The sequence below is a fragment of the Streptomyces sp. NPDC088246 genome (assembly GCF_044741025.1).
GTDB lineage: Bacteria > Actinomycetota > Actinomycetes > Streptomycetales > Streptomycetaceae > Streptomyces.
In genome coordinates this window covers 141,973-195,097 of record NZ_JBIURV010000011.1, presented here as the reverse complement: position 1 = coordinate 195,097, position 53,125 = coordinate 141,973, and the positions used below count along the sequence as shown (strand labels likewise).

The following is a 53,125-nucleotide window of genomic DNA, read 5'->3' as shown; positions in this document are numbered from 1 at the left end:
ACACCAACCCACAAACCACGGGGCCCCCCCCCCCCCCCCCCCCCCCCCCCCGGCCCCCCGGGGGGGGGGGGGCCCCCCCCCCCGGGGCCCCCCCCCCCCCCTTCTGCGTTGCCCAAGGCTTGCCCGAAGTCCTTCCAGCGGGCGTCCCAGAGGGCTTCCAGCTGCCGCTCCCGGGCTCTCTTGAAGCCGTCCCGCCCTCTCCTGACGCCTTCCCCGAGCCCTTCCGGAGCCTCGAAGGCCCCCTCCGAGCCCGGCCTCCGAGGCTCCGAGGCAATCGCGGTGTTCGAATACCCGGCGCCGGCCGTCCGTTCTCCACAGATCTGGGGAGAATTTCTCCTCCACAGGCTGGGGATCCGGAAGTTGTCCATATTGCTTCCACAGGGGCGACTACCGATACTCCATCAGGCCAGGTCAAGGGCCTGGGGATTTGTGGTCAACAATGATCCACAGCCTGTGGACAAAATATTCGTCCACAGGGAGCTGCTGCTGTTGTCCACCGGCGGCCCACAGCACTGGCCATGTTGTCCCCAGCTTCCTCGAGCTTCTCCACACCCCTGTCCACTGTTCGGCAACGCAACACCGCCTTTCACTGCGCCGAGTGAAAGGCGTCACACCGAGAGGGTCGGTTGGGCTGTGGGGAACGTGGGTAAAGCTGGGGACAGCCCTGGGGAGAAACCCCCCTGCCCTGTGCATCGGGTGTGCAGAACTTTCGTGTGTCCACAGAAGCACCGGGTTGTCCACCGGTGCCACCCACAGGGTCGGTGGACAAAAAACCGGGCTTGACCTGCGGAAACGACGTTATCCACGGTTTCCACAGGCCCTACTACTACTGCCACCTAGAGTTAGCCCGGAATCCGCTTCGAAGTGGGGCCTGTGCACAACTCGGCGCCGGAGCTCTCCGAACCTCTTGTCGCGACTTGACCCCGAGCAGCACCGAGTGTCGGTGCCGTACGTCAGACTGGTCCCCGGCGTCCTCCCGCTGTCACCGGTGGGAGACCCGATCAGACGACGAAGGCCAGCAGGGCGAGCGAGCAACAGCAGGAGGCGGTTCCGGTGAAGATCCGGGTGGAGCGCGATGTACTCGCGGAGGCTGTGGCCTGGGTGGCCCGTAGCCTCCCGGCCCGTCCGCCGGCGCCCGTTCTTGCGGGCCTTCTGCTGAAGGCTGAGGACGGCGCCCTCAGCTTCTCCAGCTTCGACTACGAGGTCTCGGCCCGGGTCTCGGTGGACGCCGAGGTCGAGGAGGACGGCACGGTGCTGGTCTCCGGCCGACTGCTCGCCGACATCTGCCGTGCCCTTCCCAACCGCCCGGTGGAGATTTCCACAGACGGTGTACGGGCCACCGTGGTCTGCGGCTCCTCGCGATTCACACTCCACACCCTTCCTGTGGAGGAGTACCCGGCGCTGCCGGAGATGCCGACCGCCACCGGCACGGTCCCGGGTGAGGTTTTCGCCTCGGCCGCCGCCCAGGTCGCCATCGCCGCGGGCCGTGACGACACGCTGCCCGTCCTGACCGGTGTGCGGATCGAGATCGAGGGTGAGACCGTCACCCTGGCCTCCACCGACCGCTACCGCTTCGCGGTCCGCGAGTTCCTCTGGAAGCCGGAGAACCCCGATGCCTCGGCTGTCGCCCTGGTGCCCGCCAAGACGCTGCTGGACACCGCCAAGGCTCTGACCAGCGGTGACACGGTGACTCTGGCGCTGTCCGGCTCGGGTGCCGGCGAGGGCCTGATCGGTTTCGAGGGCGCGGGCCGGCGTACGACCACGCGACTGCTCGAAGGCGATCTGCCGAAGTACCGGACGCTGTTCCCCACCGAGTTCAACTCGGTCGCGGTCATCGAGACCGCTCCGTTCGTCGAGGCAGTCAAGCGTGTGGCTCTCGTTGCCGAGCGGAACACTCCGGTGCGGCTCAGCTTCGAGCAGGGTGTGCTGATCCTGGAGGCGGGTTCCAGTGACGATGCACAGGCTGTGGAGCGGGTCGACGCGGTGCTGGAGGGCGATGACATCTCGATCGCCTTCAATCCGACCTTCCTGCTGGACGGGCTGAGCGCGATCGACTCCCCGGTTGCCCAGCTCTCGTTCACGACGTCCACCAAGCCTGCGCTGCTCAGCGGTCGTCCGGCCGTGGATGCCGAGGCGGATGACGCGTACAAGTACCTGATCATGCCGGTCCGCCTTTCCGGCTGACCCGGCCATCGGTCCTGCAAGGCAGCTCCCGACGGGCACGCTCAGTGCCGAGCATGCCCGTCGGTCTGTCCCAGGCCGGGCGTAGGCTCGGCCTTGGGTACGAATCGGCACAACGCTTAAGGAATCTCTGATGGAGCTCGGTCTCGTCGGCCTCGGCAAGATGGGCGGCAACATGCGCGAGCGCATCCGCCGCGCAGGCCACACCGTCATCGGTTACGACCGCAACCCGGACGTCTCCGATGTCCACAGTCTCGAAGAGCTTGTGGGCAAGCTGAAGGGCCCCCGGGTCATCTGGGTGATGGTTCCGGCCGGTGCCCCGACCCAGGCCACCATCGACGAGCTGGCCGGGCTTCTCTCGCCCGGTGACATCGTCGTGGACGGCGGAAACTCCCGCTGGACGGACGACGAGAAGCACGCGGTCGAGCTGGGCATCAAGGGCATCGGCTTCGTGGACTGCGGCGTCTCGGGCGGCGTCTGGGGCCTGGAGAACGGCTACGCGCTGATGTACGGCGGCGACGCCGAGAACGTGGCGAAGGTCCAGCCGGTCTTCGACGCGCTGAAGCCCGAGGGCGACTTCGGTTCCGTCCACGCGGGCAAGGTCGGTGCCGGCCACTTCGCGAAGATGGTCCACAACGGCATCGAGTACGCCATGATGCAGGCCTACGCCGAGGGCTGGGAGCTGCTGGAGAAGGTCGACTCCGTCACCGACGTGCGCGAGGTCTTCCGCTCCTGGCAGGAGGGCACGGTCATCCGTTCCTGGCTGCTCGACCTGGCGGTCAACGCACTGGACGACGACGAGCACCTCGACAAGCTCCGTGGCTTCGCCGCCGACTCCGGTGAGGGCCGCTGGACGGTGGAGGCCGCGATCGACAACGCGGTGCCGCTGCCCGCAATCACCGCGTCGCTCTTCGCGCGTTTCGCCTCGCGACAGGACGACTCCCCGCAGATGAAGATGATCGCCGCGCTGCGCAACCAGTTCGGCGGCCACGCGGTCGAGAACAAGAAGTAACCGCAACGGGGAGCGGGCCGGGCCGAAGTGTCCGACCCGTAACTACGGAGCACGGAGCAGGAAGCCGGGAAGGTCGGCGTACACCCATGCATGTCACGCATCTCTCGCTGGCCGACTTCCGCTCGTACGCCCGGGTCGAGGTACCTCTCGATCCGGGCGTCACCGCTTTCGTGGGGGCCAACGGCCAGGGCAAGACGAATCTGGTGGAGGCCGTCGGCTACCTTGCGACGCTCGGCAGCCATCGGGTCTCCTCCGATGCGCCGCTGGTGCGGATGGGCGCGGACCGGGCTGTCATCCGGGCCGCCGTGACGCAGGGCGAGCGCTCGCAGCTGGTCGAGCTGGAGCTCAATCCCGGCAAGGCCAATCGGGCCCGGATCAATAGATCGTCGCAGGTCAGGCCGCGTGATGTGCTGGGGATCATACGTACGGTGCTGTTCGCGCCGGAGGATCTTGCGTTGGTCAAGGGGGACCCCGGGGAGCGTCGGCGCTTTCTCGACGAGCTGATCACGGCGCGTTCGCCGCGGATGGCGGGGGTGCGTTCGGACTACGAGCGGGTGCTGAAGCAGCGCAACACCTTGCTGAAGTCGGCGGCGATGGCGCGCAGGCACGGGGGCCGGTCGATGGATCTGTCCACGCTCGACGTGTGGGACCAGCATCTGGGCCGGGTGGGTGCGGAGCTGCTGGCGCAGCGGCTGGATCTGATCGCCGCGTTGCAGCCGCTGGCTGACAAGGCGTACGGAGATGTGGCGCCGGGTGGTGGTCCGGTGGCGCTGGAGTACCGCAGTTCGGTCGGTGCAGGCGTGGAGCCGGCCCGCACCCGTGACGAGCTGTACGAGCAGCTGATCGCGGCCCTGGTGGATGTGCGTAAGCAGGAGATCGAGCGGGGTGTGACGTTGGTCGGTCCGCACCGTGATGATCTGTTGCTGGGTTTGCGGGGGATGCCGGCCAAGGGGTACGCGAGCCACGGTGAGTCCTGGTCGTATGCGTTGGCGCTGCGGCTGGCTTCGTACGATCTGCTGCGCGGCGAGGGCAATGAGCCGGTGCTGGTGCTGGACGATGTCTTTGCCGAGCTGGATGCGCGTCGTCGTGAGCGGTTGGCGGAGTTGGTGGCTCCGGGCGAGCAGGTGCTGGTGACGGCTGCGGTGGACGACGATGTTCCGGGTGTGCTGGCGGGGACGCGGTATGCGGTGTCCGCGGGTGAGGTGGAGCGGCTGTGAGCGGCCGTGGTGAGGTGTCCGGGGCGTCTGGGGAGCAGTCGCAGGAGCGGCCGGCGGAAGGGAAGCAGCCGGAGCCCTCGGGTGTCGATCTGGCGCGGGTGGCGTTGCGTGCGGCGAAGGAGCAGGCGCGGGCGCGTGGTGCTGCGGCGCAGCAGAAGAAGCAGGCCAGGCGCGGTGGTGGGCTGCGTTCGGGGGCGCGGGCGGATGGCCGTGACCCGTTGCCGTTGGGTGCTGCGATCAATCGTCTGATCACTGAGCGTGGCTGGGAGACGCCTGCGGCGGTGGGTGGGGTGATGGGGCGCTGGCCGCAGATCGTCGGTGAGGATCTGGCCAATCACTGTGTGCCGTTGCGGTACGACGAGGATCCGGACGAGCGGGTGCTGACGGTGCAGTGCGATTCGACGGCGTGGGCGACGCAGCTGCGGTTGCTGGCGCCTCAGCTGGTGGCCCGGCTGAATGGGGATCTGGGGCATGGCACGGTGAGGTTGATCAAGGTGTTGGGGCCGGGGGGTCCGCAGCGCAGGTTCGGTCCGCTGCGGGCGCCGGGGAGCACCGGGCCTGGCGATACGTACGGATGAGGCCTCTGAGCTGGGCTTTTCTCTGTTTCTGAGCTCCGTGGCGCTCTGTTCCGATGTGAGTCATGGCCTTGTGCTGTCTGCTCGTTCGCGCTGTCCGTCGCGTCCGTGTTGTGCCGGTGTGCGCTGGTTGAAACCACGCGGTGGGAGTGGGGTGTCCCTCACGGTAGCGAGAGGTTGACAGGCCGAAGCGCTCAATGCCCGCGTGAGCCTCTTGGGGGGCCGTCCTGAATATGGGGAGTCGTCAGGCGCTCATCCAGGGCGGCACATGCGTACTCAGGTACCGGCAAACCCCCATTCATGTCGGTGCTACCGGTAGACTGGTGGACAATCCCGCATCCTTGCGGGAGTCGTCGATTACAAGCCGAACGACGCAGCCGCTCCCGACTGTCCGGAGAACGGCCTGTGCTGTGCCAGAAAGGGCGCTTCGTGGCCGATTCCGGCAACCCCAACGAGAACATTCCGTCCACACTCGGTGAGAGCGGCGGGGCAACTGCCTCGGGCGAGGTCACTGCCTCGTACGACGCGAGCGCGATCACCGTCCTCGAGGGCCTGGACGCGGTCCGCAAGCGACCTGGCATGTACATCGGCTCGACCGGTGAGCGTGGACTCCACCACCTTGTGTACGAGGTCGTCGACAACTCGGTCGATGAAGCCCTGGCCGGGCACGCGGACACGATCGACGTCACGATCCTCGCCGACGGCGGGGTGCGTGTGGTCGACAACGGCCGTGGTATCCCGGTCGGCATCGTGCCGTCGGAGAAGAAGCCCGCGGTCGAGGTCGTGCTGACGGTGCTGCACGCCGGCGGCAAGTTCGGCGGCGGCGGCTACGCCGTCTCCGGCGGTCTGCACGGTGTCGGTGTCTCCGTGGTCAACGCGCTGTCGTCGCGGGTCTCGGTCGAGGTCCGGACGGACGGTTACCGCTGGACCCAGGACTACAAGCTCGGTGTGCCGACGGCTCCGCTGGCCCGTAACGAGGCCACCGACGAGACCGGCACGACCGTCACCTTCTGGGCCGACGGGGACATCTTCGAGACGACCGAGTACTCCTTCGAGACCTTGTCGCGCCGCTTCCAGGAGATGGCGTTCCTCAACAAGGGTCTGACGCTCAAGCTCACCGACGAGCGTGAGTCGGCGAAGGCGACGGCGGGCGCGGATGTCGCCGAGGTGGCCGAGGTCGCCGAGGAGGAGCAGGCCCGTACGGTCACGTACCACTACGAGGGCGGCATCGTCGACTTCGTGAAGTACCTCAACTCCCGCAAGGGCGATGTCATTCACCAGTCGGTGATCGACATCGAGGCCGAGGACAAGGAGCGTCTCCTCTCGGCCGAGATCGCGATGCAGTGGAACACGCAGTACAGCGAGGGTGTGTACTCCTTCGCCAATACGATCCACACGCATGAGGGCGGTACGCACGAGGAGGGTTTCCGTGCGGCTCTGACGACGCTGGTCAACAAGTACGCGCGGGACAAGAAGCTGCTGCGCGAGAAGGACGACAACCTCACCGGTGACGACGTCCGTGAGGGTCTGACGGCGATCATCTCGGTGAAGCTGGGCGAGCCGCAGTTCGAGGGGCAGACGAAGACCAAGCTGGGCAACACGGAGGCGAAGACCTTCGTCCAGAAGGTGGTCCACGAGCAGTTGACGGACTGGTTCGACCGCAATCCGAACGAGGCCGCGGACATCATCCGCAAGGGCATCGCTGCGGCCACGGCCCGTGTCGCGGCCCGCAAGGCGCGTGATCTGACCCGCCGCAAGGGGCTCCTGGAGAGCGCCTCGCTGCCGGGCAAGCTGAGCGACTGCCAGTCCAACGACCCGACGAAGTGCGAGATCTTCATCGTCGAGGGTGACTCCGCCGGTGGTTCGGCGAAGTCCGGCCGTAACCCGATGTACCAGGCGATCCTGCCGATCCGGGGCAAGATCCTGAATGTCGAGAAGGCCCGGATCGACAAGATCCTTCAGAACACCGAGGTCCAGGCGCTGATCTCGGCCTTCGGTACCGGGGTCCACGAGGACTTCGACATCGAGAAGCTCCGCTATCACAAGATCATCTTGATGGCGGACGCCGATGTCGACGGTCAGCACATCAACACCCTGCTGCTGACGTTCCTCTTCCGCTTCATGCGTCCGCTGGTCGAGGCCGGGCACGTGTATCTCTCCCGCCCGCCGCTCTACAAGATCAAGTGGGGCCGGGACGACTTCGAGTACGCGTACTCGGACCGGGAGCGCGACGCCCTGGTCGAGCTGGGCAAGCAGAACGGCAAGCGGATCAAGGAAGACTCGATCCAGCGCTTCAAGGGTCTCGGCGAGATGAACGCCGAGGAGCTGCGCGTCACCACGATGGATGTGGACCACCGGGTCCTCGGCCAGGTCACGCTGGACGACGCGGCGCAGGCGGACGACCTCTTCTCGGTGCTGATGGGCGAGGACGTCGAGGCGCGGCGCTCGTTCATCCAGCGCAACGCCAAGGACGTCCGCTTCCTCGACATCTGAGTCGGCCGTATCAGCAAACCGCCGCTCGAAAGGACTTTGACCAGCAATGGCCGACGAGAACACCCCTGTGACACCTGAAGAGGAGCCCACCGCCGCCGGCGTGGGCATGCGTGTCGAGCCCGTGGGGCTCGAGACGGAGATGCAGCGCTCCTACCTCGACTACGCGATGTCCGTGATCGTCTCGCGTGCACTGCCTGATGTACGGGACGGTCTCAAGCCCGTTCACCGCCGGGTGCTGTACGCGATGTACGACGGCGGTTACCGGCCCGAGAAGGGCTTCTACAAGTGTGCCCGTGTCGTCGGTGACGTCATGGGTACGTACCACCCGCACGGTGACTCCTCGATCTATGACGCGCTGGTGCGGCTGGCGCAGCACTGGTCGATGCGCATGCCGCTGGTGGACTCCAACGGCAACTTCGGTTCTCCGGGCAACGACCCGGCCGCCGCCATGCGGTACACCGAGTGCAAGATGATGCCGCTGTCCATGGAGATGGTCCGGGACATCGACGAGGAGACCGTCGACTTCCAGGACAACTACGACGGCCGCAACCAGGAGCCGACGGTTCTGCCGGCGCGCTTCCCGAACCTGCTGGTCAACGGTTCCGCAGGCATCGCGGTCGGTATGGCGACCAATATCCCGCCGCACAATCTGCGTGAGGTCGCGGCCGGCGCCCAGTGGTATCTGGAGCACCCGGGGGCCTCGCAGGAGGAGCTTCTGGATGCGCTGATCGAGCGGATCAAGGGCCCGGACTTCCCGACGGGTGCGCTCGTCGTGGGCCGCAAGGGCATCGAGGAGGCGTACCGCACCGGCCGTGGCTCGATCACGATGCGTGCGGTCGTCGCGGTCGAGGAGATCCAGAACCGGCAGTGCCTGGTCGTCACGGAGCTTCCGTACCAGACCAACCCCGACAACCTGGCGCAGAAGATCGCCGACCTGGTGAAGGACGGCAAGGTCGGCGGGATCGCGGACGTCCGTGACGAGACCTCGTCGCGTACGGGTCAGCGTCTGGTCGTCGTGCTGAAGCGGGACGCGGTCGCCAAGGTCGTTCTGAACAACCTGTACAAGCACACCGATCTGCAGACCAATTTCGGCGCCAACATGCTGGCGCTGGTCGACGGTGTGCCGCGCACCCTGTCGATCGACGCGTTCATCCGCCACTGGGTGACGCACCAGATCGAGGTCATTGTCCGGCGTACGAAGTTCCGTCTGCGCAAGGCGGAGGAGCGGGCGCACATTCTGCGTGGTCTGCTCAAGGCGCTGGACGCGATCGACGAGGTCATCGCCCTCATCCGGCGCAGCCAGACGGTCGAGGTGGCGCGCGAGGGCCTGATGGGCCTGCTGGAGATCGACGAGATCCAGGCGAACGCGATTCTGGAGATGCAGCTGCGCCGGCTGGCCGCGCTGGAGCACCAGAAGATCACGGCCGAGCACGACGAGCTCCAGGCGAAGATCAACGAGTACAACGCGATCCTGGTGTCGCCGGAGCGGCAGCGTCAGATCGTCAGCGAGGAGCTGGCGGCGATCGTCGAGAAGTTCGGCGACGACCGGCGTTCCAAGCTGGTGCCCTTCGACGGTGACATGTCCATCGAGGACCTGATCGCCGAGGAGGACATCGTCGTCACGATCTCGCGCGGCGGCTATGTGAAGCGTACGAAGACGGACGACTACCGCTCCCAGAAGCGCGGCGGCAAGGGCGTGCGCGGTACGAAGCTCAAGGAAGACGACATCGTCGACCACTTCTTCGTGTCGACGACGCACCACTGGCTGCTGTTCTTCACCAACAAGGGCCGGGTGTACCGGGCGAAGGCGTACGAGCTCCCGGACGCCGGCCGTGATGCCCGTGGTCAGCATGTCGCCAACCTGCTGGCTTTCCAGCCGGACGAGCAGATCGCCCAGATCCTGGCGATCCGTGACTACGAAGCCGCGCCCTATCTGATCCTGGCCACGAAGGGCGGTCTCGTGAAGAAGACCGCGCTGAAGGACTATGACTCGCCGCGTTCCGGAGGTGTCATCGCCATCAACCTCCGGGAGACGGCAGATGGCGCCGAAGGCACTGCCGACGAGCTGATCGGTGCGGAGCTGGTGTCGGCCGAGGACGATCTGCTGCTCATCAGCAAGAAGGCCCAGTCGATCAGGTTCACTGCGACGGACGATGCGCTGCGCCCGATGGGCCGTGCCACTTCGGGCGTCAAGGGCATGAGTTTCCGCGAAGGCGACGAACTGCTCTCGATGAATGTTGTCCGGCCGGGTACGTTCGTGTTCACTGCCACCGATGGTGGGTACGCGAAGCGGACTCCCGTCGACGAGTACCGCGTTCAAGGTCGTGGTGGCCTGGGCATCAAGGCCGCCAAGATCGTGGAGGACAGGGGCTCGCTGGTCGGTGCGCTGGTGGTCGAGGAGACGGATGAGATCCTTGCCATCACGCTCGGGGGTGGTGTGATTCGTACGCGAGTCAATGAAGTCAGGGAGACGGGCCGTGACACCATGGGCGTCCAACTGATCAATCTGGGCAAGCGCGATGCCGTCGTCGGTATCGCTCGTAACGCCGAAGCCGGCCGCGAGGCCGAAGAGGTCGAGGGGTCCGAGGACGCCGGGGCCGCGACGGCAGAGGCTGCCGAGAGCACAGTCGAGGGCAATGTCGAAGGCACGTCGCCTTCGGCCGGGGAGCACGAGGAGTAGAGCGTGAGTGGAGCCACGGGCGCCGGTTCGGCCGCTTCCGGAACTGGAGCGAACGGTGCCCGTGGCCCTGCCACGGACTCCCAAGGGGGCACTGTGACGGACACTCGGGGGCCTCAGCCCCAGTACGAGGGTTACGCGACCGGGCCGTTGCCCGGTGAGCGCGAGCCCGCACCGGGGCAGGCGAGCGGGCCGTACCACCCGCCGCAGGCGTACCCCTCGCCCGCGGACGGGACGCAGGGTGGCCGGCCGCACGGTACGCAGGGCGCCGCCGCCGCGCAGGCGGCCCGGCGGCCGCGGACAGGGGCGCGGACCACTCCGCGTACCCGCAAGGCGCGTCTGCGGGTGGCCAAGGCCGACCCGTGGTCGGTGATGAAGGTCAGCTTCCTGCTCTCCATCGCGCTCGGTATCTGCACGGTGGTGGCGGCCGCGGTGCTGTGGATGGTCATGGACGCGATGGGCGTCTTCTCCACCGTGGGCGGCACGATCAGCGAGGCCACCGGCTCGAACGAGGGCAATGGCTTCGATCTCCAGTCGTTCCTGTCGCTGCCGCGGGTCCTCATCTTCACCTCGGTCATCGCTGTGATCGATGTGGTTCTGGCGACCGCGCTGGCGACGCTGGGCTCCTTCATCTACAACTTGTCGGCGGGCTTCGTGGGCGGTATCGAGCTCACGCTGGCCGAGGACGAGTAGGGCGCCCGGTATCGATTTTGGGACTGGCCCCGACGTGCGCTAATCTTCAGAAGTCAGCGCACAGCGCGGCGGGGCTATAGCTCAGTTGGTTAGAGCGCATCCCTGATAAGGATGAGGCCACAGGTTCAAATCCTGTTAGCCCCACCATTTTGAAGACCCCCAACCGATCATGGTTGGGGGTCTTTGACATCTCTGGCTGACATCAGCGATCAGCGTATTTTCCAGGGGCTCGGCGAGCATGGGCTTCGGCCGTTGTGCCGAGGCTGACGTCTGTAGGGGTCACAGCAGAGGTGCCATGACTGATCACGGTTGGTCCGATCAGCAGCGATGACGAGGATCCCTTCGAACGCGGGAAGCTGGATCGGGCCTTTGTGCGTTGGATCCTCCTCGCGGGGTTCGTGATCTGCGTGATCGGCGTGGCGTGGTTCACGTGGGCCTTCGCTCATCAGGGCCCCTAGCTCTCTCGCCGATCATGGTGGGGAGCTTGTGATCTTCGGCTGACCTCAGCCGATGGGCGGGTCCTTCCGCGTGTGGTCCCGGGGCTCGGTGCGGCACGGAGGTGTGCCGTGTTCCTGCGCCGACGGGGGCAGAGCGGGGCTTGAGCACATGAAGAAGCCCCCGTCCGGAGCGAACCGGCCCAGGGGCTCTGTGTGTCAGTTGCGCGGCTCTCACGGCGGGAGGAGGGATGCGTCCCCCGCCGGGGCCCCGTGGGCGGCACGGGCGGTGTTCCTGGTCTCCATGGCGTCCGTCGTGTCTGCGGACAGATGCCGGGTGGCGGGTGAGGAGCCGTGTGCCTCGGCGCGGATGCGCTGCTTCATCGTGGGTGGCAGCGCCCTGTCACGCGGGAGGGTCCATCGCACCGACGGGGTGGTCGCGATTGCCGCGGTCGCACCCGTGTGCTCCTGGTTCGTGGTGGTCGGCTCCGTGGTGCTCGACTCCGTGGCCGCCGCCGGGGTGCTCATGAGCCCCAGTGCGGCGAGGAGTGCGAAAAAGGCGGTGACGAAGGCGGTCCAGATGTTCTTGGCCTTGAAGGTGCTCATGGCCCCTCGCTTTCGGGTGGTCCGGTTTGCTTACCTTTCTGATGATGTGGATGTGGCCCGCGATTTCGTGGACCGACGCCACCGATCCACCGATCTTCAGATGAACACCACTCGTATGGTTCAACCCGCCTTGACGGGCTTGTGCGGGGCGATCGGCGCGGCCGGGTCCCTCGGCCGGGACTGTCCGCGGAGCGATCCTTGGATGATCGCTTTTCCCTGGAGGCCAGTTGGGCCGCAGGCAGGTCACCGATCGATATCGGCCGGTGTGTATAGTCGGGCGGCAGAAGTCCCCTACGTCAAGGAAAGACGAGGTCGCGCGGTGAAGAAGCTTCTCCTGGTCGCACTGGCCGCCATCGGCGGGCTCCTCGTGTACCGCCAGATCCAGGCGGATCGCGCCGAGCAGGATCTGTGGACGGAGGCGACTGACTCCGTGCCCGCAGGTTCGGGTGTGTGAGACAGAACAGCCTGATTGCGGGCCCCGGTCGCTGAGCGGCCGGGGCTTCGTGCTGTTGCGGGACCGTGACGCCTGTGCTCTTGAGTTCACCTAAGCAAATCAATAGGTTGCGAGAGCAAAAAGCCGGGTTTTTCGGTCGAGGAGGCACGGGTGAAGGCACGGGACCACCACCGTCGTACTGCAGCTGCGGGGGCATGGATCGGCGGGGCGCTGCTTGCCCTGGTGGCGGGCGCGATGCCGGCCGCGGCGGCGGCACCAGGCGGTGCACCCGCCACTTCTGAGACACCCCGACCCGGCTCGGGCAGCAGCCTGGTCATGGTGCTCGACTCGTCCGGATCCATGGGGGACGACGACGGCACGGGGCGTACCCGGATGGAGAGTGCCCGTACGGCCGTCGGCACCGTCGTCGACGGCCTTCCCGACGGATATCCGACCGGGCTGCGGGTGTACGGCGCGGACCGTCCCCAGGGCTGCAAGGACACCAGGCTCGTACAGGCGGTACAGAGGCTCGACCGGGAAGCCGTGAAGCGGGCTGTGGCGGCCGTACAGCCCAAGGGTGACACTCCCATCGGGCTGTCGTTGCGGAAGGCCGCCGAGGACCTTCCGCGGCCCGCGGGCGGTGCCATCGGTACGCGCACGATCCTGCTGATCTCCGACGGCGAGGACAACTGCGGTACGCCGCAGCCCTGCGAGGTCGCCGAGCAGCTGGGCAAGGAGGGGGTCGGGCTGCGGATCGACACCGTCGGCTTCCAGGTGAAGAGCGCGGCCCGCGAACAGCTCGAATGCATCGCGGCGGCCGGCAACGGCCACTACTACGACGCACCGGATGCCAAGGCGCTGGCCCGGCAGCTGCAACGGGCGTCGCAACTCTCCGCGGACGGCTACCGCTTCCGGGGCGAGCGGGTCGAGGGCACGGCGACGGGGGCGGCGGCACCCGTGCTCGTACCAGGGCAGTATCTGGACACCATCGGACCCGGTGAGAAGCGGTACTACGCCGTCGGCCTGGATGCCGTTTCGACGGTGGACTTCTCGGCGACGGCGGTGCCGCAGCCCGGGGCGGCCGTCGACACTTTCGACGCACTGCGCACCGGCATCGTGTACGGCACCGGCAGTTCCTGTGTGACGGACACCGCGCACTTCTACCAGAAGGAGGGTGCGACCCCGCTGACCTCGGCGGTCGCCCGTATCCCCGCGGAGGAGGGCAACCACGCCTGCGACCGGGCGGGCCGGTACTGGCTGGTGGTGGAGCGGGAGAGCAAGAAGGGCTCCGACGCCGCGCGTTGGCCGCTCGAGCTCCTTTACGGGGTGGAGACGCCGCTGGAGAAGGGGGTGACGCCCGCCCAGTCGCAGCCGGAGTACGGCAAGGGCGGCAAGGACGCCGTGCTGCCCACCGGTGACCCCCGCGATGTGCGGGGCGGCACCGGCTTCAACGACGCCGAGGAGCTCGGCCGGGGCGTGTGGCGCGACCGGATCCTTCCGTCGCAGACCCTCTGGTACAAGGTCCCGGCCGGCTGGGGGCAGCAGGTGCGCTACGACGTGGAATTCGCGAACGAGCCCACGGTGGAGCGCGGTACCTCCACGTACTCGTACGGGGCGACCCAGCTGTTCACCCCCGCTCGTTTCCCGCTCACCGGAGGCGGCGAGTTCACCTCGACGGCCATGTACAACGGTCGTCCGTCGGCGATCAGGATGGGCGGGGTGCCGGTCGCCTGGACCAACCGCTACGAGTACCGCTCCAACGTCCAGCCCGTACACGCCGGGGGTGACTTCTACATCTCGGTGACGCTGGGGGCGAGGGCCGCCGATATCGCGGAGAACCCGCAGATCGGTGTGGTGCTGCGGGTGTCGGTGCTCGGCGACGAGCTGGCCGGCCCCGAGCACCATGCTCCTGCCGTAGCCAAGAAGGCGGACAAGAAAGGCAATTCGAACGGCGCCGAAGACAGCGGTGGTACGGGCGGGGCAGGATGGACCGGCATTGCGACCGCTGCCGGTGCGGGCGCCGTGGTGGTGGTGATCGCGGGGCTCGTTTCCGTACGCGGGCGTCGCAGGAGGGCCACCCAGACGACGAGGGGAAGCGCGTGATGAGGCAGCGCAACAGGGGCCGGGTGGCGCTGGCCATGGTCGCGGCGATGTGCGTGGCGGCGGCGCTGCCGGGGCAGGCGTACGCGGACGGGGAGAGTGCTGCGTACGCCTTCGTTCCCGGGGCGAAGAAGGTCAGCGGTGCGGAGGTCAGCACCGAGGCGTCGGCGCTCACGCCCGGATCGGTCTACAAGAGCTCGATCAAGCGCGGCGAGAAGCTCTACTACCGTCTGGACCTCGACGACAAGACGAACGCGTACGTCTCGGCGGTGGCCGTGCCCAAGGGCGGCGGCCAGGTCGCCTACGGGGACGGCATCACGGTCAGCGTCAGGGACAGCGCGGACCTGCAGTGCAGTTCGCAGGACGCACGGTTCGAGTCGGCGGAATTCCCGCGTCCGATCGCGGCGTACGCCTACCGGATCATGGAGAAGGGCGGCAGTACCTGTCAGGAAGCCGGAACATACAACGTCCTGATCGAGCGGGAGAGCAAGGCCACCTCGGCATCCGATGAGTGGGACCTGGAACTTCGCTACGTGTCGGAGCCGCAGCTGAAATCGGGTGGTTCGATGCCGACCGAGGCGCCGGAGAGCTGGCCGTCGGCCTCGCCCGCTCCGCCCACCACAGCCCCGCAGAGGCGGTCGGGCGGCACCAGCTACTACGACGCGGCCAGCCTGGAAACCGGCGAGTGGCACGACAGCATCGCACCCGGGCAGACCCGCTTCTACCGGGTGCCGGTGGACTGGGGCCAGCAGATCTTCGCCACCGCCGACCTGAGCAACAACAAGGCCTCGGACGAATACATCGGCAACGCGCTCGCGATGTCCCTGGACAACCCGGCGCACGGCCATGTCGACGACGCGTCGCCGCTGTCGTACTCCGGCAAGCCCGCATCCGTATCGCTGGATCCGCTGCCTCCGGTGGCGTACGAGAACCGATACGACTCCACCAGCAGCGTCAGCGCCATGCGGTTCGCCGGCTGGTACTACCTGTCGGTGTCCCTCAGCCCACAGGTCGCGAAGTCGTACGGTGACAAGGCGATTCCGCTGACCCTCAGGATCAAGGTGGAGGGGACGGCGGGGAAGCCGCCGTACACGGGGGACGCCGGGATCTTCTCGGTCACGCAGGACGACAAGGACATGGCGAGGAGCGGCAAGAGCGCCCCTGAGGCGGCCGAGAGCGACACCATGAGGATGGTCGGCGCGGCCGGGATCGGCGCGGGCGCGGTGCTGGTGCTCGGGCTGGGTGTGTGGACGCTGCTGGCACGGCGCCGTGCGGTCGCCGCCCAGGCGGCACCGATCGGTTCGAACAGTCCGGTTGTGGGAGGCCCGGCCGGGGGCGGGCAACCGCCGCACGGAGGGCCGCCGCAGGCCTGGTAGCCGGAGCCGCCGCCGCGCGGGGCAGGGGCTCCGGCCCGCCGTGCTCAGCTCTGGGTCAGCGCCCAGATGCCCACGGCGAAACAGATCAGTGCCACCAGCAGGACCGGGACCGCCACCTTCGGGGGCGGTCCCGGACGCTTCTGCGGTGCGTGCGGGGGAACAGCGGCCGAGAGGTGCGGGGGAACCGCTGCTCCGGGAGCGGGAACGTGCGGCTGTCCGGCGGTGTACGGGCGGGTGAGAGCCGGTTCGTGCTGCGCCGCGGAGGTGGGGCCCTGCGCGGGATCCGGCGCGGGGAAGGGGGAAGCCGCGTGTGCCGGGATCGGTGTGGGGGGCGTGGCCGGCTGCGCAGGATGGGGCGGCGGTGTGGGCTGCCGCGGAGGCGGTGGGAGGTGGAAGCTGCCCGTTTCCGACATCGGGACCGGCGGCTGGGTGTAGGGCTGCTGGGCGGACTGGCCCGTCTGTGCGGGCTGCGCGTCCTGTGAGGCTGTCCGGGGGGCCGCGATCGGTCCGGCGGGGCCGAAGCCTGCGGGCAGCGGCCCGAGTTGGTCGAAGACCTCCACCGGCTCGTCGTCGGCGCCGGGCTCGGGCAACATGTCGACCGCGGCCGTCAGCGCCTTGCGCGCGCCCGTGGCCGTACGGAACCTGGCCTGGGGATCCGGCTGCAGCAGCCCCGCGAGCACCTGCCACAACGGCTCGGGAATCCCCTCCGGGGCGCTGGGAGTGCCGTGCGAGGCGAAGTGCTCGACGAGGGCCCGCGCGTCCGGCTTCTTTCCCTGCAGCAGATACAGCGCGACCAGTCCGACCGCGAAGAGGTCCGCGGGGAAATCGGGTTCCGCGCCCATCATCTGTTCGGGCGCGAAGTAACCGGGCGTGCCCACCACGTAGTTGGTCTCGGTGAGCCGCGGCTCACCCTTGCGCATGGAGATACCGAAGTCGGACAGCCGCAGATGCGGCCGTCCGGTGCCGGTGGCCTCCATCAGGATGTTCGCGGGTTTGATGTCCCGGTGCACGACGCCCTCCGCATGCACCGTCGACAGTCCGGACAGCAGTTGGTCGAGCAGCGTGCAGACGAAACGAGGAGGCAGCGGCCCGTAGTCGCCGATGACATGCGCCAGCGAACCACCGCTCACCAGATCCATGGTGAACAGGACCTTGTCGTCGTCCGCGGCCCAGCTGGCCGGGGCGAGCACATGCGGATGCTCGATCCGCAGCGCCTGCTCGCGGACGAAGCGCAGCAGCGTGTGTGCGTCGCTCTGCTGGAGGACCTTGGCCGCCACATAACGGCGGCGCCGGTGGTCCCAGGCGCGCCAGACGGCGCCGACCCCACCACGTCCGATCGGATCGATCAGTTCGTACCGACCGGCGAAGACCTCACCCATTGCGCTGCGCCCGCTCCCAGTCCTGTTTCGGCTCGTGCCCGGCTCTCGGGGGTAGTGCCCTAGGGCATGAAAGGACAGGCCCTAGCTCTGGTGTCCCTCGTAGTGCGCCACCGCGTCCGCGGTGCGCCCTGCGCCGTACACCTTGAGGAACTCTGCCAGTTCCGGGTGGGTCGGGGCGAGGGAGTCGGCGGCATCGATGATGTCACCGGCGGCCGCGACCGACCGCAGCAGCGACTGGATCTCACGCACCACGCGCCGGACGGTCGGAGCGCCGCCGGTGTTGGAGGTCTGGCTGGTGCCGGTGAGGACGGAGCCGCCCTGGGACTTCTTGATCTCTTCCATGCGGTCGGTGGCCTCTCCCGCGCTGACGCTGCCGTCGGCGACCTGGCCGGCCAGCTCCTGGAGCGCCTGGACACGCTGGACGACCGCGGGGTTGCCGATCTTCGCCCGCTGACCGCTCATCAGCTGGGAAAGCATGGGGGCGGACAGCCCGAGGACCGCGGCGAGCCGGGCCTGGTTCAGGCCGAGATCATCGATCAGCCGGCGGAAGAGCGCCCCGAGAGGTTCTCCGTACCAGCTGCGCTGAAGCTCCCTGGCTCTTGCTGTTGCCTCTTGCTGAGCTGCATCCATGGCGTCTCCCCTTCGCTGCGGCTTCGCTGCTGCGAACCTCGTCGAGCATCTTACGGAGAGTGGTCGCCGACCGGGAGTCCCCATCTTTTTGCAAGATTCCGGGGGGTACCCGGTACTCTGGTCTGCGGCGGTCGCCGAGACGCAGAAGCGTCCGGTGCTGTCCGCTTTTCGGGGCCTTAGCTCAGTTGGTAGAGCGCTGCCTTTGCAAGGCAGATGTCAGGAGTTCGAATCTCCTAGGCTCCACAGGTGACGGAACGGGCGCCGGAAGACCTCAGGTCTTCCGGCGCCCGTTCCTCGTGCAGGGGCTGTTCAGCGGCGGTCGTCGAGATCGGTGCCGTCCACACCTTCCGGGCCGTCCGTTCCCTTGGTCTCCGTGTCGGCCTGCTTGGCCTGGACCTCCGGGTCGAGCGAGCTCGGACCACTGCCGTCGACCGAGGACAGGGGCGCGCGGTCGGAGACCTCCGTGGGAGCGGGCGGTTCGACCAGCCAGTCCGGGTTGGCCTGCTTGTCCCACCACCTCCAGGCGGCGTAGGCACCGCCCGCCACGATGGTGACCACGGCGAACCCCTTGAACAGCCGCCCGGCCTTCGCCCGCCGCTCGTGCTTTCTGGCCAGCTGCTTGATCTCCTTCGCGGTCACCTGACTGCGCAGCGCGGCCAGCGCGGCGGCGCTGCGGGCCGAGGCCTCCTCGGCCATGGGCTGGGCGACGGCCATCGCGTGCCCGACGCGCGGCACGGTGTAGTCCGCGGCGGTACGGGCGGCCCGGCGGGTGCGGTGTGCGGCGCGCTGGGCCGCCTCGTCGACCTTGGGGGGTACGTGAGCACGGGCCAGTTCGATACGTGGTGCGAGATGCGCGTCGTATTGGACGCGGGCCTGCTGGGCTGCCTTCGACACCTTCGGCGCGAGCCGCGTGCGGGCCTCGTACGCAAGATGCGCGGCCTGGTCCTTGGCCGTGTCGGCGTAGGGCGCCACCACTTCCGCGGCGTGCTGCACGCTGTCCTTCGCCGAGTCGGTTGCGGCGCGCACGCTGTCGATGCGGGTCACGGGATCCTCCTCCTTGGTGGCGGGTGGATACTCCGCCTTTCCACCCATTTCGAGATCATGCCTGCCGGAGGCCTGTATGGCATGCGGGGCGGGCATCCGGGTTATTCAGGTCATCGGTGACGTCTTCGGGCAATGCGGTGCAAGGGGAGCTTGCCGATGACAATGCCACGGTTCGGTTCAGCCCGCGCCGGTTCGTCACGCACTTGGCCGCATTTGTTCCTGCGGGGAGCGGCACATGAGGGTTTCGGGGAAGCCGCGGGCGAGCAGGGCGAGAACGGCCTCGGCGCACGGGCGCCGAATCGGGCAAGAAGGTGGCGGAATCGGGCAAGAAGGTGAGTGAAGTGCGTTGGTGGTGGCGGCCGGGCGCCGGAGCGGGCGGTCCGTGCGAGGATCGGTGAACGTCACTGAAGACTTACGGAAGGCAGATCGTGGCTGAGCAGCTTTACGCCACCTTGAAGACCAATCAGGGCGACATCGAGATCCGGCTTCTGCCGAACCACGCGCCCAAGACGGTCAAGAACTTCGTCGAGCTCGCCAAGGGTGAGCGTGAGTGGACGCATCCCGAGACCGGCAAGAAGTCCACGGACAGGCTCTACGACGGCACCGTCTTCCACCGCGTCATCAGCGGCTTCATGATCCAGGGCGGTGACCCGCTGGGCAACGGCACCGGTGGCCCGGGGTACGAGTTCGGTGACGAGTTCCACCCCGACCTCAGCTTCAACAAGCCGTACCTGCTGGCCATGGCCAACGCCGGCCCGGGCACCAACGGCTCGCAGTTCTTCGTGACCGTCTCGCCGACAGCCTGGCTGACCGGCAAGCACACCATCTTCGGCGAGGTCGTCGACCCCGCCAGCCAGAAGGTCGTGGACGCCATCGCGGCCACCAAGACCAACTCCCGCACCGACCGTCCGCTGCAGGACGTCGTGATCGAGTCGGTCGTCATCGAGAACCGATGATCGCCAGTAGTCATCAAATGATCACGCTCTGATTGCCCTTTCGGGGAACCAACCGCCCTGCTCGTCCGTACTTGTTACATAACGGACGAGCAGGGCTGCGTTGTGCGTGCTGCCGCCACGACGAGCACCGAGGGGACCGGGAACTGATGGGACCGATGGACCAGCAGCCGCCGGGGGACCAGGACCGGTCCGCCGCCACGGACGGCTCGCTCAGCTGCTACCGCCACCCCGCACGTGGGACGTACATCCGCTGCACCCGCTGCGACCGCCCGATCTGCCCCGAATGCATGGTCAACGCCTCGGTCGGCTTCCAGTGCCCGGACTGCGCCCGCCAGGGAGCCGGTACGGGACACGGCCCGGGCGCCGCCCGGCCGCGCACGGTCGCCGGCGCCCCCGTCACGGCCGACCCCCGGCTCATCACCAAGATCCTGCTCGCTCTCAACGTCGCCGTGTTCATCGTGGTGCACGTGAAGGGGTCGCTGCTCCAGGACCTGATGCTTTTCGGCCGGACCCCCCTCTACTACGGCGGCCCGCCGGAGGGTGTTGCGGAGGGCCAGTGGTACCGGCTGGTGACGTCGATGTTCCTGCACCAGGAGGTGTGGCACATCGCGTTCAACATGCTGGGACTGTGGTGGCTCGGCGGCCCCTTGGAGGCGGCGCTCGGCCGCGCCCGCTACCTCGCGCTCTATCTGCTCTCCGGCCTGGCGGGCAGCGCTCTCACCTACTGGCTCGCCGCACCGAATCAGCCCTCGCTCGGCGCCTCCGGCGCCATCTTCGGCCTGCTGGGCGCCACCGCCGTGCTCATGCGCCGCCTGAACTACGACATGCGCCCGGTCTTCGTGCTTCTCGCGGTGAACCTGGTCATCACCTTCAACCCCTGGGGCGGAATCGCCTGGCAGGCACATGTCGGCGGTCTGATCGCGGGCACGCTGATCGCGATCGGCATGGTGCACGCACCCCGCGAGCGGCGAGCACTGGTCCAGTACGGCACCTGCGCCCTGGTCCTGGTGGCTGTGGTCGCCGTCGTCGTCGCCAGAACAGCCGCGCTGACCTGAGCGGACGCCGTTCCCTGGCGCTCCCTGGGCGTTCCCCCGGTCAGTTGTCCACAGCGCGTGCCGGATCTTGTGCATTCTGTGGGAACAACTGTGCCCCTTGTCGCTGAGCTGGGTTTTTCCAGCAGAGACAAGGGGCGTGCCATCCCCCGATGGGGGAGGCTGCAGTCACATCGGCGTCAACAGCCAGGGAGTTATCCACAGATCGTCTGACCTTTTCCCCTGCCTGTGGATAACGCTGTGGGTAACTCGGGGCAAGGGTTGCAGGACCGGGCCCTGCTGTGGGGTCACATGCCCTGCGGTGCTACTTCCACTGCGTGGAGACACCGAAGCCACCGGCGATGAAGCCGAAGCCGACGACGATGTTCCAGTTCCCCAGCGACTTGATCGGCAGATCGCCGTCGGTCACATAGAAAACGACGATCCAGGCCAGACCGATCAGGAAGAGCGCCAGCATCACCGGCGCCACCCAGCTCCGGCTGGTCAGCTTTATGTTGGTTGCCTGCTTCGCCGGAGGGGGCGTGAAGTCGGCCTTCTTGCGGATACGTGACTTCGGCACGAGGAACTCTCCTGTCGATGCGCTGCGTGACCGCGCAGGGAACTGTGGCTGGCGCCGGGGCGGGGCGCGAGGGGGGAATGCTGCCTCCCCCGGGCGTCCGTTAGCGTAGTGCTTCCGAGGCGCCGAAGGAGATAAGGGTACGTTGAGCAATTCTGCCGACTCCCCCCAAGGACCGGTCCGGCGCACCTTCCGGCACCCGGTCAGGGTGCTCACCGCTGCGGTCTTCGCCCTCGCCGGACTGATCTTCGTCACCAGCGCCAACACGGCCAAGGGCACCAATATCCGCACCGACTCCTCGCTGCTGAAGCTCTCCGACCTCATCCAGCAGCGCAGCGGCAAGAACGCCCAGCTGGACGAGACCAACGCATCCGTGCGCGAGGACATCGACACCCTCGTCCGGCGCGACGACGGCAGCACCAAGGCGGAGGACGCCCGGCTCAAGGAGCTGGAGCGGGCCGCGGGCACCACAAAGCTTTCCGGCCGGTCCGTGGCCGTCACGCTCGACGACGCCCCGCCCAACGCCACCGCCAACCCCGGATACCCCGACCCGCAACCCAATGACCTGGTCATTCACCAGCAGGACCTGCAGGCGGTCGTCAACGCCCTCTGGCAGGGCGGCGCACGGGGCATCCAGGTCATGGACCAGCGGCTGATCTCCACCAGCGCCGTGCGCTGCGTCGGCAACACCCTGATCCTCCAGGGCCGGGTCTACTCCCCGCCGTACAAGATCACCGCAGTCGGTGACCCGGCCGAGCTCAAGCAGGCTCTCGACAACTCCCCGGCAATCAGCAACTACCTGCTGTATGTGAAGGCGTACGGACTCGGCTGGAAAGTTGACGAGCACAAGGCGGTGACTCTTCCCGGCTACTCGGGCACAGTGGATCTCCACTATGCGGAGCCGGCGAAGTAGCGAGCAGCTGTGGGGAGGCCGACGAGGTGTCGGTGCGACTGATCGTGAGGACGTTCAGCGAACTCTGCATCACCGTCGGCGCCCTGATCGTGCTCTTTGTGGTGTACGTGCTGTTCTGGACCGGAGTGAAGGCCGCCGACGCGACCGAGGGACAGATCGACACCCTGCGCGACCGGTGGGCGCAGGGAACGGTGTCCGCACCCGCGCCGCACACACCCCCGACGGGGGCGCCCCCCGCCCCCGCGGCGTACCGGGACGGCAAACCGTTCGCGATGCTGTACATACCCCGCTTCGGGAAGGGCTGGGAGTGGCCCGTCCTGGAGAACACCGAGGTCAGGACCTTACAGAAGGGGCTCGGCCACTACGCCGGGACCGCCCGTCTCGGCGCGAGGGGCAATTTCGCGGTGGCTGGGCACCGTCGCACATACGGGGACCCGTTCAAGGACTTCCCGAAGCTGCGCCCGGGAGACGCGGTGGTGCTGACGGACGGGACGACGTGGTTCACGTACCGCATCGACAAGAAGCCCTATCGGACGGTCCCGGGCGACATCGGGGTCATCGGCCCCGTCCCCCGCAAGTCCGGCTTCGACGGGCCGGGCCGCTATCTGACGCTGACCACCTGCGATCCCGAATGGGGCAGCAGCCACCGGCTGATCGCCTGGGCCCACCTCGATGCGACCCAGCCTGTGACCGACGGCAAGCCGGCAGCTTTCCACAGCTGACCCACGCTCCTGCCCCGGCCCTTTAGTCTGGTCCCGTACCGAATGGAGGGGACAGCATGTACGGCTGGATCTGGCGGCATCTGCCGGGCAACGCATGGGTGCGTGCGCTCATCTCGCTCGTGCTGGCGCTGGCTGTCGTCTACGCGCTTTTCCAGTACGTCTTCCCGTGGGCGGAGCCGCTGCTTCCGTTCGGTGACGTGACGGTCGACGGCTCGACCGGATCGGGGGCCGGCCAGTGAGTGCCCGCATCCTCGTCGTGGACAACTACGACAGCTTTGTCTTCAACCTCGTCCAGTACCTCTACCAGCTCGGCGCCGAGTGCGAAGTGCTGCGCAACGACGAGGTGACCACGGCACACGCCCAGGACGGCTTCGACGGCGTGCTGCTTTCACCCGGCCCCGGCACCCCGGAGCAGGCAGGTGTCTGCGTCGAGATGGTGCGCCACTGCGCGGCCACGGGCGTTCCGGTCTTCGGGGTCTGCCTCGGGATGCAGTCGATGGCGGTGGCGTACGGCGGTGTGGTGGACCGGGCCCCGGAGCTGCTGCACGGCAAGACCTCGCTGGTGACTCATGAGGGCACCGGGGTCTTCACCGGTCTGCCGTCCCCCTTCACCGCGACCCGCTACCACTCGCTCGCCGCCGAACCCGACACGGTTCCGCCGGAGCTGGAGGTGACCGCGCGCACCGCCGACGGCATCATCATGGGGCTGCGCCACCGCGAACTGGCGGTGGAGGGCGTGCAGTTCCACCCGGAGTCGGTGCTGACCGAACACGGCCATCTGATGCTGGCCAACTGGCTGGCACAGTGCGGCGACACAGGAGCCGTCGCGAGGTCGGCGGGGCTCGCGCCGGTGGTGGGCAAGGCTGTCGCGTGACCGCACTCCGCCCCGAACACGACGCCGGACAGGACGGCCCGTACGAGCAAGGAGCGTACGAGGCCGCAGGCGCGTTCGAGGCGGCGGTCGACCAGCTGGCGGATCCGCTGAACGATCCGCTGCCGGGGCAGCATGCCTCGCCGTGGTTCCGGGCGGACAACATCCCGTCCGAAGAGCCGGGGCAGGAGCAGAAGCCTGGGCGGGGGCTGCACCGGGCGCCGGATCAGCCGCCGCAGGCGCAGGCACAGCCGCCACAAGAGGCGCAGAAGCCCGAGGAGACTCCGCCGGAGTGGTACGACCCCGAGGGGTTCGAACGGGACTGGTACGGGCAGCAGGCGCCCGCGCCGACGCCCGCGCCGACGCCCGCGCCGACGCGGGCGCAACCCGTCGCCCATCCCTTCCCGCTCGACGACGAGACGGTCGGTCTGCGTACGGCGGACACCCGGCGCCTGATCGACCGGGCGGTGACGACCCGGCAGCCCAATCCCGGGCCGGAGCTGGAGCCGGAGCTGGGGTCGGCGAGCGATGCGGAGAGCTTCGCGGAACCGGGCACGGGGCCCGAGAAGGCCGGTCCGGAACCACACACCGGAGGTCGCGCCGAACGCCGGCGCGCTGCCAAGGGGCGTGGCCGTCGACGTACCGGACCGCAGCCGGAGACAACGGCGCCGGCCGCGAAGCCGATGTCACGCGTCGAGGCAAGGCGTGCGGCGCGCGCGGCCAAGGACAGCCCGGCCGTTGTCGCCAGCCGGGTCGTCGGGGAGCTGTTCATCACCCTCGGCGTGCTGATGCTGCTGTTCGTCACGTACCAGCTGTGGTGGACGAATGTGCGTGCCGACCAGTACGCCGGCAAGGAGACGCACAAGATCCAGGACGACTGGGCGAAGGGCGACCGCAATCCCGGTGTGTTCGAAGCGGGGCAGGGATTCGCCATCATCCACATCCCCAAACTGGATGTCGTCGCTCCGATCGCCGAGGGCACCAGCAAGGAGAAGGTCCTCGACCGGGGCATGGTCGGCCACTACGGCGAGGGCGCGCTCCGCACCGCGATGCCGTCGGCCAAGCAGGGCAACTTCGCGCTGGCGGGCCACCGCAACACGCACGGCGAACCCTTCCGCTACATCAACCGGCTGCGCCCCGGCGACCTGATCGTGGTCGAGACGCAGGATGAGTACTACACGTACGAGGCGACGAAGACCCTTCCGCAGACATCGCCGTCCAATGTCTCGGTGATCGGCCCGGTGCCGCCCGGTTCGGGGTTCACCGGGCCGGGCCGGTACATCACTCTGACGACCTGTACGCCGGAATTCACGAGTACGTACCGTTTGATCGTCTGGGGCAAGATGGTCGACGAACGACCGCGCAGCAAAGGCAAGCCCGACGCGCTCGTCGGCTGATACATCATCACGACAGGGACGGGTGCGGTGACAGCGAGGACCGAGCACGAAGAGCGAATCGGTGAGTCCGCGCCCCCGTCGCGGCGCAGGGGCCGCCATCCCGTCGCGACCGCGGTCAGCGTTTTCGGCGAACTGCTGATCACCGCAGGCCTGGTGCTGGGGCTCTTCGTCGTCTACTCCCTCTGGTGGACAAATGTGCTCGCCGATCGCGAGGCCACCAAACAGGGCCACACCGTCCGCGACCGCTGGGCGGGCGGACCGGGCGCGCTGGACACCAAGGACGGCATCGGCTTCCTGCACGTCCCGTCGATGAAGAACGGTGAGGTGCTGGTCAAGAAGGGTACCGACACCGAGAATCTCAACGACGGCATCGCGGGCTACTACACGGACCCGGTGAAGTCGGCTCTCCCCTGGGACAAGAAGGGCAACTTCACCCTGGCGGCACACCGCGACGGGCACGGTGCCAAGTTCCACAACATCGACAAGGTGAAGACGGGGGACACGGTCGTCTTCGAGACCAAGGACACCTGGTACGTCTACAAGGTGTTCAAAGAGCTTCCCGAGACGTCGAAGTACAACGTCGATGTGCTGCAGGCGGTGCCGAAGGGATCGGGAGCGAAGAAACCCGGCCGCTACATCACGCTGACGACCTGCACACCGGTCTACACGTCGAAGTACCGCTACATCGTGTGGGGCGAGCTGGTGCGTACGGAGAAGGTGGACAAGGACCGTGCGAAGCCGGCGGAGCTGCGGCAACCGGTACGCTGAGCCGGGCCCGAAGTTGCAACCAATCCTTGCGACTTCGGGCCTTCTGCCGTCCTGGTCTACTTGCTTACTTGAGTACCTGCAGCTTCGCGCCTGCGCTCCAGGCATCCAGCAGGCCGCGGTGAACGGCGGTGACGCCGACCTGCATCGCGATATCGAGCGACTCGCGGGAGAACGGACAGGTCGCCACGTACACGGCAACGTCCGCCCGGTGCAGCGTCTTTGTGCCGACGAACTTCTGCATCTCGCCGCTCCACACCGAGCGGTACGGGGCGAAGTTCTTGCACTGGACGACCACCCGCCGCCCGTCGGCGGTGTACGCGGTGACGTCGGCCCCGCGGTCGCCGCTACCACCGTGGATCTCGACGTCGATGCAGCCGTCCCGACGCAGCAGCCCTGCGATGTGCTGCTCGAACTCCCGCCAGTTCATGGCGTCGATGGAGGCCATGACCCCGGTGAGGGGGCGCTGTTCCTGCGCGCGCTGAAGGCGGCGCAGCTGGATGTCGTGGCGGACGAGCCTCCGCTCGATCTGCTGGACGTTCTCACGGAGGCTGATGAGTTCTCGCTGCTGCTCGCCGGAGGTCTCGATGAGGGCGTTGAGTATAGGGACGACGGTGGCGCCGAGGAGACGGGTGAAGCTCTTCTCGCTGAGTCGCGTGATGTGGGCGTCGAGGGATTCGACGTCGCTGTCACGCCGAGGGGTATCCGTGATCACCGGATGCACCCGGGAGGTGTGTTCGACGTCGAGCAGATATGTACGGACACGGCGCGCGATCTCGCTGTCTCGGAGCAGCATGGCGACGTTGAGGACGGTCCGCCGCGGCCAGACGGCCATGCTCGAACGGGGCTGTGGATAACTCTCCGGATAGGAACTCAGGGTGAGTTCCTTAAATTTCTGCAGCTCAGCGCCCCGGATCACCCTGAGGCCATTCGATTCGAGCTCTTCTCGATGACGGCTGAGGAGGTTGTTGATGACGGTTTCCGCCACCTCGAAGTAGGCGGCGACCATGGCGGTGGTCACGTGCATGCCGTCCGGCAGCAAGGACAGCGTCTTGACTCGGTCGAGTGCCTCCGTCCGCTCGGTGAAGCTCTGACGCAGCGCCTGTGATTCCACCAGAGCGACTTCGTTGATCACGCTCTTGACCCTTCGCGTATCCAGCGATGCGGACGGAGTCCGATGCCCCGCCTCACCCGGTCAACGAATCGGCACATATGAAGACACGATCGAGTTACGGCTGCATGTGCGGTATGCCAGAGCAGAGGGCATCGCTGCGGACACAGCAAAGGGCCCCGGTCACCGTTGCGGTGACCGGGGCCCGATGGCAGTCGCGATTCGGGGTCAGTGCCGACGTGAGCCGGACGGGCCGCCGAAGATGTTGCCGTCTCCACCACCCTGCACGGTCTGGACGTTGACCGCGCTGTTCTTGTCGACCTCCTGGCCCGCTTGGGGCTGGAAGAAGGCGACCCTCGCGTTGTCGTCATTCGATCCCTGCACCTGGATCTGCAGGCCCGCCTGGGCCAGCAGATCCTTCGCCTCCGCGAGGGTCTTGCCCTGCAGGTCGGGAACCGTGGCCTTCTCCGGCTGCGGCGGACCCTTCGAGACCTTCAGGACGATCGGGGCGTCCTTGGCCTGCTTGCCGACGCCGGGGGACTGCTCGACCACGGTGTCCACCGGCTGGGGCGAGTCGATGTCGACACGCGAGATGGTTGTGAACCCGATGCCCCTGAGCTGGGCCTCTGCATCCTGGTACGTGCGGGTGCGAACGTCGGGGAGGTCCAGCAGGGCCTGCTTGGCGACCGTGATCGTGACCTCGGAGTTCTTCTCGGCCTTCGTGCCGCCGTCGGGGGCCTGCTTGATGACCGTACCCGCGGTCATGCTGGACTCGACCGCGGTGACATTCACCGTGAAGCCCTTGGCCTCAAGCTCCTTGCGGGCGGTCTCCTCTGTCTTCTCCACGACGCTCGGGACCTCGACCTTCGGCGCGCCGGTGGAGACGACGACCGTGACGGTTTCCTTCTCCGCCATCGTGCCGTCGGCGGTCGGAGACTGGCTGCAGATCTTGCCCTTGGGCTGTTCCTCGCAGGGTTCCCGCGAGCCGACCTTGAGAATGACGTCGGCGGTTTTCGCGAGTTTCTGAGCTTCCTTCACGGTCGAGCCGACCATGTTCGGCACATCGACCTTGCCGCTGCTGCTGTGGGTACCGCTGATCGACCGGCCGATCAGGATCGCGCCGATGAGCACCAGGATGCCCGCCACGATCAGCAGGATTGTCGAGGTGTTGCTCTTCTTCTGGCGGCGGCGGTCCGGGCGGTCGTCGTAGCCGTAGCCGCCGTCGTCCGGGTTGACCGGGGGCAGCATGGACGTGGGCGCGCCGTTCTGGTCCGCGGCGCGCAGTGCGGTGGTGGGCTGGTCGTTGCCGTAACCTTCGTAGCCGCCGTAACCGGGCACACCCATCGCCGCGGTGGCGGCGACCGGCCGGCCGTCGAGGCAGGCCTCGATGTCGGCGCGCATCTCGTCGGCCGACTGGTAGCGGTAGTCGGGGTCCTTGACCAGGGCTTTCAACACGATCGCGTCCATCTCGGGCGTGATCTCGGGGTCGAAGTTGCTGGGCTTCTGCGGCTCTTCCCGTACGTGCTGGTAGGCAACCGCTACGGGTGAGTCCCCGATGAACGGCGGCCGGACCGTCAGCAGCTCGTAGAGGAGGCAGCCGGTCGAGTACAGGTCCGAGCGCGCGTCGACCTGCTCGCCCTTGGCCTGTTCCGGGGAGAGGTACTGGGCGGTGCCGATGACGGCCGCGGTCTGGGTCATCGTCATACCGGAGTCGCCCATGGCGCGGGCGATACCGAAGTCCATGACCTTGACCTGGCCGGTGCGTGTCAGCATGACGTTCGCCGGCTTGATGTCGCGGTGGACGATGCCTGCGCGGTGCGAGTACTCCAGCGCCTGGAGGATGCCGACGGTCATCTCGAGGGTGCGCTCGGGCAGCAGCTTGCGGCCGGAGTGCAGAAGTTCCCTGAGCGTCGACCCGTCGACGTACTCCATCACGATGTACGGGATGGAGACCCCGTCGACGTAATCCTCACCGGTGTCGTAGACAGCGACGATCGCCGGGTGATTGAGCGAGGCGGCGGACTGGGCCTCACGGCGGAACCGGGCCTGGAAGGACGGGTCGCGGGCCAGATCGGCCCGCAGCGTCTTCACAGCTACGGTGCGGCCGAGCCGGGTGTCGTGTGCGAGGTAGACCTCGGCCATGCCACCACGGCCGAGCACCGAGCCCAGCTCGTACCGGCCGCCGAGGCGACGCGGCTCTTCCATAACTGTTCCAGCCCTCTCCGTCAGTCCCGACCGCACCGGTGTGCGGTCCGGCGGTGTGCTGCTCGCGCATACGCTACCGGCCGCGCACTACCTGATCGGCCCGGATTCCGGACCTGATACCTGACCGGTATCCCAATGTGCAGGTATGGCTCCCGATGTGACGGGCATCACTTCTTGCTGTCGATGACCGCCTTCATTACAGCCTTTGCGATCGGGGCGGCCAGACCGCCACCGGAGATGTCGTCCCGGTTGGCCTGGCCGTCCTCGACAACGACGGCGACGGCGACCGGGGAGCCCTTGTCGGTCTTGGCGTAGGAGATGAACCAGGCGTACGGCTTCTCGCTGTTGTTCAGACCGTGCTGGGCGGTACCGGTCTTGCCGCCGACAGTGACGCCATTGATGAGGGCGTTGGTTCCCGTGCCGTTCTTGACCACGGTCTCCATCATCTGCTGAAGCTTCTGGGCATTCTCACCCGAGAGGGGCTGGCTGAGCTGCTCCTTCTCGTGGGTGTAGATCACGTCCAGATTTGGGGCCTTGCGCTCGGCGATCATGTACGGCTGCATCAGCTTGCCGTCGTTGGCGACCGCGGCGGCGACCATGGCCATCTGCAGCGGGGTGGCGCGGTTGGACGCCTGGCCGATGCCGGCCATGGCGTTCTGCGGGCGGTTGTCCTTGGGGTAGACGCTGGCGTCGGCCCGTACCGGAGTGAAGATGTCCTTGTTGAAGCCGAACTTGTTGGCCTGGTCGATCATCTTCTGGTTGCCGAGGTCATCGCTGATCTTGCCGAAGACGGTGTTGCAGGACCACCGCAGCGCTTCCCGGAGCGAGGCGTTCTCGCACGGGATGTTGCCCTCGTTCTCCAGGTTGCCGGTGGTCAGCGGGAGCCGGTAGGGCAGCGGCGACTTGGTGTGCTCGTCGATGCTGGTGTACAGCCCGTTCTCCAGAGCGGCCGCGGCGGTGACGACCTTGAAGGTCGAGCCCGGAGGGTAGGTCTCGCGCAGTGCCCGGTTGAGCATCGGCTTGTCCTTGTCCTTGGAGAGCTTCTCCCAGGCCTTGGAGTCGGCGGCGGAGTTGCCCGCGAAGGTCGAGGGGTCGTACGACGGGGTGCTGACGAGGGCCAGGATGGCGCCGGTCTGCGGGTCGAGCGCGGCGACGGCGCCCTTCTTGTCGCCGAGTTTCTTGAAGGCGGCCTTCTGGGCGGCGGCGTTGAGGGTGGTGACGACGTTGCCGCCCTGCTTCTTCTCGCCGGTGAACATCGACAGGGTCCGGTTGAAGAAGAGCTGGTCGTCGTTGCCGGTGAGGATGCCGTCCTCGAGCTTCTCAAGGAAGTTGGCGTCGAACGCCTGCGAGGAGTACCCGGTCACGGGCGCCCACATGGGGCCGTTCTTCCAGACGCGCTTGTATTTGAAGTCGCTGTCCTTGGTCTCGACCGACCCGGTCACCGGGTTGCCGTCAACGATGATGTTGCCGCGCTCGTGTGCGTAACGCTCGATGCGGACGCGACGGTTCTCGTCGCGGCTGTTCAGCTCGTCGGCACGGACGTACTGCAGGTAGTTGGTCCGTACGAGCAGGGCGAGGATGAGGATCCCGCAGAAGACCGCGATCCGGCGAAGGGGCTTGTTCACGGTCGGACCACCTGGGTCATCTCGGCGTCGGAGGACGGGGCAGGGGCCGGGGCGGGGCGACGTGCGGTGTCGCTGATCCGGATCAGAATGGCGATCAGCGCCCAGTTGGCCAGCACGGACGAGCCACCGTACGCGAGGAACGGCATGGTCATACCGCTCAGCGGGATGAGCCCCATGACACCGCCGGCGACCACGAAGACCTGGATCGCGAAGGCCCCCGACAGCCCGATGGCGAGAAGCTTGCCGAAGGGGTCACGGGCGGCCAGCGCCGTGCGGACGCCTCGCTCGACGATCAGACCGTAGACCAGCAGGACGGCCATCATTCCGGCCAGACCCAGCTCCTCGCCGACGGTGGAGAGGATGAAGTCGGCGTTGGCGGCGAACATGATCAGGTCCGAGTGGCCCTGACCCAGTCCGGTGCCGAGCGTGCCGCCGGAGCCGAAGGACATCAGCGACTGGGCGATCTGGTCGCTCTGCGCCATCGTCGCCTTGGAGAACGGGTCGAGCCAGGCGTTCACCCGGGACTGCACGTGCGGCTCGAAGGACGCCACACCCACCGCGCCTACCGCGGACATCAGCAGACCGAAGACGATCCAGCTGGTCCGCTCGGTGGCGACGTACAGCATGACCACGAAGAGGCCGAAGAACAGCAGTGAGGTGCCGAGGTCGGTCTCGAAGACCAGGATCAGGATCGACAGGGCCCAGATGGTGATGATCGGTCCGAGGTCGCGTCCGCGCGGCAGGTACAGTCCCATGAAACGGCGGCTGGCCAGCGCCAGCGCATCTCGCTTCACCATGAGATAGCCGGAGAAGAACACCGCGATCAGGATCTTGGCGAACTCTCCCGGCTGGATCGAGAACGGGCCGAGGCTGATCCAGATCTTCGCGCCGTTCACCGCCGGGAAGAACATTGGCAGGATCAGCAGGATGAGCGCCGCGACCATCGAGATGTAGGTGTAGCGCTGAAGGATGCGATGGTCCTTGAGGATCATCAGCACGGCGACGAAGAAAGCGACGCCGATCGCCGAGTACAGCAGCTGCTTGGGGGCGTCGGGGCTGTACGCCCCGTACAGAGCCTCCGCACGCCGGATCAGCCGTTCCGACTGGTCCAGCCGCCAGATCAGCACCAGCCCCAGGCCGTTGAGCAGGGTCGCCAGCGGCAGCAGCAGCGGGTCCGCATAAGGCGCGAACTTGCGCACCACGAGGTGCGCGACGCCGCCGAGCAGGATGAGCCCGCCTCCGTATCCGAACATGCCGGACGGGAGCTTGCCGTCCATGGCGAGTCCGACATTGGCGTAGGCGAATACCGAGATGGCGACGGCGAAGACCATCATCATCAGTTCGGTGTTGCGGCGGCTCGGTGCGTCGATCGCGCCGATCGTGGTCGTGTTGGTGACAACGCTCATGGTGCTGAAGGCCCCCTACGGCTTTACTGCTTACCGCACTGCGGGACCAGCTTTTTCTCTTCCTCCGAGAGGCTGGGACCAGGAGTGGGAGTTGCGGTCGGCTTGGTCTTGGTGGCACCGGAAGCGGCGGATGTCTTGGTGACGTCCGAGCCCGTACCAACGGCTTGGCCCTCGTCGGAGCGGGCTTTCTCGGCCGCGCGTCGCTGGGCGTCCTTCTTGCAGGCGGATGCCTGGACAGCGAGTTCGCCGACCTTCTCGCGTGCGGCGGTGAGATTGCCTTCGGCGATGGTCGCCTCGACCTGCTTGCGCTGGTACGGCGGGAGGTACTTGAGTTCGATCTCGGGGTGGTCCTTCTCGACCTTCGAGAGCGAGACCCAGGCCAGGTCCTGGTTGATGCCTCGGAACAGCGCGACATGTTCGTTCTTCGCGCCGACATAGAACTGGTTCTGGGTCCAGCGGTAGCCGCCGTAGAGACCGCCGCCGATGACAGCGAGCGCGAGCACGACGTAGAAGGACCTCTTGAGCCACCTACGGCCGCCGCCGGGCTTGATGAAGTCGTCGTCGGTGTACGCGTCGAAGGAGTCGTCAGGCATTTCGCCGTAGCCGACGCCGTCACCGCTTCCGGGCGGACCGAAGCCGCCTGCGGGCGGCGGGACGGGGCGGCCGAGGCCGGCCGCTCGTCCGGCGGGGGTCTGCATGGCGGCTGTGCTTTCGGCGGCGGTCATCTGCGCAGCCTGGTTCTCGGCGACCGCGCCGACGATGACCGGGGTGTCGTTGAGCTGTCCGGCCAGGGTGTCGTTGCTGTCGACGTCGAGGACGTCGGCGACGATGCAGGTGATGTTGTCCGGGCCGCCGCCGCGCAGGGCGAGCTGGATCAGCTCCTGGATGGTCTCCTGGGGGCCCTGGTAACTGGCGAGGGTCTCTTCCATCGTCTGGTGGGAGACGACGCCGGAGAGACCGTCGGAGCAGATCAGATAGCGGTCGCCGACCCGGACCTCACGAATGGAGAGATCGGGTTCGACGTGGTCGCCACTGCCCAGGGCACGCATCAGAAGAGCGCGCTGCGGGTGGGTGGTGGCCTCTTCCTCGGTGATCCGGCCCTCGTCGACCAGCCGCTGCACCCAGGTGTGATCCTGGGTGATCTGGGTGAGCACGCCGTCGCGCAGCAGGTACGCGCGGGAGTCGCCGACGTGGACGAGGCCGAGGCGCTGGCCGGTCCAGAGCAGGGCGGTGAGCGTGGTGCCCATGCCCTCCAGCTGGGGGTCCTCCTCGACCATCATGCGCAGTTGGTCGTTGGCCCGCTGGACCGCCGTACCGAGCGAAGTGAGGATGTCCGAGCCCGGGACGTCGTCGTCGAGCTGGACGAGCGTGGAGATCACCTCGGAGCTGGCGACCTCGCCGGCTGCCTGGCCACCCATGCCGTCGGCGATGGCGAGAAGGCGCGGACCGGCGTAGCCGGAGTCCTCGTTGCCTTCCCGGATCATGCCCTTGTGCGATCCGGCGGCGAAGCGCAGGGAAAGACTCATGCGCACCTCTCCCGTCGGCTCGGGGTACAGCCGGTCTCGAGCCACACTGCCCACCCTCCGGTCGGGAGCCGGGCCGGGTCCGTTGCCCGGACCGCTGCGGCTCGCTCGCTCCGCTCGCTCATTGTCGTACTACTTCCGCAGCTCGATGACGGTCTTGCCGATCCGGATCGGCGCGCCCAGCGGAACAGGTGTCGGGGTGGTGAGTCGGGTCCGGTCGAGATACGTGCCGTTGGTGGACCCGAGATCCTCGACGATCCACTGGCCGTCACGGTCGGGGTAGATCCTGGCATGCCTGCTGGACGCGTAGTCGTCGTCCAGGACGATCGTTGAGTCGTGGGCACGGCCCAGCGTGATGGTCTGCCCCTGGAGCGCCACCGTGGTGCCGGTGAGTGTGCCCTCGGAGACGACCAGCTTTGTGGGTGCCCCCCGGCGCTGACGGCCGGGCTGTTGACGTTGCTGCGGCGGTGCCGCGGCATTCTGGCGTGCCTGTGGCGGACGTGCGTCGGTCGCAGTGCGGCGTGAGCCGCGCTGCGTGACGCGCGTTCCGAACAGGTCGCTGCGGATGACCTGGACGGCCACGATCACGAACAGCCACAGAACAGCCAGGAAACCTAGCCGCATGACCGTCAGGGTCAGCTCTGACATTGCCCCCGCTTCACCCTTCGGCTTGCCGGTAAACGATGGTGGTGCTGCCCACGACGATCCGCGAGCCGTCGCGGAGCGTAGCGCGGGTTGTGTGCTGCCCGTCTACCACGATGCCGTTGGTAGACCCGAGATCCTGGATCGTCGAGGGCGTTCCGGTCCGGATCTCACAGTGCCGGCGCGATACGCCGGGGTCGTCGATCCGCACGTCGGCGTCGGTGCTGCGTCCCAGCACCAGCGTCGGGCGGGAGATCTGATGGCGGGTGCCGTTGATCTCGATCCAGCGCCGCACCTGCGCGTTCGGCAGGGGGCTGGGTCCGGCCGGCGGGTGCCGGTCGCTACTGGGCGCTCCGGGCCTGCCCGCGCTCGGCGGCGGGGCCGCTGGCATGGGCGGGGCGGAGCTGGGCGGGTAGCCGTAGCCTCCGGTGGGCTGTGCAGCCCGCCCCGGGCCCGGGTAGGGGGGCTGGCCGTGCTGTCCCGGGGGGCTCTGCAGTCCTTGCCGGCCCTGGGGGTCCTGCTGCTGTGACGAACTCGACGCCAGGGTGCGGCTGCGCACCCGGTAGAGCCCGGTGTCGAGGTCGTCGGCCTTCTCGAGGTGGACCTTGATGGGGCCCATGAAGGTGTACCGCTGCTGCTTGGCGTAGTCGCGGACCAGGCCGGAGAGTTCGTCGCCCAGCTGGCCGGAGTACGGGCTGAGTCGCTCGTAGTCCGGGGTGCTGAGCTCGACGATGAAGTCGTTGGGGACGACGGTCCGCTCACGGTTCCAGATTGTTGCGTTGTTGTCGCACTCGCGCTGGAGGGCTCCCGCGATCTCGACCGGCTGGACCTCGGACTTGAAGACCTTGGCGAAGGTGCCATTGACCAGACCTTCGAGACGCTGCTCGAAACGCTTCATGACTCCCATGGGGCACCTCCTCCGTTGTAGTCGTCCCTGTACTGCTTACTGATCGTATCCACGCGTGGGGAAATCGGCTGGTTCCCCTTGTCTGCCCTGTGGATGAGTGTCACCTCTCACACGGATCGTAGAGGCGGCCTCCTGACAGTGTCCCGCACCCGGGGTGCACTGAGGAGGAGTGGGGGCGGCCGCACGGCGTTCCCGGTTCCTGCCAGGCGTTCGGTGAAACAACGGATGTGAATCCACCCTGTCCAGCGTGCTAATCTTCCGGATGTCGCCAGGCGCTCGCACCAAACGGTGAGAGAGTCTGGAAACACCACTCTTGCGCGAGTGGCGGAACGGCAGACGCGCTGGCTTCAGGTGCCAGTGTCCTTAGGGACGTGGGGGTTCAAATCCCCCCTCGCGCACAAGAGAGAAGCCCCACAGGCCAACGGTCTGTGGGGCTTCTTCGTTCCCGGGTTTGGTTTCACGTGAAACGCCGGATTCGGGGTGCCCTGTGGTGGCATGGGGCTTTCGGGGTTTGCGGGCTTGGTGGGGCTTGTGGGGGCGTCGAGGGGGAGCCTCCGCAGCCCGCGGATTCTTGGCCCCCGCGGGCGAGATCGCGGTAGACAACCCGTCCGTCAGGGTGCTGCTCACGCCAGGCCTGCACAAAGGCGGCACTGACATCGCGTGACGCGGAACCCTCGGGGAAGACGGCGGAATCGAGGTGCAGAAGTGTGGCCATGGGGGTCTCCACGGTTATTCAGGGATGACGGAGTGCCGATGCGGCAGGCCTTATTTTCGTTCGGACGTAGTAATAACATAGGTGCTTACTATTCGTAAGTCCCACACTCTGGCGCAGTACCCTGGGTGTATGGCGGAGCACAGCGAGCAGGCGTGTCAGCGGGTCGATGTGGGCATCACCCGCGTCTTCGAGCTGTTCGGCAAGCGTTGGACGGGGCCGATCGTCTCGGTGCTGATGCAGCAGCCGGTGCACTTCGCGGATCTGCGGCGGGCGATTCCCGGCATCAGTGAGCGCATGCTCTCGGATCGGCTTTCCGAGCTGGGTGCGGCCGGGCTGGTTGTCCGTGAGGTCGATGAGGGGCCACCCCTGCGGGTTTCCTACCGCTTGACCCGGGCCGGCGCCGCGATGGAGCCCGCGCTCAAGGAGCTGGCTCACTGGTCGAAGACGTACCTGCCCTCCGACGGCCCCTGCTGACGCGTGCCGGATGCCGTGGGCGCGGGCTGAGGGTGCGTCCTGGCCGTCGCGCTGGTTGTAGTGGGCCGCGGGATGTTCTGCCGGGTCAGGCCTTCGGTGTCTGCGGGGAGGTCGTGCTCGGGTCGCCCGCCGCGTTGTAGCGCAGCAGGTACTCCGCGAAGCCGGCGAGGTCGTCCGCCGTCCAGTCCGCGAGGCGCTTCTGGTAGGCGGAGCGGCGGCTGGCCTGTGTCGATGCGAGCGCCTGGGTTCCGGCCTCGGTGGGGTGCAGCACCTGGATGCGGTGGTCGTCCGGGTCCGGGTGTCGTTCGACCAGTCCCAGTTTCTCCAGGGCGCCGATCTGTCGGCTGACCGTCGATTTGTCCAGCATGTAGTGCGCGGCCAGATCCGTTGCGCGGCAGCCGTGTCGGTCGTCGATGTGTGCCAGCAGCGTGTACGAGACCAGGGGCAGCTCTGGATGGAGGCGGGCCGCCGTGGCGCGCGCGCGGCGCGCGAAGGCGGTCAGTTCGCGCTGGATGACATCCAGTGATTCTTGGCGTTCTCCGGGGGTGCCTGGCACTGCTTCGCCTTCCTCTCGCCTTCCTCAGGATTTCAGTTGTATAGTACAACGAGTTTGGAGTTGTAAAAGCCAACCATTGGAGTGTTCCGAATGTCGTCAGGCCCGAGCGACGCCGCCGGCTCCACCGCCGCCGCTCTGCGTCATGTGCTGAGCCATCTCGTCACGCCGCTGCTGATGTGCATGGGCATGGGGCTCGCCTACCTCGGGGCGTTCCACGCCCCTGAGCCGCACGATCTGCGGGTGGACGTGGTCGGGTCGGGGCCGAGAGCGCAGGTGCTCGCGCAGATGCTGCAGGACAAGGGGGACGGGGCGCTGAGTGTGCGCACGGTCCCCGATCGCGCGACGGCTGTGAACCACCTCAGGACGCAGGCGAGTTACGGTGCCTACCTGCCGGGGAAGCACCCCGAGCTGTTGGTGGCCGGCGCGTCCTCCGACACCAGCGCCACGGTGGTCGAGAAGGTCTTCACCAAGGTTGCGGCCGCGGAGGGGGACCCGCTGAAGGTGACGGACACGGCACCGACCGCTGACGGCGATCCGACCGGTCAGGGCATCTTCTTCCTGCTGGTCGCGGTGAGTATCGGCTCGTACGCATCGGTCGCGGTGATCGGTGGCGCGGGCGCGGTGCTGGCGCTGCGGTTCAGGGCCGCCCTGACGGTTGCCGCGTCCCTGGCGGTGAGCGTGATCGGAGTGGTCTTCGCCGGTCCGCTGTTCGGTCTCGTGGACCATGGGCTCGGCGGTCTCTGGGCGATGGCCTGGCTCTACTCTCTGGGCATTCTGCTGATCGGCGTCGGACTGCACACCTTCCTCAAGCGGTGGACGACGCTCGGCGTGATGGTGCTCTTCGTGATGCTCAACTTCACCAGCTCCGGCGGCATCTTCCGGCCCGAGCTGCAGCCCGGCTTCTTCGGTGCGCTGCACTCCTTCTGGAACGGTGCGGGCTTCGTCGAGGGTGTACGCAGCCACGTGTACTTCGACGGACACGCGCTCGGCCGGCATGTGCTGGTGCTCGCGCTCTGGTTCGTGGTGGGCCTGGCAGTGATGGGTGCGGCGGGGCTGGCCGAGGCGAAGCGGCGGAGGGCCGCCGTGGAGACGGATCAGGCCGGCGCCGTCGTCGGGTCCGCCGGGGCCGGGGGAGCACAGGGACGGGGACGGCACGTCAAAGCCGAAGTCCGGACCGAGGCGGACGGCGAGGAAGAGCTGGAGGAAGAACTGGAAGAGGCGGCTGTCGGCGTCTGACCAGGAAAGAGTGTTTTCCACAGGCCGTGAGGTGAGTTTTCCACAGGGGCAGACGGCTTTCGGCGGACGGCGGTACCTTCGTCGCAATTGATCTGCGACAGGGCATGGGGCCAGGAGCGCAGGGCGAAGGCGGGGGAGGCTGCGCGCCATGGGCGAAATCGAAGCGACAGTGCCGGTTCAGCGGGCTGTGACAGATGATCCGCGCATTCCGGTCGTGCCCGGATTTGCGTCGCGTCGGACGACTGCGGCGACTGTGGCGGGCAAGAGTGCGCCGCAGTCGCCCAGGGGGGCGGGCAAGGCGCTGCGGGGGAGGGTGCCCAGGGCCTCTCACTCCGCCCTTGACCTTCCGGCCGGGCGGCCCGATGCCGTGCAGGCGGTCGAGGAGTCGAGCCGGGGCAGGGTGCCCGGTCTCGCCCCGATCCGGGTGGGGCGGATGGCAGCCACACCATTCGCGTTTCTGCGTGGCTCGGCCGGGCTGATGGCCCATGACCTGGTGGGCACGCCGGTCAGCGGGGTGGGCGCCCAGCTCTGCGGCGATGCGCACGCGGCCAATTTCGGCCTGTACGGCGATGCGCGGGGCAGCCTGGTCATCGATCTGAACGATTTTGACGAGACCGTGTTCGGCCCCTGGGAATGGGACCTCAAGCGCCTCGCCACCTCGCTCGTGCTCGCCGGGCGTGAGGCCGGGGCGGACGAGGACACCTGCCGCCAGGGCGCATACGACACGGTGGGCGCATACCGGCGGACGATGCGGCTGCTGGCCAAACTGCCCGCGCTCGACGCCTGGAACGCCATCGCGGACGAGGAGTTGGTCTCGCACACCGATGCGCGGGATCTGCTCGGCACTCTGGAGCGGGTCTCGGAGAAGGCCCGTAACAACACCAGCGCCCGCTTCGCGGCCAAGTCCACCGAGGATTCCGGGGACGGCGGACGCCGTTTCATAGACGCGCCGCCGGTGCTGCGGCGGGTGCCGGACGAGGAGGCCGCGGCGGTGGCGGCGGGACTCGGCGACTATCTGGGCACGATCTCGGACGACCGGGTACCGCTCCTCGCCAGATACGCGATCCACGACGTGGCGTTCAGGGTGGTCGGCACGGGGAGCGTCGGCACCCGGTCGTACGTGGTGCTCCTGCTCGATCACCGTGGCGAGCCCTTGGTGCTGCAGGTGAAGGAGGCGCGGCCGTCCGTGTTGGCGCCCTACCTCCCGGCTGTCGGGTTCGATGTACCGGCGGTGGCGCACGAGGGGCGCCGGGTGGTGCTCGGGCAGAAGCGGATGCAAGTCGTCAGCGACATTCTCTTGGGTTGGGCCACCGTCGACGGGCGCCCGTTCCAGGTGCGGCAGTTCAGGAACCGCAAGGGCAGTGTGGACCCGGGAGCACTGGCAGCCGACCAGGTCGACGACTACGGCCGGATGACCGGGGCGCTGTTGGCTCGGGCCCATGCGCACAGCGCCGACCCGCGGCTGATCGCGGGCTACTGCGGCAAGAACGAGGAGCTGGACGAGGCGGTGGCGGCGTTCGCGGTGACGTACGCGGACCGTACTGAGGCGGACCACACGGAGCTGGTGCGGGCCATCGGGTCGGGGCGGATAGCCGCCGAACTGGGCGTGTGAGGGGCATTGAGTCGACCGCGCGTCCTCGGGGCGTGGACGGTGGCCATACGCTGGACGGGTGACCCACGAAGCCGCCGGGGTGCCGACCACCCGGAACGACGATGACCGGCAGGAAAACGACCGGCAGCACGAGCAGCACGAGCAGGATGCGCAGCACGGAGGGTCGGCCGGTGCCGAGGCCGGTGCAAGTTCGGAGGCCGACGCTGCCGCTGGGACTGACGGCGGGCCTGGCGGGGCTGCCGACGGAACTGCTGAGGGTGCTCGGCCCGAGGCTCGGCTTGCCAAGGCTGTGCGGGTGGCGGAGCTGGCGCTGATCGAGTTCGAGATCGCGGTGGAGACCTTCCGGGTCGAGGTCGAGAACTTCTCCCGGTTGCACCATCAGAAGCTCGGGCCGATGTACACCCGCCTCGATGAGCTCGATGCGCAGATCGCGGAGGCTCGGGCCGCCAGGACCGGTGACCCCGAAGACCTCCGCAAGGCGCAGGAGGCCCGGGCGATCGTGATGCCGATGCCGGGGGTCGACGAGCTGTTCCACGACTGGATCGACTCCGACGGGCTGTCCCCCGAGGCGGCGGCGATGCTGACCGAGCAGCCGGTCCGGCCGCCCAAGCGGGTCCGGCCGACCGAGGAGGCGCGCAAGCTTTACCGCGAGCTGGCGCGCAAGGCCCACCCGGACCTGGCGCAGGACGAGACGGAGCGGGCACGCCGGGAGGAATTCATCACCCGCGTCAACGCTGCTTATGGGCGTGGGGACGAGGCGCTGCTGATGGAGCTGGCGCAGGAGTGGGCGGCGGGGCCGTTGATGCCGGAGGCGGAGCTCAGCGAGAGCGAGGAGCTCTATGCCCGGCTGAACTGGCTGACCCAGCGCAAGGAACTCCTGACAGTGCTCGCCCAGGAGCTCGAGGAGAGCGCGATCGGGGCCATGCTGCGGATGGCGCCCGACGATCCGGACCGGCTGCTCGACGAGATCGCCGATCAGCTGCTGGGCGAGGTCGCTCAGCGTGAGGCGGAGCTGGCGGGTCTGGTGCAGTAGCGTTCCCGGTGACTCTGGAGCGTACGTACGAGAGAAGGCGTGACCCATGAATTTCGCCCCGCTGCCCTCGGTGGATGTCGCGGCGGTTCCGTCGGACGGCTTTGTGCTGGACGTCCGGGAGAACGACGAATGGGCGGCCGGTCATGTCGCAGGCGCCCTGCACATTCCGATGAGTGACTTCGTGGGCCGTTTCGGTGAGCTGACCGAAGCTTCCGAGGACGGTCGGCGCGTGCATGTGATGTGCCGGGTCGGTGGCCGGTCCGCCCAGGTCACCCAGTACCTGGTGCAGCAGGGCATCGACGCCGTGAACATCGATGGCGGGATGCTCGCCTGGGACGGTGCCGGACGTCCCATGGTCACCGACAACGGCAACCCGGCTTTCGTGCTGTGAGACCGGGGCCGCTCGGCTGCCGGAGCGCTGGGCTGCTGGAGTGCCGAGCGGACGCTCGACCCGTGCTGTTCGAGGCCCTGGCCGGTGTCAGCTGAGGAGATGTGTGGCCAGTAGGTCGCCCAGTGCCTCCTCGTGTGCCGCCGCCGGGCCGAGGGAGAGCTCGATCTGCTTCGCCCATGCATGGAAGCGGTGCAGCGGGTAGTCGGTGTCCGCGCCGAAGCCGCCGTGAAGATGCTGTGCCGTCTGCACGACCCGGCGGATACCGTCCGACGCCCAGATCTTCGCCACGGCGATGTCGCCCTCAGCGGGCAGCGCACCGCCGGCCCCGGTGGAGATCCGCCAAGCCGCCTGCCAGAGCGTCACTTCCATGGCCCGCAGGTCGATGTAACGATCCGCGGCCTGTACGGCGACGGACTGGAAGGTCGCGACGGGAAAGCCGAACTGCTCGCGCTTGCCGGTGTATTCGCTCGTCATGGTCAGCACAGCCTCGCCCAGACCCAGCGCGAGTGCGCACGTCCCGGTGATGAGCAGGGCGCGCAACCACTCCCAGGCCCCGACGGTGTCGATCAGCGCACGGCTGTCGATCCGTACCGAATCCAGCCGGACCTCGGCGAACAGCTCACCGCTGGTGGAGACCTGCTCGGCCAGAGTGACGCCGTCGTGGGTGGGCCGGATCAGGGCTACAACGGCCCGGCCCTCGCCCGTGTGGGCAGGAATCGCGATCCAGTCCGCGGCCTGCGCCCATGGCACCCCTGACTGCACCCCGTCGAGCACCCAGCCCGCAGCATCACCGCCGGCGTCGCCGGGGGCGTTGCCAGGCCCCTCGCCAGGCCGGTTGCTCGCAGGGGCTTCCCGGCGGGCGGTGACGGCAAGCTCGGCCGGATCGTGGCCGGTGCGGCCGTTGGCCCCGACGGTGAGGACCAGCTCGCCCCGGCCGACCCGGGGCAGCAGCTCGGCGGCCAGCCCCGCGTCGCCGTGGCGCTGGAGCGTCATCGCGACCGCGCACGTCTCCAGCAGCGGCACCCGCGCAAGTACCCTGGCGGACTCGCGCAGCACCAGACAGAGCGCGACTGGATCGAGCCCGGCTCCGCCATGCTCCGGCGGCAGCGTCAGACTCAGCAGGTCGCCTGCGGCGAGCCCGGCCCACAGAGGCCGGTCGATGTCCTCGGCCACCGCTCCCGGCACGAGAGCGGGGCTGGGTACCCCGTCGGGCGCAACGCCCGAGAAGACCGCTCTCGCTGCCTCAGTGGCTGCCTGCTGTTCCTCGGTGAAGGTGAAGTCCACTGCCCTGGCCTCCCGCGAACCGCTGCTCCCGTACCCGGACTTGACGGATCGTCAAGATAGGACAGGTTCTATGAGAAGGGAACAGGAGGAAGGAGACGGAGAGGGAGAGGGGGCGCGGTCAGCGGTCGAAGTCGAGCTCCACCTCCGGAGTGACGGGATGTGACTGGCACGCCAGCACATAGCCGGCGCCCGTCTCTTCGGGCTCCAGCGCGAAATTGCGGTCCATCCGTACCTCGCCCGAGACCAGGAATGCCCGGCAGGTCCCGCACACACCGCCCTTGCAGGCGTACGGTGCGTCGGAGCGGCTGCGCAGCACGGTCTCCAGCAGCGATTCGCCCTCCTGTACCGGCCATGTGCCGGAGCGGCCGTCCAGGGTCGCGGTGAGGCTGCTGTGAGCAGGCGTTTCGGCCCGGGTGCGGGCAAGTGCGTTCGGGCCGTCGTCCACATGGAAGATCTCCTGGTGGATACGGGTCCGGTCGACGCCCAGGCCGTGCAGCGCGCGTTCGGCGGCCTGTACCAGTCCGAACGGCCCGCACAGATACCAGCCGTCCACCTCCGGCACGGGCAGCAGCTCGGGCAGCAGCTCGGTGAGCCGGTCCCCGTCCAGCCGGCCGGAAGGGAGACCTGCCTGCTGCTCCTCCCGAGAGAGCACCGTGACCAGCTGGAACCGGTCCGGATAGCGGTCCTTGAGGTCGGCGACCTCGTCCAGGAACATCGTCGAGACCGCCGTCCGGTCACTGCGGATCAGACAGAAACTGGCGTCGGGCTCCCGTGCCAGCAGTGTCGCCGCGATCGACAGCACCGGGGTGATCCCGCTGCCCCCCACAATCGCCGCGAAATATCCGGCGCGGGGCGTGAGCACGAAGCGGCCCATCGGGGGCATCGACTCGATCAGGTCACCGACGGCGAGCTCCTTGAGCGCGTACGTGGAGAACGCGCCGCCGTCGACGAGCCGAATGCCCACCTGTAGCGCCGGATCCGACGGTTCCTCGGTGGCCGGGGAACAGATCGAGTACGAGCGGCGGATCTCCTCGCCGTCGACGCTGTAGCGCACATTGAGGTGCTGGCCGGGCTTGTGGCGGAAGGTCTCGCGCAGCTCGGGCGGCACGGCGAAGGTGACGGCCACCGAATCGTCCGTGAGCCGTTCGATCGCGCGGACCCGGAGCGGATGGAACATCTACAACTCCTTGAAGTGGTCGAACGGTTCGCGACACGTCACACAGCGGCGCAGCGCCTTGCATGCGGTGGAGGAGAACCGGCTCAGCAGCTCCGTATCGGTCGAGCCGCAGTGCGGGCAGCGGACCGAGAGCGTGAGCGGAACCGGGCCGCCTGCGGGGGCCGTCGCATTGTGCGGGCGCGGGGGCGCGATGCCGAACTCGGCCAGCTTGCGCCGCCCTTCCGCGCTGATGTCGTCCGTGGACCAGGCAGGCGAGAGCACGGTGACCACGGAGACTTCCGGTATGCCGTGGTCGTGAAGTACCCGCTCGATGTCGGCGGACATGGCCTCGATCGCCGGGCAGCCGGTGTAGGTCGGGGTGAGGCGTACCGTGACCGTGCCGGGCGCCACCACGTCCACGCCCCGGAGCACCCCCAGATCGTCCAGGGTCAGCACGGGCAGTTCGGGATCGGGTACGGAGCCTGCCAGTCGGTGCAGCTCCTCCTCCAGGAGCGTTTCGGTCACCATGACGCCCCCGGGTGGCTGCGATGCAGGTGCTGCATCTCGGCGATCATCCGGCCGAAGGGTTCGGTGTGGATGCCCTGCCGTCCCGCGCCCGCCGTCCATGCTCCGGACTGCGGGCCGGCCGGTACGGTCAGCGTCGCCTGCTGCAGCACTGCGGTGACGGACTCCAGCCAGCCGCTGTTCAGCGACTGCCAGTCGATCTCCACGCCCTCGACAGGTTGGAACAGTTCGCCGGTGAACCGCCACAGGGCGTCGACCCCGCGCTGCATCCGCTCATGGCTCTCGGCCGTGCCGTCGCCGAGCCGCAGCGTCCAGTGCTCCGCGTGGTCCTGGTGGTAGGCGACCTCCTTGACTGCCTTCGCCGCCAGCCCGGCGAATGGACTTTCACCGGCCGCCAGCTGCTCGTGGAGCAGCCGCTGGTACGTGGAGAAGTAGAGCTGGCGGGCGATGGTGTGGGCGAAGTCGCCGTTCGGCTGCTCGACCAGTTGGACGTTGCGGAAGGCACGCTCCTCGCGCAGATACGCCAGCTCGTCCTCGTCCCCGGCAAGGGAGAGCAGCACCCGTGCCTGTCCCAACAGGTCCAGGGCGATGTTGGCCAGGGCTACTTCCTCTTCCAGTACGGGGGCATGGCCGGCCCACTCCCCCAGCCGGTGCGAGAGCACCAGCGCGTCGTCGCCCAGGGCGAGGGCCGCGGTCACAGGTGCTTCACCCCTTCCGGGATCTCGTAGAACGTCGGGTGCCGGTACGGCTTGTCACCGGCCGGCTCGAAGAAGGAGTCCTTCTCGTCGGGCGAGGAGGCCGTGACCTGTGCGGACGGGACCACCCAGATGGAGACGCCCTCGGAACGGCGCGTGTACAGATCGCGCGCGTTGCGCAGGGCCATTTCCGCGTCCGGGGCGTGCAGGCTGCCCGCGTGGGTGTGGGACAGCCCGCGGCGCGAACGCACGAACACCTCCCACAGCGGCCATTCGGTCGAGCTGCTCATGCTGTTGCCTCCCCGTTCCGTACTGCTGTGTGCTTCTCGGCATACGCAACCGCCGCGTCCCGGACCCAGGAGCCCTCCTCGTGCGCCCGGCGGCGCTGGGTGAGGCGCTGCTCGTTGCACGGGCCGTTGCCCTTGAGGACCTCCTGGAACTCCTGCCAGTCGATCGCCCCGAAGTCGTGCTGTCCACGCTCCTCGTTCCACCGGAGGTCCGAGTCCGGGAGGGTGAGCCCCAGCGCCTCGGCCTGCGGGACACAGATGTCCACGAAGCGCTGCCGCAGCTCGTCGTTGGAGTGCCGCTTGATCTTCCAGGCCATGGACTGCGCCGAGTGGGCCGATGCGTCATCCGGCGGGCCGAACATCATCAGGGACGGCCACCACCAGCGGTTCACCGCGTCCTGCGCCATCTCGTGCTGTGCCGGGGTGCCGCGGCTGAGGGTGAGCAGCAGCTCGTAACCCTGACGCTGGTGGAAGGACTCCTCCTTGCAGATACGGACCATCGCCCGGGCGTACGGGCCGTAGGAGCAGCGACAGAGCGGAACCTGGTTGGTGATCGCGGCGCCGTCCACAAGCCAGCCGATCGCGCCGACATCCGCCCAGGTCAGCGTGGGGTAATTGAAGATCGATGAATACCTCTGGCGGCCTGCGTGGAGCTTGTCCAGCAGCTCCTCGCGGCCGGTGCCGAGGGTCTCCGCGGCGCTGTACAGATAGAGCCCGTGTCCGGCCTCGTCCTGCACCTTGGCCATCAGGATCGCCTTGCGGCGCAGCGAGGGCGCTCGCGAGATCCAGTTGGCCTCCGGCTGCATTCCGATGATTTCGGAGTGAGCATGCTGGGCCATTTGCCTGACCAGTGAGGCACGGTACGCATCCGGCATCCAGTCGCGAGGCTCGATGCGCTCGTCCGCCGCCACCGCGGCATCGAAGGCCGCCTCCAGGGCCTTGTCCGCCCCTTCAGGCCTGCCTGTTCCTGCCTGCGCTGTCTGGTCCGCAGTCACTGCCGTCATCCCGGACTCCCTACCGACCGACCGATCGTTCGGTTCGATGCTTTCAATGGTGAGTCGGTGGCCCGTAGGGTGTCAACCCTGTGGATAGCTCGATGGGGATCGACGGGGATCGGGGCGGGATGGATTCGTACGACGACAGGGGTGTCGGGAGCGGGAGCGGGAGCGGGAGCGCCGGGCCAGGACCGGGGCAGCGCGAGGACGCGTCGTCCGGCGCCGGTCGGGGGGCGGGTCAAGGTCCCCGTGTCGGCATGGCTGCCCTGTCACTTCCGTACCAGATCGTTGCCGCGATCGCACTGTCGGTCATCGGACTCGTCGCCTGCGCTCAGCTGGCCATGGTGTTTCTGCACGTCGCACCGTCCAATACCCTGACCAAGCAGCACGGCGAAGCGGTCGACGACTGGATCTATCCGGAGTTCGAGCAGAACTGGAAGCTCTTCGCCCCCAACCCGCTTCAGCAGAACGTGGCCATTCATGTACGAGCCGAGATAGCCGGCGCCGACGGCCGCCGCACCACCCCTTGGATGAGCCTCTCCGGTGAGGACGGCAAGGCGATACGCGGCAATCTGCTCCCCAGCCACATCCATCAGAACGAGCTCCGTCGCGGCTGGGACTTCTATGTCGGTTCCCATGACAACGACAACCGGGCGAACGGCCTGCGCGGTGAGCTCTCCGAGCAATACATCCGCCGCATTGCGATGCTGCGCCTCGGTAAACACGACTACGGCGGCACCGTCGAGCGCATCCAGATCCGTTCCGAGGTGCGGTCCATTGCGGCGCCCGGATGGAGCGAGGAAAAGATCAGTACGAAGCCGTCATACCGAGTGCTGCCGTGGTGGACCGTAACCCCCGCCGACCTCCCCGAGAACGCCAAGGGGGCGGACAAGTGAGTACGTTCACCTTCGACCGCAAGCTCGCCCGCGCCGTCCAGCGCATCACTTCCTCGGCCCTGGGCCCGTACCAGAGCGCCGTAATCCGAATCGGTTTCTCCGCCACCTATCTGCTGTACCTGCTGCGCGAACTGCCGCACCGCCACGAGATGTACGGACCCGACGCTCCGTGGCGCTGGGACATGGCGCGGCAGCTCATATCGGGCAATCAGGCCTTCACCACGCTCATGTGGTCGGACAGCACGGTCTGGTTCGAGATCGTGTACGCGGTTGCTCTGCTCTCCGCCGCGCTGCTGATGGTCGGCTGGCACACCCGCGCCATGTCGGTCCTCTTCATGGCCGGTGTGCTCTCCCTGCAGAACCGCAGCATTTTCATGGGCGACGGCGGCGACAATGTCATCCATCTGATGGCGATCTACCTCGTGCTGACGCGCTGCGGGCAGGTCTGGTCGTGGGATGCACGGCGTGCGGCGCGTGCGGCGCGTGCGGTGCGTGTGGGCCGTGTGACGGATGCGGATGCGGATGCGGATGCGGATGCGGAAGACGACGGTCCGCGGCGTTCGGTGCTGGGGGATGCGGCCGGACCGGTTCTCTGGGTGGTACTCGGCCTGGTTCTGACCGTGGCCACCGTGACAGATGGCCTCGGCGGCACCTGGTGGCTGCCGGTTCTCTTCTGGGTCCTCTGGGCCGGCCAGGGTGCCTGGTGGGCCGTGAATCGTTACGCGCCCCACAGCGAAGCGCGCACCCTGCTGGATGTCATCGCCAATCTCGCCCACAACGCGACCCTCGTCGTGATCATGGCCGAGGTCTGTCTGATCTACGCGACAGCAGGGTGGTACAAGATCCAGGGTTCGCGGTGGCAGGACGGCACGGCGCTGTACTACCCGCTCAAGCTCGACGCCTTCACGCCCTGGCCCGGGCTGTCGGACATCCTCGCGTCCAGCGGTGTCATGGTGATGCTGCTGACGTATGGCACGGTCATCGTCCAGGTCGCCTTCCCCTTCACCCTGTTCAACCGGCGGGTCAAGAACGTCCTGCTCGTCGTCATGGTGTGTGAGCACGCCGGCATCGCCCTGCTGCTCGGGCTGCCGTTCTTCTCGATGGCGATGATCGCCGCCGACTCCGTCTTCCTGCCGACCGTCTTCCTGGTGTGGCTCGGCGGCCGGGTGACCCTCGGGCGGGAACTGCTGTTCTCGCGCAGGGGCAAGGTGCCGGGGCAGCGGCGTGCCGTCGATGACGAGGAGGCCCCGCAGCACAGCGGCGACGGGGGCCATACGCTCGTCGGGTGAGTAGTGAGAGCGGCAGCAGTAGCAGCACCGGCAGTACCGACGGGGATTTGTTGACCGAAGAGCCCGGAGGGCTCGGACGCGAACCGTCCGTCGGATCCGTACCGGTGATGGAACCCATCCAGTACGACGACGGATTCGGGACGGAGATCGGCGTCGGGCCGCATCCGCTGCCCTGGCCCGTGGACGAACGGTACGACCCCGAGCTGCTTGCCCACGGCGACCGGCGCAACGTGGGCGACGCCTACCGGTACTGGACACGGGAGGCGATCGTCGCCGATCTGGATCTGCGGCGGCACGACTTCCATGTGGCGGTCGAGAACTGGGGCCACGACTTCAATATTGGCTCCGTGGTGCGCACCGCGAACGCCTTCCTCGCCAAGGAGATCCACATCGTGGGGCGGCGGCGCTGGAACCGGCGCGGTGCGATGGTCACCGACCGGTACCAGCATGTGCGGCACCACCCCGACACGGAATCGCTGACCGAGTGGGCGGCGGCGGAGGGGCTGCCGATCATCGGGATCGACAATCTGCCGGGGGCGGTACCGCTGGAGCGGACCGAGCTGCCGCGGCGGTGTGTGCTGCTCTTCGGACAGGAAGGGCCCGGGCTGACCGAGGAGGCCCGAAAGCACGCCGCGATGGTGTGCTCCATTGCGCAGTTCGGGTCGACGCGGTCGATCAATGCGGGGGCTGCGGCTGCGATTGCCATGCATGCGTGGGTGCAGCGGTATGCGGAGATTCCAGGGGCGGGGCGGGAGTAGGGGCCCGGGCCCCGGGGAGGCGGGCCCGGGCCGGGGGAGGGCTGGGGTTCTGACGTAGGCGGGCAGCGGGTGTGGGCGTGGGCGCGGGTGGGCGCCTGCGGCGGGTCTGTTCCCTTACCCGCCCCCTCCCGTAACCGAGGGCTCCGCCTCCCCCGGACCCCCGCTCCTGATTGGGGAGCCCGGAAGATGACTGGGCGGAGGAACGGAGGATTACGCCTGGCGGCGGACTTCCACCATGCGGAATCGGCTTGCTACGAAGGCTCCGTCGCACAGAGCCGCGTTCGCTGCCGGGTTGCCGCCCGAACCGTGGAAGTCGGAGAACGCCGCGGTCTGGTTGACGTACACCCCGCCGGTCAGGTTCAGCGAGAGCTGGGCCGACTCATCCAGGCAGACGTCCTCCACCGCGCGCTCCACCTCCGGTGAGGTGGTGTACGCGCCTACCGTCATCGCGCCCTTGTCGCGGATCGTGCGGCGGAGCAGTTCCACGGCGTCGTCTGTCGAGTCGACCGCTACTGCGAAGGAGACCGGTCCGAAGCACTCCGACAGGTAGTGCTCCTCGTCGTCGGGCTTGGTGCCGTCCAGTTTGACGACGACGGGGGTGCGCACCACGGCGCCGGGGAATTCCGGGTTGGTCACCTCGCGGGAGGGCAGGGCGACTTCGCCCAGCTCCGCGGCTGCCTCCAGGCGGGCCTTCACATCCGGGTTGACCAAGGCGCCGAGCAGTGCGTTCGCCCGGGCGTCGTCGCCCAGCAGTCCGTTGACAGCGGTGGCGATGTCGTCGACGACTTCGTCGTACGTCTTGTCGCCGGCATCGGTCGTGATGCCGTCCCGGGGGATCAGCAGGTTCTGCGGGGTGGTGCACATCTGGCCGCTGTACAGCGAGAGGGAGAACGCCAGGTTGGCGAGCATGCCCTGGTAGTTGTCGGTGGAGTCGAGGACGATCGTGTTGACTCCGGCCTTCTCCGTATAGACCTGGGCTTGGCGGGCGTTGGCCTCCAGCCAGTCGCCGAAGGCGGTGGAGCCGGTGTAATCGATGATCTTGATCTCGGGGCGGACCGCGAGAGTCTTCGCGATGCCTTCGCCCGGCCGTTCGGCCGCCAGAGCTACCAGGTTGGGATCGAAGCCCGCCTCGACGAGCACCTCGCGGGCCAGCTGCACCGTGAGCGCCAGCGGAAGCACGGCGCGCGGGTGCGGCTTGACCAGGACGGGGTTGCCGGTGGCCAGGGAGGCGAAGAGGCCCGGATAGCCGTTCCACGTGGGGAACGTGTTGCAGCCGATCAGGAGCGAGATGCCGCGGGGTGCCGCGGTGAACGACTTGTGCAGTTGGAGCGGGTCGCGCTTGCCCTGGGGCTTGGACCAGTCGGTGCTCTGCGGAGTGCGGATCTGCTCCTCGTACGCGTACGCCACCGCCTCCAGGCCGCGGTCCTGGGCGTGCGGGCCGCCCGCCTGGAACGCCATCATGAAGGCCTGGCCGCTGGTGTGCATCACGGCGTGGCCGAACTGATGGGTCCTGGCACTGATCCGCGCCAGGATTTCCAGACAGACCAGGGCTCTGGTCTCGGGGCCCGCCGCACGCCAGGCGGCCATTCCCGTACGCATCGCCGGCAGCAGGACGTCCAGGTCGGCGTGCGGATATTCGACGCCGAGCTCCGGTCCGTACGGAGAGGTCTCTTTGCCCGTCCAGCCGTCGGTGCCCGGCTGGCCGAGGTCGAGCCGGGTGTGCAGCACGGCGTCGAAGGCCGCTTTGCCCTCGGCGGCGCTCAGGCTGCCGGGGGCGCCGCCCTCGCCGTATGCCTTCGGATGCTCGGGATGCGGGGACCAGTAGGCGCGCGTACGGATCGCGTCGAGGGCCTGGTCGAGCGTGGGGCGGTGCTTCTCGGACAGCAGGTGCGGGGAGAGCTCGGCGGCCATGACGGACCAACTCCTCATCGAGCTGGGCAGGGAAGGGCGGACAGAGTTAGAGTAACCGAACGATCGGTCGGGACAAGGGGGCCCGCCAAACCTGTGGACAACTCGTAGGGGAGGATCGCGGACATGACCACGGCCAAGCGGGACACGTACACCCCGGAGACTCTGCTCACCGTCGCCGTCCGTGTCTTCAACGAGCGCGGCTACGACGGCACGTCCATGGAGCATCTCTCCAAGGCGGCGGGCATCTCCAAGTCGTCCATCTATCACCATGTCGCGGGCAAGGAGGAACTGCTCCGCCGTGCGGTCAGCCGGGCGCTGGACGGACTCTTCGGAATCCTCGACGAGCCGGGAGCGACGCAGGGGCGTGCGATCGAGCGGGTCGAGTACGTCACCCGTCGTACCGTCGATGTGCTGATAGCCGAACTGCCCTACGTCACGCTGCTGCTGCGCGTACGGGGCAATACGAAGACCGAGCGCTGGGCCATGGAGCGGCGGCGCGAGTTCGACCACCGAGTGACCGATCTGCTCAGGGCGGCGGTCGCGGACGGCGATCTCCGCTCCGACGTGGACATACGGCTGGTGACGCGGTTGCTCTTCGGGATGGTCAACTCCTTGGTGGAGTGGTATCGGCCGCAACCGGACGGCGGAGTCGACGGGGAGCGGCTGGCGGACACGCTCGTCCGGGTGGCCTTCGAGGGGATGCGGTCCAGCCGCTGAGCCGTTGACGGCCGGACAGGCCCAGACCACCATCCCTCGGCATGACCGCTGCCTTGCGTGCTCCTGTTCTGCGCGTTCCCGGCATCCTGTCGGCTGCCGTGCTGCTTGCGGCCGTGTCGCTGACCGGATGCGGTGGAGGCGACGGTGACGGAGGGCCCGGCGCGGACGGACGCGGCGGCCGGAGTGCGCGCCGTCCCGAAGCTGACCGCGCCGGTGCTCTACATGGCCGCCGAGTACGACGAGTCCTTCGGGGAGGATGCGAAGACGCTGAACAAGGCGAGCACCAAGGCGTCGGAGCACAAGCTGATCTACGTCAGGGTGCGGGCGAGCACGGGGTGGCGCTGCTCGACAGCGTGAAGAACTGGGCCACGGTCCAGGCATTCCTCAAGAAGTACGGTTCCTGAAGAAGTTCCGGTCCCGATTCGGATTGCTGGTTCCCGTTCACCGGTTCCCGTCAGGTCAGCTCGGTGGGTCTGGCCGGTCCCGGGGCCAGGTCCGTCTCCTCGAACACCAGAAGTGTGCGGGTGGAGAGCACCTCCGGGATGGCCTGGATCCTGGTCAGGACCAGCTCGCGCAGCGACCGGTTGTCCGGGGTGTGCACCAGCAACAGGACATCGAAGTCGCCGCTGACCAGTGCGATGTGCGTGGCCCCCGGCAGCGCCTGGAGCTGCTCGCGCACGGTGCGCCAGGAATTCTGGACGATCTTGAGAGTGATGTACGCGGAGGCGCCCTGCCCCGCCCGCTCATGATTCACACGCGCGCTGAAACCGCGGATCACGCCGTCGTCGATGAGCCGATTGATCCGGGCATACGCGTTGGCCCGGGACACATGGACGCGATCGGCCACCGACCGTATCGAGGCGCGGCCGTCCGTCTGGAGCAGTCGCAGGATGTCGCGGTCGATGGCGTCGAGCGGGCGTGCGGGAGGGACCTGGCCGGGGTCCTCGCCCCTGTCGGCCATTTGTTCAGCTGACATGTGCCCCCGCCTTCCTGTCCTGGACGACCTGCCCCTATCCCAGGCTGTGGAGAACCGTTTGTCCACAGGCTGAAGGTGCCTGTAGCCAAAATGCGCTCGCGACCGAACAATCGGTAGG

49 protein-coding genes, 3 tRNA genes and 1 pseudogene are annotated in these 53,125 nt (G+C 67.8%); 31 read left to right on the top strand and 22 right to left on the bottom strand.

Going from position 1 to position 53,125, the window contains the following annotated elements:
• Window positions 1-1,053 precede the first annotated feature (1,053 nt).
• The 8 genes from dnaN to ACIPEK_RS17805 all read left to right on the top strand — a co-directional run bounded on the left by dnaN (window position 1,054) and on the right by ACIPEK_RS17805 (window position 10,995).
• Window positions 1,054-2,184, top strand: coding sequence for a DNA polymerase III subunit beta (gene dnaN / locus ACIPEK_RS17840; protein WP_114245512.1), 1,131 nt, complete (start codon window positions 1,054-1,056; stop codon window positions 2,182-2,184).
• Window positions 2,185-2,314: 130 nt separating this feature from the next.
• Window positions 2,315-3,193: a phosphogluconate dehydrogenase (NAD(+)-dependent, decarboxylating) gene (gnd, locus tag ACIPEK_RS17835; protein ID WP_327274151.1), complete on the top strand. Its 879-nt coding sequence runs from the start codon at window positions 2,315-2,317 to the stop codon at window positions 3,191-3,193.
• Between the two features lie 86 nt (window positions 3,194-3,279).
• A complete protein-coding gene (recF, locus tag ACIPEK_RS17830; protein WP_401996802.1) occupies window positions 3,280-4,410 on the top strand; it encodes a DNA replication/repair protein RecF in 1,131 nt (376 codons plus the stop codon).
• A gap of 14 nt (window positions 4,411-4,424) precedes the next feature.
• Window positions 4,425-4,988 carry a DUF721 domain-containing protein gene (locus tag ACIPEK_RS17825; protein WP_401996911.1) on the top strand — a complete coding sequence of 188 codons (564 nt, stop codon included), beginning with the start codon at window positions 4,425-4,427 and terminating at the stop codon, window positions 4,986-4,988.
• Between the two features lie 402 nt (window positions 4,989-5,390).
• A complete protein-coding gene (gyrB, locus tag ACIPEK_RS17820) occupies window positions 5,391-7,478 on the top strand; it encodes a DNA topoisomerase (ATP-hydrolyzing) subunit B (protein WP_401996799.1) in 2,088 nt (695 codons plus the stop codon).
• A 46-nt stretch (window positions 7,479-7,524) separates the two neighbouring features.
• Window positions 7,525-10,158 carry a DNA gyrase subunit A gene (gene gyrA / locus ACIPEK_RS17815; protein ID WP_401996796.1) on the top strand — a complete coding sequence of 878 codons (2,634 nt, stop codon included), beginning with the start codon at window positions 7,525-7,527 and terminating at the stop codon, window positions 10,156-10,158.
• 93 nt (window positions 10,159-10,251) lie between these two features.
• On the top strand, window positions 10,252-10,848 hold the full coding sequence (locus ACIPEK_RS17810) for a DUF3566 domain-containing protein (protein WP_401996793.1): 597 nt from the start codon (window positions 10,252-10,254) through the stop codon (window positions 10,846-10,848).
• Window positions 10,849-10,918: 70 nt separating this feature from the next.
• Window positions 10,919-10,995, top strand: a tRNA-Ile gene (locus tag ACIPEK_RS17805).
• 521 nt (window positions 10,996-11,516) lie between these two features.
• Here the strand turns inward: ACIPEK_RS17805 and ACIPEK_RS17800 are convergent.
• Entirely contained in the window at window positions 11,517-11,888 is a 372-nt protein-coding gene (locus tag ACIPEK_RS17800) for a DUF6344 domain-containing protein (RefSeq protein ID WP_382899512.1), read from the bottom strand.
• Between the two features lie 319 nt (window positions 11,889-12,207).
• On the opposite strand from ACIPEK_RS17800, the gene ACIPEK_RS17795 reads away from it, so the two are divergent.
• The 3 genes from ACIPEK_RS17795 (at window position 12,208) to ACIPEK_RS17785 (ending at window position 15,797) form a co-directional block, all read left to right on the top strand.
• A complete protein-coding gene (locus ACIPEK_RS17795; RefSeq protein WP_003958712.1) occupies window positions 12,208-12,342 on the top strand; it encodes a DLW-39 family protein in 135 nt (44 codons plus the stop codon).
• A gap of 234 nt (window positions 12,343-12,576) precedes the next feature.
• Entirely contained in the window at window positions 12,577-14,424 is a 1,848-nt protein-coding gene (locus ACIPEK_RS17790) for a VWA domain-containing protein (RefSeq protein ID WP_401996908.1), read from the top strand.
• The gene (locus tag ACIPEK_RS17785) at window positions 14,424-15,797 is read left to right on the top strand and encodes a hypothetical protein (RefSeq protein ID WP_401996790.1); all 1,374 of its coding nucleotides are present in this window, start codon (window positions 14,424-14,426) and stop codon (window positions 15,795-15,797) included. The genes ACIPEK_RS17790 and ACIPEK_RS17785 overlap by 1 nt, the downstream gene beginning before the upstream one ends.
• Window positions 15,798-15,841: 44 nt before the next feature.
• Here ACIPEK_RS17785 and ACIPEK_RS17780 read toward each other — a convergent pair whose 3' ends face one another.
• Both ACIPEK_RS17780 and ACIPEK_RS17775 read right to left on the bottom strand, forming a co-directional pair.
• Complete coding sequence (locus tag ACIPEK_RS17780; RefSeq protein ID WP_401996788.1) at window positions 15,842-17,176, bottom strand: protein kinase; 1,335 nt, start codon at window positions 17,174-17,176, stop codon at window positions 15,842-15,844.
• A gap of 81 nt (window positions 17,177-17,257) precedes the next feature.
• Window positions 17,258-17,806 carry a DNA-binding protein gene (locus ACIPEK_RS17775; RefSeq protein WP_093895034.1) on the bottom strand — a complete coding sequence of 183 codons (549 nt, stop codon included), beginning with the start codon at window positions 17,804-17,806 and terminating at the stop codon, window positions 17,258-17,260.
• A gap of 170 nt (window positions 17,807-17,976) precedes the next feature.
• On the opposite strand from ACIPEK_RS17775, the gene ACIPEK_RS17770 reads away from it, so the two are divergent.
• Window positions 17,977-18,049: transfer RNA gene (locus ACIPEK_RS17770), tRNA-Ala, on the top strand.
• Window positions 18,050-18,115: 66 nt separating this feature from the next.
• Here ACIPEK_RS17770 and ACIPEK_RS17765 read toward each other — a convergent pair.
• Complete coding sequence (locus ACIPEK_RS17765) at window positions 18,116-18,850, bottom strand: DUF5324 family protein (protein ID WP_401996785.1); 735 nt, start codon at window positions 18,848-18,850, stop codon at window positions 18,116-18,118.
• Window positions 18,851-19,278: 428 nt separating this feature from the next.
• Between ACIPEK_RS17765 and ACIPEK_RS17760 the strand changes: the two genes are divergently transcribed.
• Both ACIPEK_RS17760 and ACIPEK_RS17755 read left to right on the top strand, forming a co-directional pair.
• Window positions 19,279-19,806 carry a peptidylprolyl isomerase gene (locus ACIPEK_RS17760; protein WP_114245503.1) on the top strand — a complete coding sequence of 176 codons (528 nt, stop codon included), beginning with the start codon at window positions 19,279-19,281 and terminating at the stop codon, window positions 19,804-19,806.
• A 155-nt stretch (window positions 19,807-19,961) separates the two neighbouring features.
• Window positions 19,962-20,861, top strand: coding sequence for a rhomboid family intramembrane serine protease (locus tag ACIPEK_RS17755; protein ID WP_401996906.1), 900 nt, complete (start codon window positions 19,962-19,964; stop codon window positions 20,859-20,861).
• Window positions 20,862-21,162: 301 nt separating this feature from the next.
• Here the strand turns inward: ACIPEK_RS17755 and crgA are convergent, their stop codons facing one another.
• Window positions 21,163-21,417, bottom strand: a complete 255-nt coding sequence (gene crgA / locus ACIPEK_RS17750) for a cell division protein CrgA (RefSeq protein WP_265543105.1) — start codon at window positions 21,415-21,417, stop codon at window positions 21,163-21,165.
• A gap of 142 nt (window positions 21,418-21,559) precedes the next feature.
• Here crgA and ACIPEK_RS17745 point away from each other — a divergent pair, with 142 nt between their 5' ends.
• The 6 genes from ACIPEK_RS17745 to ACIPEK_RS17720 are packed head-to-tail and all read left to right on the top strand — an operon-like array spanning window position 21,560 to window position 26,085.
• Complete coding sequence (locus ACIPEK_RS17745) at window positions 21,560-22,327, top strand: DUF881 domain-containing protein (RefSeq protein ID WP_327274163.1); 768 nt, start codon at window positions 21,560-21,562, stop codon at window positions 22,325-22,327.
• Window positions 22,328-22,353: 26 nt separating this feature from the next.
• A complete protein-coding gene (locus tag ACIPEK_RS17740) occupies window positions 22,354-23,049 on the top strand; it encodes a class E sortase (RefSeq protein WP_383069741.1) in 696 nt (231 codons plus the stop codon).
• 56 nt (window positions 23,050-23,105) lie between these two features.
• A complete protein-coding gene (locus ACIPEK_RS17735) occupies window positions 23,106-23,288 on the top strand; it encodes a hypothetical protein (RefSeq protein ID WP_093895029.1) in 183 nt (60 codons plus the stop codon).
• Complete coding sequence (locus ACIPEK_RS17730) at window positions 23,285-23,923, top strand: aminodeoxychorismate/anthranilate synthase component II (protein ID WP_093895028.1); 639 nt, start codon at window positions 23,285-23,287, stop codon at window positions 23,921-23,923. Before ACIPEK_RS17735 ends, ACIPEK_RS17730 begins: the two co-directional genes overlap by 4 nt.
• Window positions 23,920-25,317: a class E sortase gene (locus tag ACIPEK_RS17725; RefSeq protein WP_401996779.1), complete on the top strand. Its 1,398-nt coding sequence runs from the start codon at window positions 23,920-23,922 to the stop codon at window positions 25,315-25,317. The genes ACIPEK_RS17730 and ACIPEK_RS17725 overlap by 4 nt, the downstream gene beginning before the upstream one ends.
• A gap of 27 nt (window positions 25,318-25,344) precedes the next feature.
• Window positions 25,345-26,085: a class E sortase gene (locus tag ACIPEK_RS17720; RefSeq protein WP_401996776.1), complete on the top strand. Its 741-nt coding sequence runs from the start codon at window positions 25,345-25,347 to the stop codon at window positions 26,083-26,085.
• Window positions 26,086-26,149: 64 nt separating this feature from the next.
• Here ACIPEK_RS17720 and ACIPEK_RS17715 read toward each other — a convergent pair whose 3' ends face one another.
• The 7 genes from ACIPEK_RS17715 to ACIPEK_RS17685 form a co-directional block, all read right to left on the bottom strand.
• Window positions 26,150-27,217, bottom strand: coding sequence for a restriction endonuclease (locus tag ACIPEK_RS17715; protein ID WP_401996773.1), 1,068 nt, complete (start codon window positions 27,215-27,217; stop codon window positions 26,150-26,152).
• 204 nt (window positions 27,218-27,421) lie between these two features.
• Entirely contained in the window at window positions 27,422-29,398 is a 1,977-nt protein-coding gene (gene pknB, locus ACIPEK_RS17710) for a Stk1 family PASTA domain-containing Ser/Thr kinase (RefSeq protein ID WP_401996770.1), read from the bottom strand.
• A 167-nt stretch (window positions 29,399-29,565) separates the two neighbouring features.
• Window positions 29,566-31,023, bottom strand: coding sequence for a penicillin-binding transpeptidase domain-containing protein (locus ACIPEK_RS17705; RefSeq protein ID WP_401996767.1), 1,458 nt, complete (start codon window positions 31,021-31,023; stop codon window positions 29,566-29,568).
• Window positions 31,020-32,429: an FtsW/RodA/SpoVE family cell cycle protein gene (locus ACIPEK_RS17700; protein ID WP_401996764.1), complete on the bottom strand. Its 1,410-nt coding sequence runs from the start codon at window positions 32,427-32,429 to the stop codon at window positions 31,020-31,022. The genes ACIPEK_RS17705 and ACIPEK_RS17700 overlap by 4 nt, the downstream gene beginning before the upstream one ends.
• 23 nt (window positions 32,430-32,452) lie before the next feature.
• Window positions 32,453-33,955: a Stp1/IreP family PP2C-type Ser/Thr phosphatase gene (locus ACIPEK_RS17695; RefSeq protein WP_401996761.1), complete on the bottom strand. Its 1,503-nt coding sequence runs from the start codon at window positions 33,953-33,955 to the stop codon at window positions 32,453-32,455.
• Between the two features lie 129 nt (window positions 33,956-34,084).
• A complete protein-coding gene (locus ACIPEK_RS17690; RefSeq protein ID WP_093895021.1) occupies window positions 34,085-34,600 on the bottom strand; it encodes an FHA domain-containing protein in 516 nt (171 codons plus the stop codon).
• A gap of 10 nt (window positions 34,601-34,610) precedes the next feature.
• Window positions 34,611-35,501, bottom strand: coding sequence for an FhaA domain-containing protein (locus tag ACIPEK_RS17685; RefSeq protein ID WP_401996757.1), 891 nt, complete (start codon window positions 35,499-35,501; stop codon window positions 34,611-34,613).
• 315 nt (window positions 35,502-35,816) lie between these two features.
• Here ACIPEK_RS17685 and ACIPEK_RS17680 point away from each other — a divergent pair.
• Window positions 35,817-35,899 (top strand) — tRNA-Leu (locus ACIPEK_RS17680).
• Between the two features lie 185 nt (window positions 35,900-36,084).
• Here ACIPEK_RS17680 and ACIPEK_RS17675 read toward each other — a convergent pair.
• Window positions 36,085-36,216: pseudogene (locus tag ACIPEK_RS17675) on the bottom strand (FMN-dependent NADH-azoreductase); the annotation flags it as partial.
• A gap of 129 nt (window positions 36,217-36,345) precedes the next feature.
• Here ACIPEK_RS17675 and ACIPEK_RS17670 point away from each other — a divergent pair.
• Entirely contained in the window at window positions 36,346-36,690 is a 345-nt protein-coding gene (locus tag ACIPEK_RS17670) for a winged helix-turn-helix transcriptional regulator (RefSeq protein ID WP_401996754.1), read from the top strand.
• Between the two features lie 85 nt (window positions 36,691-36,775).
• Here the strand turns inward: ACIPEK_RS17670 and ACIPEK_RS17665 are convergent, their stop codons facing one another.
• Window positions 36,776-37,246, bottom strand: coding sequence for a MarR family winged helix-turn-helix transcriptional regulator (locus ACIPEK_RS17665; RefSeq protein WP_401996751.1), 471 nt, complete (start codon window positions 37,244-37,246; stop codon window positions 36,776-36,778).
• A 90-nt stretch (window positions 37,247-37,336) separates the two neighbouring features.
• Here ACIPEK_RS17665 and ACIPEK_RS17660 point away from each other — a divergent pair, with 90 nt between their 5' ends.
• The 4 genes from ACIPEK_RS17660 (at window position 37,337) to ACIPEK_RS17645 (ending at window position 41,518) form a co-directional block, all read left to right on the top strand.
• The gene (locus tag ACIPEK_RS17660) at window positions 37,337-38,482 is read left to right on the top strand and encodes a hypothetical protein (RefSeq protein WP_401996748.1); all 1,146 of its coding nucleotides are present in this window, start codon (window positions 37,337-37,339) and stop codon (window positions 38,480-38,482) included.
• 148 nt (window positions 38,483-38,630) lie between these two features.
• Entirely contained in the window at window positions 38,631-40,094 is a 1,464-nt protein-coding gene (locus ACIPEK_RS17655) for a DUF2252 domain-containing protein (RefSeq protein WP_401996745.1), read from the top strand.
• A gap of 58 nt (window positions 40,095-40,152) precedes the next feature.
• Window positions 40,153-41,127: a J domain-containing protein gene (locus ACIPEK_RS17650; RefSeq protein WP_401996742.1), complete on the top strand. Its 975-nt coding sequence runs from the start codon at window positions 40,153-40,155 to the stop codon at window positions 41,125-41,127.
• A 46-nt stretch (window positions 41,128-41,173) separates the two neighbouring features.
• Complete coding sequence (locus tag ACIPEK_RS17645) at window positions 41,174-41,518, top strand: rhodanese-like domain-containing protein (RefSeq protein ID WP_383069767.1); 345 nt, start codon at window positions 41,174-41,176, stop codon at window positions 41,516-41,518.
• 87 nt (window positions 41,519-41,605) lie between these two features.
• Here ACIPEK_RS17645 and ACIPEK_RS17640 read toward each other — a convergent pair whose 3' ends face one another.
• The 6 genes from ACIPEK_RS17640 to paaA all read right to left on the bottom strand — a co-directional run bounded on the left by ACIPEK_RS17640 (window position 41,606) and on the right by paaA (window position 46,469).
• On the bottom strand, window positions 41,606-42,802 hold the full coding sequence (locus ACIPEK_RS17640) for an acyl-CoA dehydrogenase family protein (protein WP_401996739.1): 1,197 nt from the start codon (window positions 42,800-42,802) through the stop codon (window positions 41,606-41,608).
• Window positions 42,803-42,920: 118 nt separating this feature from the next.
• Window positions 42,921-43,979 (bottom strand): 2Fe-2S iron-sulfur cluster-binding protein, encoded by a 1,059-nt coding sequence (locus tag ACIPEK_RS17635; protein WP_401996736.1) that lies wholly within the window; start codon window positions 43,977-43,979, stop codon window positions 42,921-42,923.
• A complete protein-coding gene (gene paaD, locus ACIPEK_RS17630; protein ID WP_401996733.1) occupies window positions 43,980-44,486 on the bottom strand; it encodes a 1,2-phenylacetyl-CoA epoxidase subunit PaaD in 507 nt (168 codons plus the stop codon).
• The gene (paaC, locus tag ACIPEK_RS17625; RefSeq protein WP_401996730.1) at window positions 44,480-45,181 is read right to left on the bottom strand and encodes a 1,2-phenylacetyl-CoA epoxidase subunit PaaC; all 702 of its coding nucleotides are present in this window, start codon (window positions 45,179-45,181) and stop codon (window positions 44,480-44,482) included. The genes paaD and paaC overlap by 7 nt, the downstream gene beginning before the upstream one ends.
• On the bottom strand, window positions 45,178-45,468 hold the full coding sequence (gene paaB / locus ACIPEK_RS17620; protein WP_093548044.1) for a 1,2-phenylacetyl-CoA epoxidase subunit PaaB: 291 nt from the start codon (window positions 45,466-45,468) through the stop codon (window positions 45,178-45,180). Before paaB ends, paaC begins: the two co-directional genes overlap by 4 nt.
• Window positions 45,465-46,469, bottom strand: coding sequence for a 1,2-phenylacetyl-CoA epoxidase subunit PaaA (gene paaA / locus ACIPEK_RS17615; protein ID WP_401996727.1), 1,005 nt, complete (start codon window positions 46,467-46,469; stop codon window positions 45,465-45,467). The genes paaB and paaA overlap by 4 nt, the downstream gene beginning before the upstream one ends.
• Window positions 46,470-46,588: 119 nt before the next feature.
• On the opposite strand from paaA, the gene ACIPEK_RS17610 reads away from it, so the two are divergent.
• From ACIPEK_RS17610 to ACIPEK_RS17600, 3 genes are all read left to right on the top strand, one after another.
• Window positions 46,589-47,356, top strand: a complete 768-nt coding sequence (locus tag ACIPEK_RS17610; RefSeq protein ID WP_401996724.1) for a DUF5819 family protein — start codon at window positions 46,589-46,591, stop codon at window positions 47,354-47,356.
• Entirely contained in the window at window positions 47,353-48,645 is a 1,293-nt protein-coding gene (locus ACIPEK_RS17605) for an HTTM domain-containing protein (RefSeq protein WP_401996721.1), read from the top strand. Before ACIPEK_RS17610 ends, ACIPEK_RS17605 begins: the two co-directional genes overlap by 4 nt.
• A 107-nt stretch (window positions 48,646-48,752) precedes the next feature.
• On the top strand, window positions 48,753-49,403 hold the full coding sequence (locus ACIPEK_RS17600; RefSeq protein WP_401996904.1) for a TrmH family RNA methyltransferase: 651 nt from the start codon (window positions 48,753-48,755) through the stop codon (window positions 49,401-49,403).
• A 210-nt stretch (window positions 49,404-49,613) separates the two neighbouring features.
• Here ACIPEK_RS17600 and paaN read toward each other — a convergent pair whose 3' ends face one another.
• Window positions 49,614-51,314 carry a phenylacetic acid degradation protein PaaN gene (gene paaN, locus ACIPEK_RS17595; RefSeq protein ID WP_401996718.1) on the bottom strand — a complete coding sequence of 567 codons (1,701 nt, stop codon included), beginning with the start codon at window positions 51,312-51,314 and terminating at the stop codon, window positions 49,614-49,616.
• A gap of 123 nt (window positions 51,315-51,437) precedes the next feature.
• Here paaN and ACIPEK_RS17590 point away from each other — a divergent pair, with 123 nt between their 5' ends.
• Together ACIPEK_RS17590 and ACIPEK_RS17585 are read left to right on the top strand one after the other, a co-directional pair.
• Window positions 51,438-52,031, top strand: a complete 594-nt coding sequence (locus ACIPEK_RS17590; protein ID WP_114245475.1) for a TetR/AcrR family transcriptional regulator — start codon at window positions 51,438-51,440, stop codon at window positions 52,029-52,031.
• Window positions 52,032-52,175: 144 nt separating this feature from the next.
• Window positions 52,176-52,388: a hypothetical protein gene (locus tag ACIPEK_RS17585; protein ID WP_401996715.1), complete on the top strand. Its 213-nt coding sequence runs from the start codon at window positions 52,176-52,178 to the stop codon at window positions 52,386-52,388.
• A gap of 97 nt (window positions 52,389-52,485) precedes the next feature.
• Here ACIPEK_RS17585 and ACIPEK_RS17580 read toward each other — a convergent pair whose 3' ends face one another.
• Window positions 52,486-52,992 (bottom strand): Lrp/AsnC family transcriptional regulator, encoded by a 507-nt coding sequence (locus ACIPEK_RS17580; protein WP_401996901.1) that lies wholly within the window; start codon window positions 52,990-52,992, stop codon window positions 52,486-52,488.
• Between the last annotated feature and the right edge of the window lie 133 nt (window positions 52,993-53,125).

Coding starts and splice junctions, on each gene's coding strand:
- ACIPEK_RS17775 (WP_093895034.1), bottom strand. CDS start 17,806: ATGGATGCAGCTCAGCAAGAGGCAACAGCAAGAGCCAGGGAGCTTCAG.
- ACIPEK_RS17755 (WP_401996906.1), top strand. CDS start 19,962: ATGGACCAGCAGCCGCCGGGGGACCAGGACCGGTCCGCCGCCACGGAC.
- paaA (WP_401996727.1), bottom strand. CDS start 46,469: ATGACGGCAGTGACTGCGGACCAGACAGCGCAGGCAGGAACAGGCAGG.
- ACIPEK_RS17780 (WP_401996788.1), bottom strand. CDS start 17,176: ATGGGTGAGGTCTTCGCCGGTCGGTACGAACTGATCGATCCGATCGGA.
- ACIPEK_RS17670 (WP_401996754.1), top strand. CDS start 36,346: ATGGCGGAGCACAGCGAGCAGGCGTGTCAGCGGGTCGATGTGGGCATC.
- ACIPEK_RS17790 (WP_401996908.1), top strand. CDS start 12,577: ATGCCGGCCGCGGCGGCGGCACCAGGCGGTGCACCCGCCACTTCTGAG.
- paaB (WP_093548044.1), bottom strand. CDS start 45,468: ATGAGCAGCTCGACCGAATGGCCGCTGTGGGAGGTGTTCGTGCGTTCG.
- gnd (WP_327274151.1), top strand. CDS start 2,315: ATGGAGCTCGGTCTCGTCGGCCTCGGCAAGATGGGCGGCAACATGCGC.
- ACIPEK_RS17685 (WP_401996757.1), bottom strand. CDS start 35,501: ATGGGAGTCATGAAGCGTTTCGAGCAGCGTCTCGAAGGTCTGGTCAAT.
- ACIPEK_RS17645 (WP_383069767.1), top strand. CDS start 41,174: ATGAATTTCGCCCCGCTGCCCTCGGTGGATGTCGCGGCGGTTCCGTCG.
- pknB (WP_401996770.1), bottom strand. CDS start 29,398: ATGGAAGAGCCGCGTCGCCTCGGCGGCCGGTACGAGCTGGGCTCGGTG.
- paaN (WP_401996718.1), bottom strand. CDS start 51,314: ATGGCCGCCGAGCTCTCCCCGCACCTGCTGTCCGAGAAGCACCGCCCC.
- ACIPEK_RS17610 (WP_401996724.1), top strand. CDS start 46,589: ATGGATTCGTACGACGACAGGGGTGTCGGGAGCGGGAGCGGGAGCGGG.
- gyrA (WP_401996796.1), top strand. CDS start 7,525: ATGGCCGACGAGAACACCCCTGTGACACCTGAAGAGGAGCCCACCGCC.
- ACIPEK_RS17695 (WP_401996761.1), bottom strand. CDS start 33,955: ATGAGTCTTTCCCTGCGCTTCGCCGCCGGATCGCACAAGGGCATGATC.
- paaD (WP_401996733.1), bottom strand. CDS start 44,486: ATGGTGACCGAAACGCTCCTGGAGGAGGAGCTGCACCGACTGGCAGGC.
- ACIPEK_RS17600 (WP_401996904.1), top strand. CDS start 48,753: ATGGAACCCATCCAGTACGACGACGGATTCGGGACGGAGATCGGCGTC.
- ACIPEK_RS17735 (WP_093895029.1), top strand. CDS start 23,106: ATGTACGGCTGGATCTGGCGGCATCTGCCGGGCAACGCATGGGTGCGT.
- ACIPEK_RS17580 (WP_401996901.1), bottom strand. CDS start 52,992: ATGGCCGACAGGGGCGAGGACCCCGGCCAGGTCCCTCCCGCACGCCCG.
- ACIPEK_RS17590 (WP_114245475.1), top strand. CDS start 51,438: ATGACCACGGCCAAGCGGGACACGTACACCCCGGAGACTCTGCTCACC.
- ACIPEK_RS17785 (WP_401996790.1), top strand. CDS start 14,424: ATGAGGCAGCGCAACAGGGGCCGGGTGGCGCTGGCCATGGTCGCGGCG.
- ACIPEK_RS17635 (WP_401996736.1), bottom strand. CDS start 43,979: ATGTTCCATCCGCTCCGGGTCCGCGCGATCGAACGGCTCACGGACGAT.
- recF (WP_401996802.1), top strand. CDS start 3,280: ATGCATGTCACGCATCTCTCGCTGGCCGACTTCCGCTCGTACGCCCGG.
- ACIPEK_RS17800 (WP_382899512.1), bottom strand. CDS start 11,888: ATGAGCACCTTCAAGGCCAAGAACATCTGGACCGCCTTCGTCACCGCC.
- ACIPEK_RS17660 (WP_401996748.1), top strand. CDS start 37,337: ATGTCGTCAGGCCCGAGCGACGCCGCCGGCTCCACCGCCGCCGCTCTG.
- ACIPEK_RS17700 (WP_401996764.1), bottom strand. CDS start 32,429: ATGAGCGTTGTCACCAACACGACCACGATCGGCGCGATCGACGCACCG.
- ACIPEK_RS17690 (WP_093895021.1), bottom strand. CDS start 34,600: ATGTCAGAGCTGACCCTGACGGTCATGCGGCTAGGTTTCCTGGCTGTT.
- ACIPEK_RS17655 (WP_401996745.1), top strand. CDS start 38,631: ATGGGCGAAATCGAAGCGACAGTGCCGGTTCAGCGGGCTGTGACAGAT.